Source organism: Sphingobium agri (assembly GCF_023051225.1).
GTDB lineage: Bacteria > Pseudomonadota > Alphaproteobacteria > Sphingomonadales > Sphingomonadaceae > Sphingobium > Sphingobium agri.
Window position 1 is genome coordinate 57,672 of sequence record NZ_JALKHS010000011.1, and the last position, 55,396, is coordinate 113,067.

Genomic DNA, 55,396 nt, shown 5'->3' on the forward strand with positions numbered 1-55,396 from the left:
GGCGTTCCGCAACGCTGTCTCGATTCGGGTAAGCTCTGCCTGGGCTGTCGCCTCGTCGCCTTCCAGCCGCGCGGTTTCCGACGCTGCGATCAGCCCGCGATCGCGCCCGAGTTTCGACGCGCGTGCCAGATCGCGCGCGATCCGCAAACCTTCCTGCGCATCGTCGCGCTGTACCGCCAGGCCGCGCGCCTCGAACAATGCGCTGGCGACGTCAGCGGCCAGGCTCAACCGTGCGGCGTGATAATCATAGGCTGCCGCCACATAGGTGGCTCGCGCCCCTTCCCCGATTGCACCCAGCCTGCCGAACAGGTCGATCTCCCAACTTGGGCTGAAGGCGAGCGACTGGCTATCGCTCTGTGCCGTGGAGCCGAACAAGTCCACACCGGACAATTGGCGGCCATTCTGCAGCTGCGCCGATCCGCTGATCGCGCCCGTGGGCAACCGCTGCGACAGCGACTGGTCGCGTATCGCCCGCGCCTCGCGCAACCGGAAATAGGCTGACCGCGCATCGGTATTCTGCGCCAGCGCTTGTTCCACAAGTGCGGAAAGTTGCGGATCGCTGAAACGCTCCCACCATCGGTCGAGCTTTTCGTCGGCCACCGCTGCGGGCGCGGCCTCGAAGCGCTCGGGCAGGCTGATGTTCGGACGCGCCAGCTTGACCGACGGCGCGCAGCCGCACAGCAGCACACCCAGGAAGAGGGACAGGGGGCGCGAACCTGGCAGGTGCGGCAAGTGGATGACCTCCAATCTCGATCAACGGCCTCTCGAATAGCGGACCGAAAAAAAGAAACAAGATTGTTTATTTTCATCCCAATCTTTTTTTGCCAATGCTTTCCTTCATGACTTCCCCTCCCCCCATCCGCCGTCCGGGCCGCCCCCGCCGCGAAGAAAGCGGCGACGTCGAACAGCGCCTGGTCGACACCGCGATGCAAATGCTCGCCGAACATGGCCCCAGCCTGACGATGAACTCCATCATCACCGCGTCCGGTTTGTCGCGTAAAACCGTCTACGCCTATTACCCCAACAAAACGGCGCTTTTTGCCGCTGTCGTCCGGCAAATGCTGGGTTACGCGCTCAGCCCCGTCACCATTCCTCGGCGCTCCGACTGGCGGGAAAGTCTGCTCGCCTTCGTCGAAGCCTGCCTGGTCGAAGTCTGCGAACCCTATGCCACCAGCATGCGCCGCCTCCTGATGTTGAACCCCTCTTTCATGGAAGAAGCACGGCCGCATATCGAGCAGGTGGTCGTGCGTCGTTATCTCGACCCGCTGATCGCTTTCCTCCAGTCATTGGTGGATCAGGGGACGATCCCCGAACAGGATGTCGCCTTCGCAGCGGAGTCCCTCACCAGCCTGATCCTGTCGGAATCCCACCGGCGCTTTTTCACCGGGGAAGCGGACAATATCATTGATCCGGTCCATCTGAATGCGCACGCACGCCGCCTGACAGGCCTTTTCTGCGGCGGCGTTTTTGCGCCGGGGGCCGTTCATTGATCAAGTGGCAGGCGTAGCCTGGACCACTCCTAACGCGTTGCGGAATCTTGCGCATGAGGTTCATTTCGCACGTAGCCGTTCAGAAAAACTATTGCCTGCGTTTTTCCCTCCGATATAGTGCACGCAAACGGCCAATTCATAAGAGCCGTTTTATCAACAACACCTCTGGGGAGGATTATCGATGCGAATGAAGCGTGCCACACGCGCAGCGCTCCTGTGCGCTGGCGTTTCTGCTTTTGCTGTACCCGCACTGGCTTACGCCCAGGCTGGTTCCGAAAATTCGACGAGCGACATCGTCGTCACGGCCACGCGCCGCGCTGAGAACCTCAAAGACGTGGCTATGTCGGTCAACGTCGCGACAGGCGAGCAGCTTGAGAAGTTCAATATCTTCGACGTCAAGGATGTTCAGCAACTCGCGCCTGGCCTTGAACTGACCAACACGACTGGCCGTAACAACACGACGACCCTTCGCGGCATCACATTCGATCCAGACCAGGGCACCGATCCGGCAGTCCAGCTCTATTACAACGAAATCCCAACCGATGCGCAGACTGCCTTCACGGCCATCTACGACATCGAACAGATCGAAGTTCTTCGCGGGCCGCAGGGTTTGCTGCGTGGTATATCAGCGCCGGCAGGCTCGATCACAATCCGCACCCGCCGTCCGAATTTCGATCAGATCGAGGGCTATGGCCAGGCGACCGCAACAGATCGTGGCGGCTATAACGTTCAGCTCGGGACGACCCTGCCATTCAATGAAAACCTGTCGCTACGGGTCGCAGGCCTTGTTGACGGGAACCGCATCAACCACGTCTACAATATTCCGCGTGACAAAAGGTCGTACGGCCAAACCCAGAGCGCCCGCGTCACCTTGGGCTGGCGGCCTACGGAAAATCTGACGACCTATCTAACCTATCAGTATCTGCAGGCAGACAATAACCAGTACACTCAGTCGTTCGGTCCCGGCAACACGCCGTTCTCCGCCGTTCCAGTGGCAACTCTGGCCGGTATCTTCATCCCCGATACGACGGTTCGTTCCGGCCCACCTTTGTCTGCGACCGACTATGCGTCGGTTCAAGAAGGCGGTTTCCGCACACGCAACCGGACCCACCTCATCAATCTTGCAGCTGATCTGGATTTGGGCTGGTCCACCCTGTCCTTCGTAGGCGCCCATCAGTACAGCAAGCTCCAAACCAATCGCGACCTGGATACCACCAATGCGATCCCGGGCTATATACAATATTCCAATGTTGTGACCCCTTATAAGGTCGACACTGGTGAATTGCGCCTGCAGTCAAATAATGACGAAGGTCTTGGCTGGGGCGTTGGCGCTTTCTATTCACGACAGACTGGAACCACCACCGTTAATCAGGATGCATCGCAATTCTGGTATGCGGCCGCGCCAGGGTCGTTTAATCCGGTGCCGGGTTGCATCCTTGATCCCACGGCGCCTTGCGATACACTTACGCCCTTCCCGATCCCCAACACTTTGGCCATCAGGACGCTGGTCGATGTGCCGGTCAATGTCAAAACCGCATCGTTCAGCGCTAATCTGCGCTACAAGGGCGGCGGCCTGACCGTAGAAGGCGGCCTGCGCTACACCATCAGGAAGCAGGTCGACTCAACTATATTGACCTTGGTCGGGGACGTGAACAGCGGTCCGGAGGAAATCATCCCGGCTTCGTTGCGGCGCAGCACTGACAAGCCACTCACAGGCGGCCTCAGCGTCAATTATGCACTTACCGATGATCTGAACGTCTATGCGGCCTATGGCCACTCATTCCGTTCGGGCAGCACCGGCGTCTCTGTTCCCGCTGGCGTTTCGAACGATCTGATCCGAACCGATCCGGAAAAGACCGACTCCTATGAGGTCGGCTTGAAGGGATCGGTATTTGATCGAAAGGTGAACTTCACCGTCGCGGCCTTCTATCAGAAGTTCGACGGCTTCCTCAGCCGGTTCACGGGCATATTCTATAACTGCCCTGATTTCGGAGACGGTACGTGCGCCCTCGGCGCGCCACCGATCGACAATGCGACTGACGTGCCTGCAACAAATGGCGGTTTCGACTTTAACTACAATGCTCCTGCCAAGGTAAAAGGCATCGAAGTCACCATCGACGCGAGGCCTACGCCTAACTGGGACCTGAACATTGCCGCATCCTACGCGCGTGCACGGTTCAGCAACGCACTGGTTCCCTGCAATGACTTTGCAGGCACCGGTACGCCGAACCAGGACGGCACGCCGCGTATCACCGGAACAGGCAATGTCAGCTTCTGCCGCACCAATGGCCGACTGGCGGAAACCCCCGATTTCGGTCTGACCGCCAACACGGAACTGCGGTTCCCGATGGGCGACTACACGCCATTCATCCGCGGCTTGTTGGCCTATCGTCCGGGGTTCTATTCGGAGCGCGTGCAATATGATTATCGCAGCCGTGAGCAGATCAACCTGTTCGTCGGCTTGCGTGGTCCGGAATCCAAGTGGGAACTGACCGGCTTCGTTCGCAATCTGCTTAATCAGAAGCGGATCAGCAACATCGCCGGTGGCGAGGGCCAGGTGAACGCCCTGCTTGGAAGCACGTTCAACTCGGGCTACCGCTCGGTAAATGTCACGGTTCCGCGGGAATTTGGTATCACCGCTAACGTGAAGTGGTAAAGAATTGCCAGCCTCCGCCTTCTACGGGAAGCGGAGGCTGGCATCCTTTTGCTAATGTGCCCCCCTGCGCTTGCACTTATTCGGCTGCAACGGGCGCAATCTCCTGATCTTGCGAACTCGGCATCAGGCATGCGCCAATGTCGATGAAGATGCGGGCTCATCCAGCAAGCTTCTGGATTCCCACTCCCCCGCCACTATCATGACGGTAAGCTGTCGGCGAATGCCCGGTCCATGCTCGAAATGCCTGACGAAAGGCGTCGGAGTCACAATAATCGAGCCGCCCTGCAATATCTTCGATCGACATGCCCGTGCGGCGTAGCAGGTGCAGCGCCAACTCGCGGCGGCAGCTTTCGCGTACTTGCCGGTAACTGGTGCCCTCGCGCGCCAACTGACGCCGCAGCGTCGCCTCGCTTCCTCCCAGGGCGTTGACGAGTTCCCCGAAGGCGGGCAGCCGCCCCTCGCTCTTCAGCGCCGCCATGGCGATGCCCCGCACACGTGTTTCAGTCGGCATGCGATCCGTCTCCCTGACGCTGGAGACGAATAGCAGATTGCTGAGCGGCCGCCGCTGTTGGTCTTCCCAACTGCGCATGACGGGATAATCAAGAAGGGAGGCGCTGAAATCAAAACCGCTCCAACCCTCGGCGAGCCGGACCGGAAAAGGCAAAGGGGGTAAATCTAGCGAAGCGAAGACTCCCGGCAGGTGGTTGAGCCAAGCACTCCGGACACCGATCGGATGGTCGATCAGCCAGCCAAGAAGACCATGAATTTCCATCACCCCGAACAGGTCGATCAAACAGCCTGTCGAAGTCGATCCGCCCGCTCGCACCGCTTCAAGTTCAAGCTGAGCCGTGTCGCCATGGGTGCGAAGCGCCATCTTGCCGCATCGCCAGTCGATCGCCTCGAAACATTCGCAACATCGCACGATTGCTTCACGCAGAGTGCGTGCGCTCGTCAGGCTGTACATCACCACGCGCCAGTCGCAACCGCGTAAACCTTGGCGGCCCGCCATCACCGCGTCGCGACGAGCCAGTTGATTGATGGCGAAGCTGGTCATGCGGGCAAGATCTGCCACGGGCAGGCTGCTCAGCGTACGTTGGCCGTCAGGCCTCTGCCCCACATGTTCGAAAAGGGGTTCAATCGATCCAAAAGCTTCGGAATAGATCGCGAAAACACGTTCGGCGACGCTTTCGGCCAAGTGCCATTTGCTTGATTCCGCCTGTGCTGACCGCATCACCGCCTCCCGTTATTTTCGATCAGTCTATTATATGACGCGTGCAAGATAAATCTTTCGCTTTCCTACACCGCTCAGCTTCCCATGCGCGAAATTGCCGCGTCGGATGATCGTTTTTGGGGTGGTGGCCAGTTGCGGGAAGAGTCATGAAAATAGCAATGCCCGTTGAAGCGGCATGAAAGGACGACATGAAGGGCAGAGAGGACTTAACCGGCGATATGCCGGCCAAGGCATATTGGGCCTTACCCCTGATCGCTGCATCCCTGGTCGGCGCCGACGCGCCGACAGGCGGCGAAGAGGGCGTGCACGCCTTTGTCCTCAGCAATGTCTATCTTGCGCAGGGAGGCGAAAAGGACAGTTGTCCCAGCCCCGACATCGGTGATCTTGATCGTTTCTACGCCATGCTCTCACCCGCGGAGCAGGCCAAATATGCGGGCAAGGAAAAGCGGCAAGCACTTGAAGAGCGGATGAATGAATATTTCAAGTTCCGCCGCATATTCATCCGGGGCGAACGCGCATCTTCCGTGAAATTCCCGCCGAACTATGATCCTAAGGCAGAACCGACACAGGAACTTGCGGCAGCGATCGGCGCGCTGAATGGCCTCCCCAAAGGCGCCGGCCGCCTCGCGTTCCAGAAGCGCGAGGTGGTCTATAGCGCCTGCTCGAACCCTGCTGACTTCCCGATGTTGGGGAAAGGCTTCAAGACCTACGAAGGCAAGATCGCCGCAGGCATGAACCTCGACGGCAAAGTCGGAAAATCCGACTTTGAAGGGCCAGATGGCGAAAAGGGAATCGACAATCGGCTGTGGCGCGCTGTCGGGTGCGTTTCTGCATTTCGCGAGAGCAGCAAGGAAGAGCTTGCGCGCAAGACGATGATGTCCATGCGGGCGCCTACCGTGATAGAATTGAGGGGCGTCGATAGTCTTCAGGATGATCCTGACGTGACCGTGACTGTTCTGGCCGTCAACGAACCGCTGACCCGCGACGGGCGCGGAGAGCCTCTCGCCCGAGCAACCTTCACGCCCGATCCCAACCCGCAGCTTCGCGCATCGGTGAAAGGGCGCATCACAGGCGGGGTGCTGACGACCGATCCGGTCGATCTGACGCTGAATTACAAGGAACAGATATTGGACACGCCTCGCCACATCCGGGGCGCGCGGATAAAGGCGAAGTTTGGTGCCGATGGCTCCATCGACGGCAGCATATTCGGCTATTACACGCTCGACAGCTTCTATGACTCCATCGAGCAGATGACGCAGAACGGCGCTAACCTGTCGCACGTCTCCTGCCCCGGCATTCGAAGGGCCATCGACCGCTTCGCCGATGGTTATCGCGATCCCCGCACCGGCCGGTTCACCGCCATATCATCCGCTTATGACTTCGTCGGCGTCAGGGCGTTCCTCGCCAAACCCGATCAGGTCGCGCAAAGAGAGACATTGCCATGAAGATCAGGGCACTGCCGTCGCTGGCACTTGCAGGCGCTTGCCTGACCCTCGGCCTCAGTATCGCTTTCAGTGGGGCGCGAGCCGACGAAAGCCACGCCGATACACCGCCCAGCCAGATCCGCCGCCTGACCGAAAGCCAATATCGCAACGTCGTCGCGGATGTTTTCGGACCGGACATCAAGATTGTCGGCCGGTTCGAACCCGATCTGCGGATAGATGGACTTCAGGCCGTCGGGACCAGCGCCGTTTCGGTAACTGCCGCCGGGCTTGAACAATATGAAAATTTGGCGCGCAGCATTTCGGCGCAGGTGACGGACGAACAGCATCGCGCTAAACTGGTCCGCTGTGTGCCCACCCCCGCCGATCAGAATGGCGCTGCCTGTGCTCGCCAGTTCTTCCAACGCGTGGGCTTGCAACTCTACAGGCGGCCTCTAAGCGATGCGGAGGTCACGGCTCTCACGAAAGCCACCACTGACGCGACAACGACGCTCGGAGACTTCCATGCGGGGCTCGCTGCGACGCTCAGCGGCATGCTGACCAGTCCCGAATTCCTGTTCCGCATCGATCGGCCCGCACCCTCGCGCCGCAATATCGATGCCTGGTCGAAAGCAAGCCGCCTCTCTTTCCTGTTCTGGAACAGCATGCCTGACCAGACGCTGCTTGACGAAGCGCGCAGCGGAGCGCTCGATACGCAGGCGGGGCTCACGAAAGCAGTCGATCGCCTGATCGCCTCTCCGCGTTTCGAACAAGGTGTCCGCGCCTTCTTCACCGACTATCTCCGCCTCGACGGAATGGACGAGCTGGCAAAGGACTCGCTTATCTATCCCGCCTTTTCGCAGGCGATCAGCACATCGCTGCGCGAACAGACGCTCCGCACCATCAGCTGGTTTCTGGTGGAGCGCAAGGGCGACTATCGCGACCTGTTCACGACCCGGTCCATCGCCATGAACCGCTCGCTCGGCCCGATCTACGACATACCGGTCAGCAAGGCCGACTGGTTCATGTATGAATTCCCGCAGAGTGATCCCCGCAGCGGGCTGCTCACCCACGCCAGCATGTTGGCGCAACATTCCCACCCAGGCCGTACATCGCCCACGCTGCGCGGCGTGGCGCTGCGCGAGATATTCCTGTGCGAGAAGATTCCCGCTCCCCCAGCGAACGTGAATTTCGCGGTGGTGCAGAATGTCGATAACCCGACGTTAAAGACCACACGGGCACGGCTGCAGGCGCATCTGGATGACGAGGAATGCGCAAGCTGCCACCGGCGCACTGATCCTATTGGTCTAGGCCTCGAACAATTTGACGGTGCGGGACAGTTCCGCAAGGTCGAACATGACGAGGTGATCGACGTCAGCGGCGATTTCGAAAAGCAGGCGTTCAATGGTGCAGCGGCGCTCGGTCAGCTGTTCCGCAACAATCCGCGCGTCAGCAGCTGCCTCGTTCAGTCCGCATGGCGCTACGCTAATGGCCGCAATCCGTCCGGCAAGGATGGGGCGGAAATCGCCAAGCTGGACCAGAGCTTTGCGGCAGGCGGACATCGCTTTCCGTCGCTGATGCGCGCCATCGCTCTTGATCCCGCCTTTTACACGATGCCGCGCCTTGGACCGGAGCGCCGCTTGGCTACTGTTCGCAGAATGAAGGAGACTGGCTGATGCTGATGCATGGAACGACGCGGCGCGGTTTCCTGCTGCGCGGCATAATGGGCGGCGGCGCGGTGACGCTTGGCCTGCCCCTGCTCGACGCATTTCTCGACAATAACGGCACCGCCTTTGCCGCGACGCTTGGCGGAGGGCGCCTGCCCGTCCGCTTCGGCACATGGTTCTGGGGATGCGGGATGATCCCGGATCGCTGGCAACCGAAAAAGACCGGGACGGATTACGACCTGCCGCCGCAACTCGCGCCGATCGCCAATGTGAAGCAGCATGTCAGCGTCCTCACCGGCTTCGACGTGGTGCTGGACGGCAAAGGCAATCTGCCGCACCTGACGGGCAATACCGGCGTGCGAACGGGCGCCCCCACCGACGACTGGCTCGCGATCCGCGCGCCCACGATCGATGTGCTGATCGCCGACGCGATTGGCGGTGGCTCCTTCTTCCGCTCGCTCGAACTGTCGGCAGATGGCAATCCTCGTACCAGCTATTCCTTCCGCGACGGCCGCAGCATGAATTCGGCGACGCCCAACGCTGTCGAATTCTACCGCAAGATTTTCGGCCCCGACTTCAACGATCCCAACAAGGCTGACTTCAAGCCGGACCCCCGGATCATGGTTCGGCGCAGCGTCCTCTCCGGCGTGACGGAGCAGCGGCGCGCCTTGGAAAGCAGCCTCGGCGCGACCGACAAGGCGCGTCTCGATCAATATTTCACCTCCGTCCGCGAGATGGAAGGAAAGCTGGCCCTGCAACTGCAAAAGCCGCCCCCGGCCGAAGCTTGCGTCGTGCCAGCGGACGCTCCTGCCGTATCCGGAGACACGACGGATGTGGAGCAGCGCAAGATTAATCACCGGTTGATGGCGCAGATGCTGGCTATGGCGCTCGCCTGCAATCAGACCCGCGTATTCAACATGAGTTTCTCGACGGCAGCGTCCGATCTGCGCCAGGCAGGGCAGACGACCGGATACCACCAGAACACGCATGAAGAGCTGATCGACCGCTCCATCGGCTATCAACCGACGGTCGATTTCTTCGCCATCCGCAACATGGAGGCATGGGCCGATTTCGTGTCGGCACTCGCGGCCATCAAGGAAGGCGACGGCACCCTGCTCGACAATACGCTGGTTTTTGCTCATTCCGACGTTTCCTATGCGAAGAACCATGATGTGCTTGGAATCCCGGTGATGCTCGCCGGGCGCGCTGGCGGAAAGGTGAAGACCGGCCTGCATATCCAGGGCAATGGTGAAACGATCAGCCGCGTCGGCTTGACTCTTCAACAAGTCATGGGAATTTCGGTGGATAGCTGGGGTATCGATGCGATGAACACCAAACGGCCCATCAGCGAAATATTGGCGTGACGATCACAGAAAGAATGAGGCAGATGATGAAGCTCCCCTACTCCCTGGCCTTGGCGACCGCCGGTTTGGCCGCAAGCTATGCTGCTTATGCCGCCACGCCCGCGGTCACCAACGCGATCAAGGCGCGCCAGGCCAGCTACAAGGAAATCGGCGGAGCGTTCAAAAGCGTCAATGACGAAATCAAGTCCGGATCGCCCGACATGAACAGCGTCCGCCCGCTCGCGCGCGACCTCGCCACGCGCGCAGCGCTGCTGCCCAAATATTTTCCGAAGGGCAGCGGCCCGGAATCGGGCGTGAAGACCCGCGCCAAGGCTGAGATCTGGAAGGACAATGCCGCCTTCGTGAAGCTTCAGGGCGACATGATCACCGCTGCAAAGGCGCTTGATGCGGCCGCCGCCAGCGGCAATGTCGCGGGCCTTACTGCGGCCCGCAACAGCTTGGGCGGCACCTGCAAAAGCTGCCACGACCGCTTCCGCGCGGAGCTCTGATGGTGAAGGCGGACGCGAGCAGCGGGGCTGTGCGCCTGCGCATCTGGGATTTGCCGACCCGCCTCTTCCACTGGACGCTTGTGCCGCTGCTGGCCTTCGCCTGGTGGACTGCTGAAGAGCGCATGCTCGACTGGCACCGGCTGGCTGGCTACAGTATCTTCACCCTGCTGCTGTTCCGCATCATCTGGGGCGTCGCGGGCAGCAGCACGGCTCGCTTCGCCAATTTCGTGGGCGGCCCCTCCAGGCTATTCCATTATATCCGCGGCCATATGTTCAACCGGTCGGCCGCTCCAGCGCCGGGGCACAATCCCGTGGGTGGATGGAGTGTGATCGCGATGATCGCCATATTGGCGGTTCAGGTGGGCCTCGGCTTCTTTTCCGTCGACATCGACGGCATGGAATCCGGCCCCTTCTCCTATCTGGTCGATTTCGAAACAGGCAGGGTTGCCGCGGAGTGGCACGCCTTCATCTTCAACATCATCCTTGCCTTGACGGCCCTGCACGTCGTCGCGATCCTCTTCTACCTGCTTCACAGGCGGGACAATCTGGTCGGTCCGATGATCAGCGGACGGCGAAAATGGACGGGAGACCATCCCACCCTGCATTTCGCGTCATCCTGGACAGCGCTCGTCCTCTTCCTGCTGGTCGCGGGCGGGACATGGTGGCTTATCGCTCAGTTTGGCCGGGCCTGAGCCCGAGCCAAATCTTTTGAGGGACATTAAAAAACCTCTCCTTGCATATGCGAGGAGAGGTTTTTTCTACGCATGACCGGCCGGTCAGGCTTTGAGATGCTTCGCCAGGTGCTTGTTCATCTCGAACATGCTGGCCTTCTTGCCGCCGAAGATTTTCTCCAGCTTGTCGTCCGCCAATATTTCCCGCTTGTCCTTCGGGTTTTGAAGATCATTGGCCTTGATATAGTCCCAAATCTTCTTGACCACCTCACTACGCGGGATCTTCTTGTCGCCGATGATGTCCGCAAGTTCCGGTGACGGCGTGACCGGAGCCGTAATGCCGCCCCGCGCGCCGCCCGTCGCCTTGCCGGTCTTCTTCACCTTGGCGACAGCCGCCTTCGTCTCCTGTTCGCCACGTTGCTCACGAGTCCGCGCCATGAAATTCTCCCTTGCTGATCGCTCGCGGGTCCATGATCACGCTAAGTCATGAGCGGCGAAAAAGTTGCCTCTCCTGCGATAATCGCTGATCAAGGCACCTTTCCAACCGTGTCGGCGACATAGGCGTCCCGCTCGCCCATCGGCTTTGGGCGGCCGACTGTCGTGTCCTCCGCCGTCTGATGTTCTATCTCGCTATTCAGTTCAGCGCCAAGGATCAGGATATAGGCGGACAGATACAGCCACATCAACGTCACCACCACCGCGCTCAGCGCACCGTAAGTAGCGCCGTAATTCCCGAAGTTGGACGCATAGAGGCCAAAGCCCAGGCTCACCGCCAGCCAGCCCACGGTCGCCAGCAGGGACCCGGGCGTCAGCCAGCGCCAGCGCGCTCGCTTACGATCCGGAGCGAAGCGGTAGATGGTGCTGAGCAACATGCTCGCGGCCAGCGCGGCCAATATCCAGAAGCCGATGCGTACCGCCGTGATGAGGATCGCGGGCGCACCAGGCATCAGATGTTCGAGGAAAGCAAGCGCAGCGATCGCGAAAATGGCGATGATCCCTGCCAGCAACAGTCCAAGCGTCATCAGGCAGGCCAGCACCGTCAGCCTGATGAAGCTGCGGGTCTCTTCCTCATCATAGGCGATGTTCACCGCCGTGACGATCGCGCTCGCGCCGTTCATCGCACCGTAGATGGAAAGCGCCAGCGAAAGAACGAGCCCAAACCCCTTCTTTCCGTTGCCCGTGTTGACCACCGACAGAAGCTGCTCCCCGATCAGCCGAGCAGCTTCTTCCGGGAGCAGCCGGAACAGGGATTGCAGATGTCCGGCGATCGCCGCCGGGTCAGCGAACAGGCCGTAGCATAATACCAGCGCTGCCAAGGTAGGGACAAAGGCGAGGAAGCCGTAAAACGCCACCCCTGCGGAGATCAGTCCGATATTGTCGCTGCCACTTTCATTCCACGTCCGGATCAGAATGTCCCGCCAAGCGGCCTTGGGCATTTCCCGTGGGCTCGTCGCCGTCCGGCCTCGAGCGCTATCGGTATCTGACATCTTAACTCCCTCCTGTGTTGGGGAGCAAACAACTGAGGGGCGAGACTGATCCAGTGATTGGTGGGAGTTGATTATCGCCTACCGATCCCGCGACCCCTCCTTAAACGATCGCCATCATGCAAAAGCCGTCCCGTCCAGCGCTCGCACGGGCACGTTCAGCCGCTCGAGGAGGCGGAGGCTGCGGACGATATTGCCGCTGAGTTCACTCGCGGGCCGATGGCAAAGCTGAAGCGCGGCTTCCGCCATCGCCTCGACTGGTTCCAGATGATCGCGTTCATCCCATCCACCGACCGACAAAGCCCCCTCGCTCGCGACTGCCCCGACAGGGGCAAGCGAATTGACGGCGATATTCTCGCGCGACAGCTCCACCGCCCATCCTGCAGTCAATCGGTCGAGCGCCGCCTTGGTCGTTCCGTAGAGCGTGGCGTGACCATCGCGATTGAACCGGGTGTAGCGATCTTCGGGATCATAGGGCGCAGGCGGCGGCACGTCCGCAGTCGCGCTGGAAATGTTCAGGATCCATCCTTGACCCTGATCGCGGAAGTAGGGCAGCGCCTGCTGCGATAGCTCCTGCGGCGCATGGACATTCATCTGGAACGCCAAGTGAAAATGCTTGGGCTGCGCCTCCCAGATCGGCACGAAACGGGACCAGGCGGCATTGTTCACCAAAATGTCCAACCTGCCGAAATGCCCCACGGTTTCAGCGACGATACGGGACCGATCATCCGCATCGACAAGATTGGCGCCGATGGAGAGGCACTCGCCTCCGGCTGCGCGGATCAGCGCGGCTGTCTCGGCTAGTGAACCCGCCAGGCTGCTCCCTCCAGCCTCCACCGTCCGTGCGACGATTGCGACCCTCGCTCCCTCAGCGGCGAAGCGTCGTGCAAGGGCGGCGCCGATCCCCCGACTGGCACCGGTGATGATCGCGACCCGTCCATCCAACAGCGCCATGGCTCTCTCCCTTTTCGTTCTCAGTCCAGCAGCAGATGCATCCGACCCGTGGCGATGGGCTTATCCCGATCAGCCTGCCAGCAAATCGCATCGGCGTTCACCACCCGGCGCCCCACGCGAACGAGCCGCGCCTGCGCATAGCTATCGATCATCCGGCCACCGCGCAGGAAATCGAACGACATGTTGATCGGCTTGGGCCAGGGCTCCCCTCTATCCTGGGCGACAGCCTCAAGACATGCGAGTTCCAGAAGGCTGGCAATGACACCGCCATAAAGAAACCCCGACCGTCCTTCGAGCGACGCGGCAGCCGGCATCATCAGGACGGTGTCGCCGTCCAGCCCAACGCTTCGGATGCCCAGCATCTGCGCATAGGGTGTGCGAACGATCATGACTCGTCCGTGAAGAAGAAGCTGGCGGTGGCCGTTGCGATCGGCGCCTGCGGATCGCCATCATGCACATCGCAACGGGTGAAAGCGACCTTGCGGGTGATATGATGGCAATGGGCGCGCGCATGAAGGCTGTGCCCTGCCCTTGCGGGCCGCAGATAATCGATATGCAGGTCGAGCGTGGCCATGGGCCGCCACTGGCGCGTGCGCGCGATGATGGCAGAACCGGCCGCCGCATCGACCAGCGATATGATCGGCCCGGAAGATACCAGGCCCGCGTCCGCGTCCATCAGAAATCCGGGAGCGAAAGGACAAGCCAGTTCCGCCCAATCCGGTCCGTGATCGACATTGTAGATGCCCAGCAATGCATGATGTCCCCGCGGTGGCAGGTTCTTCAACCGCTCAAAGGCATCTTCCTCGTCCACCGTTCAGGCGTTCCCGCGCGGCTCTCGCGGCAGGCCCAGTCCCCGCTCCGCGATCAGGTTGCGCTGGATCTGATTGGTGCCGCCGTAGATCGTATCGGCGCGGGAGAAGAGAAACAGGTTGGGCAGCGTATCCCATTCATATCCGGCATGAGCGCTGATCTCGCCGCCCTGTCCCAATACGTCCATCGCCAGTTCGCCAAGGCTGCGGCGCCAGCTCGCCCACTGGATCTTGTAGGTCAGGGCAGCGCCATCGATCTTGGCATGATCCGTTTGCGACAGCATGCGCAGGGCCCCATACCGCATCAGACGCAGGCCCACTTCCGCCTTGGCGAGGCGCTGGCGGATCAGCGGGTCATTCGCCGCGCCATTGGCCTTGGCCGCCGCGATGATCTCATCCAATTCATTGCGGAAACCCATCTGCTGGCCCAGCGTCGACACGCCGCGTTCGAATGCCAGCAGGCCCATGGCGATGCGCCACCCATCGCCCACTGCGCCGATCAGGCTGTCAGCCGGGCACCGCGCATCGGTGAAGAAGGTTTCGTTGAACTCTGCGTCGCCATTGATCTGGCGGATGCCGCGTATCTCGATACCCGGCTGGTCGATCGGCATCATCAGGAAGGTCAGGCCCTTAGGCCCCTGCGACCCTTCCTCCGTGCGTGTCACGACAAATATCCAATCGGAAATATGGGCAAGGCTGGTCCAGATCTTCTGGCCGTTCACAACCCATTCGCCGTCTTCAAGCCGCGCTTTCGTTCGCACGCTCGCCAGGTCCGAACCGGCATTGGGTTCGGAAAAGCCCTGGCAGAAAATGGTCTTACCGCCTGCGATCCCCGGCAGGAAGCGCTGCTTCTGCTCCTCGGTGCCGAATGTCAGGATCGTAGGACCGGCAAGCTCGATGCCGATATGGTTCACCCGCCCTGGAACGCCTGCGCGGGCATATTCCTCGGCAAAGATCACCTGCTGCGCCAATGTCGCGTCGCGCCCGCCCCATTGTGACGGCCAACCGATGCAGGACCAGCGGTGCTCGGCAAGCTGCTGCTCCCACTCCTTGCGCCGTTCGGGGCTGCCGGTCAGCTTGGTGATGCCCTTGATGTCGCGAAATTCGCCCGCCATCTGGCCGTTCAACCAGTCCGCGCACTCCTGCCGGAACAGTTCCTCTTCCGGGGAAAATCCGAGTTTCATGCCACTTCTCCCAGGATCATCGTGGCGATCTTCTCGCGATGCCAAACATTGGTGCCAAGCATCGTCTGAAGCGCACGGGCGCGCTTGAAATACAGATGCGCGTCATGCTCCCACGTGAAGCCGATGCCGCCGTGCAGCTGGATCATGTCACCGGCGCAGCGGAAAAATGTGTCGGTGGCAAAGGATTTGGCCGCGTGAATGGCTATCTCGGCCTCTTCCGCCCCCTCGTCCACGGCGCAGGCAGCCCAATAAACCGCCGACCGGGCCTGTTCGATCTCGATCATCATGTCGGCCAGCCTGTGCTTATAGGCTTGGAAGGACCCGATCGGCCGACCGAACTGGATGCGCTCCTTGGAATAATCGACGGTCCGATCCAAGCACGCCTGCGCGCCGCCCAACGCTTCTGCGGCCGTAGCAATAAAGGCCGCGCGATGAACAGCAGCCAGAGCCGCCTGCGGATCAGCAAGCCGCTCGCCCGTCACATTGTCCAGCTGCACATGAGCCAAGGGACGGGTCTGGTCCATGCTCGTCTGGATCGTCACACCAACGCCGGGCGCATTCGCGGGGACAATCCAGACCTGCCGCATGTCGGTAACCACGAACATGTCGGCAGAGGCACCATGGGCAACGAAACGCGATCCGCCCGTCAGCCGATCGCCATCCGACTGGATATCCGCACCATAGAAATAACCGCCGATCATCTCGCCAGAGATCAGGCGCGGCAGCCATTGATCCTGCTGCTCGGCATCGCCGCCCGCCGCAATCGCCTGAGCCGCTTGCACAAGACTGCTGAGCATGGGCAATGCCGCCACCTGAGCGCCTGCCGCTTCCGCGATGATCGCCAGTTCCACCATGCCCAGACCCGCGCCGCCAGCGCTTTCCGGCAGCCCGATGCCGGACAGGCCCAGCTCCTGGCAGAAAGCCTGCCAAAGCGCCCGGTCAACGCCGTCGCCCGCCATAGCCTTGCGCGTGCGCTCGCTTGTGGCATTCTCCGCGAAGAAGCTGCGCGCCGTCTCCGCGATCATCTGTTGTTCGTCGGTAAATGCGAATTCCATCTCGGCCGCCTTTAAATATGTTGGCGGAGCTTCTCGCCCCGGCACTCGTCGGGGTCGGATGTCAGCCGCCCGGTAGACCGGCCGCTCTCTCCTGCCATCGACGGTTGACGACAATATGCCGCAAACGCCGTTCGGATAGTGCTATATGAGCTTAATTTTCTTTTCAAGCACTCATATGCGGAATTCTGAAATATTTAAATTCCGAATTTATTTGTTCGACCTGGCCTCACAAGCTGCTGACGGTTTGCGCGTCCGTGATCCGCACCACCCGATTGCTGAACTTGACAGTCCTGACCGCCAGCGAGGTTTCGACGTGATTAACCCCCTCCATCGCCAGGATCTGTCCCGATGCCATCCTGTGAAGATTGTCGAGGTCATCATAAAGGCATGTCGCCATGATGTTGCACGGCCCCAATGTGATCATCACGGCCTTGACCAGTGGGATATGCGCGATGTCACGTGCGATCTGCCGGACATGACTGACATCGGCCTGCACAGCGATGAAGGCCACATTGGTCGCCTTTTCAAGCTTCAACCCTGTCAGCGCGGTAAAGGCAATCAGCTTTTCCTGCTGCAACCGCTTGATGCGGCCCCTGACGGTGCCCTCATTCACGCCAAGATCCGCTGCGATCTTGCGGTTGGAAACGCGCGCATCCTGCGCCAAGATGGCGATCAGCTGGTGGTCCAGCTCGTCCAGGTCCGGCCTCCTCATGCAAGCCTCCTGCGATCGATCGGAGCGGTGTCCAAGCCATAGCGGACGATATCGAGCCCGATCGCGGGTATCATCGATCTTATTCCCGGCACCTTCGATAAACGATCCGTTATCAAAGAGGGAAGCTCGTCAATGTCATGGAGCGTCAGAAGCAGGCTGATCTCATAACTACCCGTCACCAGATGCGCGGCGAAGACTTCAGGAAATACAGCGAGTTCTTCCGCTACGTCCAATGCCGACCGGCCACTCACCTGCACCGCCAGGTGAATGAGGACATGATATCCGTGCACCGCGAAATCGGACACTGCCACGACGCGCAGCATCCCCGCATCCTCCATCCGCCGGATGCGCGTCGAAACGGTGGAAGCAATCAGGTTGAGGGATTCCGCGATCTGTTGATTGGTGGCTCGGCCATTTTGCCGCAGCTGTTCGACAATCTTCCGGTCCGTCTCATCGAACGCAAAAGTCTCACTCATATACTCGCTCAACCTCTTTCTGCCGCCACTCTTGCCAGCAAAGGGTCAGAAGGTCGAATCGAAAGAGCATCATTCAGTCGCGCACGGTCCTGCTCCACCCGGCTCGCCGCCGCCCAACCGAGCAGCGCTGACAGGAAGCCGAAGGGAATGATGAGGGTCAGCGCCATGCGGAGCGATGCCGCGTCATGGCCCAGCATCTGGCTGATCGCTCCGGTCGCCCATGGTCCCACGAAGAAGCCCAGCAGCGTCGTAACCGCCAGAAACAGAGCCGTCGACGCCGCCCTGATGCGCGCAGGCAGCATATATTGCAGTGTCGCGATAAACCCGACGGACCAGCCTCCGCCCAGCAGCCCGGCAGGGATCGCCGCCAGCTTCGCCATATCGAAGCTGCCAGCCCAGCTGGACATCAAGATCGCGCAGGTGGCGGCGCCCAGCGCCAATGCGGAAAGGCGCGACGGCCAGATCATGCTGCGCTTGGCGAGCCGGTCGGACAGCGCGCCGAACAACAGCATGCCGATCAGCCCAGACAGACCGAAGTTGATCGCGAAGGCCGACTTGGCCGCCACCGGATCAAGCCCATAAGCCCGGGTGAAGAGTTCCGGACCCCAAAAGCCAAAGGACACACCGGACAAAACACCAAAGCCAAAGGCGAACATCATCAGCAGATAGGCTGGACTGCGGACGAGGCATCCGACCAGCTGGCCAAGCGGCAACGCTTCCACCTGCTCTCCACTCGTACCGCTACGCCGCGGCTCGCGGATCAGCAGGAGCGCGCCGAGGCCCAGAAGGACCCCGACAAGGCCCATGCTGTGAAATGCCATGCGCCAATCATGCGCAGCCGCAATCGCTGGCCCTCCCGCCTGTCCCGCAATCTGGCCGACATAGGCTGCAAGTCCCAATATCGCGAAGGCGAGCCCACGCCTCTCCGGCCGGAAATAGTCGGATAGCAGCGAATAGGCCGGCGCTACGAAGGCCGCTTCCCCTACGCCCACGCCAACCCGGGCGAGGGTCAGGCTGACCGGGCCGCTCGAAAGGCCGGTGGCGACCGTCGCCGCGCTCCAGAGGATGCAGCCAGCCGCGATGATCCGCACGCGCGACGTGCGATCCGCCAGCCGCGCGAAGGGCACGCCGAGCACCACATATAGCAGCACGAAGGCGGGGCCCATCAACATGCCCATCATCGCATCGCCGATGCCGAACTCGGCCTTGATCGGGCCGATCAACCCGGTGATCAGGTAGCGGTCGGCATAATTGACGATGTAGATCGCCAGCAGCATCGCCAGCACGACCCAGGGATTGGAAGCAGGGCGCATGTCTTTCAATCTCGCAAGAGCGAGCCGCCATTGACGTGCCAGAGTTGCCCGTTGACCCATTCCCCATCATCGGAGGCCAGGAAAGCGACCGCGCCTGCAATATCGTCCGGCTTGCCGAGGCGGCGGTGCGGCAGATTTTCCAGCATCCTGTCTACATAGTCCTGTGTCAGATGCTGTGCGACCGCTTCTGTCAGTACCACGCCAGGGCAGATGCCGTTGGCGCGAATGCCCTGCTTCCCGAATTTTCGCGCGACGTGGCGGACAAGGGCATGCAGCGCATTCTTGGTCATCGGATAGGCGACCTGCAACGGGTTGCCTGAAATCGCGGCGCCAGAGGATGTGTAGATCATCGCCCCGCCGCCCCGCTCCAGCAGCACTGGAAGAGCGGCCTGCGTCGCCAGGAAATGACTCTTGGCATTGATCGCGAAGGACCGGTCCAGCACCTCTTCCGTGCAGTTCAGCACGTCGATGTCGCCTTCGGTCCCGCCCGCCAGATTGCTGTGGTAGAAGTCGAGCCGCCCGAACTCGGACAAGGCCGCCTCCACGATCGCGCCCTGCGACGCTGCCTTGGTCCCGTCGAGCACGACGCCGATCGCCCGCCCGCCTTCCTCACGGATCGCGCGCGCCGTGTCCTCGGCCCAGTCGCCAACGATGTCGCCGATCACAACCGATGCGCCTTCGGCGACCAGCCGCCGCGCCGTGGCCGCGCCGATACCGCGCCCGCCGCCCGCGACGATCCCTGCCTTGCCTTCCAATCCGCGCATCATTCTCTCCAATATCTTAAACCGCCGGACGCCTGTTCTTCCAGGGCGCAGCGCTTTCCAGCTGACCGGCCAGGCGGAACAGCGTCGCCTCGTCGCCATAACGGCCCGTGAACATCACGCCGATCGGCAGACCTGCCGACGACATGGCGAGCGGCACAGACATGGCGGGCTGGCCGGTCATGTTCGCGACCTGCGTAAAGGGCGAGAAGACCGCCGCCCGCTGTCCCCATGCCGCAAAATCGACATCGGGAGTGAGGTTGATCTGGCCCAGCTTCAATGGCGGAGCGGCCAGTGTCGGCGACAGGATCACATCATAATTCGCCATGAACTGCGCCATGCTGATAGCCGCAGCCTGAAGCGTGTTGTTCGCACGGGCGAAGTCCATGCCGGCCGCCTTCTGCCCATAGCCGACGAAACCCAGCGTGATCGGTTCCAGCACGTCCGGCCCTATCGCCATGCCGGTCGCCTTCGCGCGATCCGTCATGTCCGCTGCAACCGATGAACCGATCAGCACGAAACTCGCCGCGCCCATCGCCGCGACGTCCAGCTTCGGCGCAGCTTCCTCGACATGATGACCCAGGCTCTCGCACAGCCGTGCCGCCTTGCGCGCCGCTTCGACGCATTCGGGGTCGACGGGCGATCCCGCAGGCGCATTCAGCATCAATGCTATCCGCAACCGGCCCGGAGCCTTGCCGACTTGCGACAGGAAAGTCTCGCCCGGCGTCGGCGCGGCATAGCGGGCGCCCGGTTCAGGCCCCTGCGTCGCATCCAATATGGCGGCGGAGTCCCTCACGCTGCGGGTGACGGCATGATGCACCGACAATCCGCCCCACCCTTCGGTGCGCGGCGGTCCCATCGGCACGCGCCCCCGGCTCGGCTTCAGCCCAAAGAGCCCGCAGCACGACGCCGGAATGCGGATCGACCCGCCACCGTCGGTAGCGTGCGCGGCGGGGAGCACGCCCGCCGCCACTGCCGCTGCAGCGCCGCCTGACGATCCGCCTGTGATCCGGCTCCTGTCCCACGGGTTGCGCGTGTCACCGGTCAGCTTGTTTTCAGTCGTGCCGGTCAGGCCCAGTTCGGGCACTGTCGTCTTGCCGAAGATGACAAAGCCAGCCTTCTCGATGCGCCGGACCAGCTCGGAGGTTACCTCAGGCATGTAGCCCTTGTAGAAACGGCTGCCATTCTCGGTCGGCAGGCCCGCGATATAGGTGTTGAGATCCTTCAGCAGCCATGGAACGCCGCTGAATGGCCCTTGCGGCAACCCCTTGGCGATTGCCGCGCGGCCATAGTCATAATGTTTCTGCGCAAGGAAGTTGAACCGCGGGTTCAGCGCCTCCGCCTTGCCGATCGCCGATTCCAGCAATTCGCTTGGCGAAACCTTGCGCTTGGCGACCAGTTCGGCCAGCCCGAGCGCATCATGCGTGTCGAGCGGAGTGGAGCGCGGCGTCGCAGCCTTGGCAGTGCCCGCCAGCCCCACAAGCGCCGCACCGCCCGCCATCGTTTCCCGGCGTGTCATGTCCATTCCTATCTCTCCAAGAGCTTCTTTTGGCGTGACAGCCATAGGAGATCATCTATCCCCCGCCCCGCTCGCCCTGAGCTTGTCGAAGGGCTTAGCCAGGACGGGGGTGGCGGTGCAGCTGCTCGTAATCCGCTTTATTCCGCGGCCGCCGCGCTCTGATCCGCATAGTAGCGCGCATAATATTTGCGGAACTGCGGGATGGGGCCATCACCATCGCAGATGATCGGGTTGGGCTCGAACTTCTGCCGATCCCACACGACCTTATCCTGGTCGAACTGCTTGCAGATGTCGCGGATGATCGCCTTGGCGACACCCGCCCGCTCGCCTTCGGCCTGGGCCTTGGGCTGGGTAAAGCAGAAGCGGACATGCACATGGTCCAGCTCCACCGGCGCGAGGCAGGCAACCAGCAGCGTCTCCGAAATGCCGGTAAAGCGCGTCCAGCTTTGTCCCGGCCCCATCGTGTCGTAGCTGATGCAGCCATCCACCTCGCCCCATGGCGTGCCCATTTTCGCCTTCACGTCAGCGCCACGGCCCCAGTCTCCCCACCGCAGTTCGCCCAGCGGCACATTGGCGGTGCCATGGATGAAACGGAAATGCGCGACGTCGACGCCATTTTCCGCCATATTCTGGAGCGATCCCCAGACATTCCATTCGTGAACCTCATAGTCGGTCCATTCAGGATCGCTCGCCTCGGGCAGCACCGCCACCTCGAACAGCGGCGCTTCATCCTGCGGGTGATACCAGGCCCAGATGAAACGATTGGCTTCGGTAATGTGCCAGTTGCGCGTGCACTTGCGCTTCACCTGCGGCGGGATATTGCGGGCATAGGGCACGTCCTTGACCACCGCCTCGTCGCCATCATAGCGCCAGGCATGGAAGGGGCACTCCAGCAGATTGCCGTGCACCTTGCCGCCATGCCCCATATGTGCGCCCAGATGCTTGCAATAGGCGTCGAGCATGCGGACCTTGCCGTCCTCGCCGCGCCAGATCGCCAGGTCCTGCGAGAAATAGCGCAGCGGCTTCACTTCTCCGACCTGCAGTTCCGAAGACAGGAGGATCGGATACCAGCCAAAAGGAATGCCGATATCGAGGTTGCGCTCCTTGATCGAAGCGCGGTCCTTCACTTCGGCCAGCCGCCAATCGAGCAGGTCCTGCCCTTTGAGCTTCTCAAGGATCTGCCATACGGCAACCGGCGGCGTGCGCGCATCGGATGCGGCGGCGATTTCGGGGTTAGACATGGAAAAGGCTCCGTCAGATTATTTGAGGTCAAAGACCTTGATGGCGTTTTCACGCAGGAACTTCGGCCATACCTCGTCCTTGAAGGGGACGTTCTGCATGTCGCTGAAGATCCGCTCCAGGCTGAGGCCCATGGGAAAGTAGCCCGCATAGATGATCTTGTCCGCGCCGCGCGTATTGGCGTAGTCTATGATCGCCTTGGGATAGTGCTTGGGCGCAAAGGCGCTGGTCGAATAATAGAGGTTCGGCCATTTCAGCATCAGCTTGACCGCCAAAGCTTCCCACGGCTCCGCGCCATGACGCATGACGACCTTCAGGTCCGGGAAGAACCAGCAGACCTCATCCAGATGTTCGACCTTCTGCGTTTCCATCGGGATACGCGGACCCGGAATGCCCGCATTCAGCAAGACCGGCAGCCCCAGTTCCGCCGCACAGGTATAGAGCGGGAACATATATTTGTGATTGATCGCCACCTGCGGCAGCGTGCCCGCCGGAAAGACGCTGATCGCCGACAGCCCGACTTCCGCATGGATGCGCTTGATCCGCTTTACTTCCTCCATCCCCCGGTTGGGATCACAGGGCAGGTCGAAGAAGAAGCGGTCGCCATACATTTCCTTGGCGCGGTAGGATGTCGCATTGTCGTTCCATCCGACCAGCGCCTTGTCGATACCATATTGGTCCATCTGCTCGACGGTCCATGATACAAAGTCATCAACCTTGCCGGTCTGCGGAATGTCCTTGAACATATATTGCGCGGGCATCGCGAACTGCTGAAGCGTCTGCTGGTCCTTGATCAGCGGACGGAAGGGATCGAACCAGGCGGAACGGTCTTCCGCCTCGGGAATGCCCAGCATGCAGTCGATTATCTTTATGTCCTTGGGCATGCCCATGCGGAACTCTCCTGTTCAGTTGTTGCCGGCCAGTTCAGGCCACAGCGCACGAAGCGCGATCTTGTTGATTTTCTGCGACTGGTTGCGCGGCAGCGGCTCGGCGGAAAAGGCGACGCGCACCGGCGCCTTGTAGGGCGCAAGCCTGCCCGCCACCCAATCGATGACGCTGCGTTCGTCCAGGCCATCCGCCTGAACCACCGCGACCAGCGCCTCGCCCAATCGCTCATCCGCTATCCCGAATGTCGCGCATTCAGTGATCTGCGGCATTTCGCTGAGGACGCGCTCGACTTCGGCGCAATAGATATTCTCGCCGCCTGAAATGACCATGTCCTTGGCGCGATCGACGATGAAGATGTACCCGTCCTCATCCTGATAGCCGATGTCGCCGGTACGCAGCCAACCGTCAGGCGTGAAGGTCTTCGCCGTATCCTCCGGCCGGTTCCAATATCCGCTCATGATCATGGCGCTGCGCACAATGATCTCGCCGGTTTCGTTGGGACCGCAGACGGTGCCGTCCTCCCGCTCGATCCGCAAGTCGACCAGCGGCAGCACCCGTCCCGCCGAAGCCCGGGCTGCCAGGAAGTCCGCTCCCACGGCCTGAGCGATCGCGCCCGATGTCTCGGTCATGCCATAGCCGGTCCCGATCATCGAATGGGGGCACAGCTTCTGCACCTCCTCCAGCAGGTTGAGCGGCAGCGCCTGGCCGCCCGATCCGATGTTCCGCACCGAACTCAGGTCAGCATCCTTGGTGCGCGCCCGATGCACCATGTCCCACAACATCGTTGGGACGGTCGAAAGCTGCGTCACCCGCTCCCGCTCGATCAGCCGGACAGCCTCTTCCGCATCCCAGCGGCGCATGATGACGATCTTGCCGCCTGACAGGAAAGGCGCGAGGAAACCGGAGCCCAACCCCGAAATATGGAAAAGCGGATAGACGAGCAAAATGGCCTGGGGCGGCACCTGCGACGCAATGGCATCCACCGAAACCCCATATTGTTGGGCCATGTTATGCAGCACCATCGTTCCGGTCAGCTGCGTGCCCAGCAATCCGGTGATCAGGCTGCGATGGGACAGAACCGCGCCCTTCACCCGCCCCGTCGTGCCTGATGTAAACAGAATGGCGCAGGGATCATTCGGCGCTGCGGTCTTCTCGGGTTCTACGGCAGTGGGCGCATCTCCCAAAGGCCGCGTTACATCGATCAACCGGCCCGCATAACCGCCATCGCGCAGAAGCGCGGCTCTGTCGGTATCCGCCAGCACAAGCTCCGGCGTCACCTCTTCGACCATCGCGTTCAGCTCGGCGGGCGATCCCCGGCTATTGAGCAGCGCTGCAACGCCGCCCTGCTTCACAACGGCGAGAAAGGCGACCATCCATTCGGCACGGTTGCGCATGCAGATCGCAACCCTCTGCCCCCGCGTGATGCCGAGCCGAGCCGCCAAATGGTCGCGCCAGGCGAACAACTGGGTGAAACTCACCCGCCGCTCGCCCTCTGCGCCGTCAAAATCGACGATGCATGTCTGGTCGCCGAAGCGCCGCGCCCCTTCGATCAACTGGTTGAGGTCCGAAGGCGCGTTCACGAAGAAGCGGAGGCCATCCTGCTCGCCGATTTCGAAAGGCGTGCCGGGTGCGGTGACGGCCGCGAAAATGGGATCGATCTTGCTCATGCTATCCTTGGGGATCACCTCACCGCCGCAGGGATCGTCCGACGGGGAATTGCGCCGGAGCCTTGGCCCCGGTTCGATTCCGGCATCCTCTATCCTCGACTCATCGCCGTTCTGCTTGAACACGACTCTATTCCGCCGCCCGCGTAATTCAACAACATTTTTTTTCCGCATGATCAGTGCACTTGATTGATGCCGGCATTTTCTGGGCCAACAACGTGATTGCCCCTGTATTTACTAGATTTTCTCTAAGCCGGGAGCTGCCCATATCACGATCTATAAATGGCTCATTTGCCTGCAAGGCCCCTTCCATATCACCTCCAGAACATTCAAGTTCGGAATTTATCGATTTACAAATTCCGTATTTTTGGGAATCTTGAGTCGCATCGCACCCACACTCGGAGCAGAGTGCGATTCTGTTAGGTGAGGTTCTGGACGTCGACATGAGCGAGGATTTTCAAGGCCGCGTCGCCATCATCACGGGCGGCAGCGATGGCATCGGCCTCGCCACTGCCAGCTTGCTGGCGCAGCGCGGCGCGCAGGTTGTCATCTGCGGGCGCAGGCAGGCGCTGCTGGACAGCGCGCGCAACAGCATTTCGGCGCAAGGCGGCCTGATCGAGGCGGTCCAGTTGGACGTCGCCGACACGGACGCGCTTACGGCCATGATCGAGGGCGTAGCCCAGAAATATGGCCGGCTCGACATGCTGGTGAACAACGCCATGTCGACCCATTATGCGCCGATCAGCAAGTTGACGCTCGAACATTGGCGCAAGGATTTCGCCGTCAACAGCGACGCCGCATTCGTCAGCACCAAGGCCGCGCTGAAAGTGATGACTGCGGCGGGGAAGGGATCGATCGTCAATATCGCCTCGACCTGCGGCATCCGCGCGACCGTGAACATGGCCAGCTATTCCGCTTCGAAGGCCGCGCTGGTGCATTTCACGGCGGCCGCGGCGATGGAAGCCGCACCCCTTGGCATCCGGATCAATGCCATCATTCCGGGGCAGGTGCAGACCGCCCCCACGGAACTGTTTTCCGCGCGCGCGTCCGACACCGCCGCTCGCACGACGGCCGCCATACCGATGCAGCGTGGCGGCCAGCCTGAAGAACTGGCGCACGCCATCGTCTTCATGCTTTCCGACGCTGCAAGTTACATCACGGGAACGGCATTGCCTGTAGACGGCGGAAAGGCCGCTCAACTGTATATGCCCGGCTGATACCTTCCAGGATCAGATCAAAACTGCCTGATCGGCGCATGCGCGAAGATTTCGTGCGCCCACGTTCATCCTCATCACCAACTTCATAATATCCAAGGGAGAGATATTCATGGCCAAGACATATAGATATGCTGCGCTACAACTGATCATGGGGGTCAGTGGCCTCGCACTTGCCAGTCAGTCGATGGCGCAGACCGACGCCGAACCGGCAACGTCGGGTCTCGAGGAAATCGTCGTCACCGCCCAGAAGCGCGCCCAGAATCTTCAGGACGTTCCCATCGCCATCAGCGCGATCAGTTCTGAAAAGGTGGAGCAGCTCGGCATCCGCGACAGCCGCGACTTGAGCGGCCTAGCGCCCAACGTCGTCGTGACCCAGGGCACGACCAGCAACGCCGCCGCCGTCTTCTCCATTCGCGGCATTTCCAATGGTGGCAGCGAAAGCTTCGGCATCGACGCTGCCAACGGCCTGTATGTGGACGGCGTGTATATTGCTCGCGGTGGCGCCCTGGGCCTTGGCGTCACTGACATCGAACGCGTCGAAGTGCTGCGCGGGCCGCAGGGCACCTTGTTCGGCCGCAACACGACTGGCGGCGCGATCCATTTCATCACCCGCGCGCCTTCATCCACCTTCCGGCTGAAGGCCGAGGCTGGCTATGGCAATTTCAATGCCTGGAACGGCAAGCTGTCGATCGATCCGGGTGAGATTGCGGGCATATCAACCAGCTTCTCCTACAGCCACAGCGAACGCGACGGCGTCATCGACAACATCCTCCAACCACGCGACTCTCGCGATCCGGGCGCCCGCACGTCCGACGCGTTCCGCGGCGCTGCCCGCATCGATCTCGGCGGAACCGGCAGCATCCAGTATATTTTCGACTGGAACCGGATCAAGGGCACGCCCCTTCCCTTCATCCTGACCAATGTCTCGGACGGCACGCCCAACGCGCCGATCACCGTCGACGGCCGCCAGGCCTTGGTCACGCAGCAGGCCCCGGTCGCCCAGTATCTGGCGGGCGCGACCTTCGCCGATCCGGAATGCGCAGCGCTCGCAACGCCGGAGCGCAGATACCGCCATGAAGTCTGCAACAACATCCTCAGCCGCGCCGTCGACAAGACCTGGGGTCACAATCTGCAGGTTCAGAATGATTTTGGCGGCTTCAAGGTCAAGTCGACCACCGGCTACCGGTTCTGGAACAGTGACAATGTGACCGACCTGGACGGCCTCGGCGCGTTCAGCGGCCCGGCCTTCTCCAACGCGACCCTGTTCAACGGCATGCCCGCGTCGCTGTTGCAGTTCATTCCAACCATCCCGGCAGCGGCCATTCCGTTCATCTCCGCTGCGCCAGTGCCGACAATCACGCAGGATCTATTCTCCGTTGAGAATAGCCGGCGGCACAAGCAGTTCAGCCAGGAAGTCGAAATCTCCGGTGACAGCAGTTCACTGGACTGGGTCGTTGGCGGCTTCTACTTCTGGGAAAAGGGCACGGAAAATGGCCGTCAGAACAGCGGCTTCATTCTCGACACCAATTCCGTTTTCCTCGGAAACTTCGGCCCGCTTGGCCCCAGCTTTGTTGCTGCAAATCCGGCGCGCTACCGCCTCGTCCAGACGCTCGCCCGGCTGAGATACACGGCATGGAGCGAAAGCACCGCAGTTTATGGCCAGTTTACCTTCTATCCGGGTGGCCGTGACAGTGGCATCCGCCTGACCGCAGGCGGCCGCTACACCTGGGACGAAAAGAAGATGCTCCGCCTTCAGAACGGCGCAGTCGCACCCGCCGTACCGGAATATGGCAAAGCCAAGTTCAGCAAGTTCACCTGGAACCTGATGGCGGGCTATGATGTCGCCGACGGCATCAACCTGTATGCCCGCGCGGCCACCGGCTATCGCTCGGGTGGCTTCAATTCCCAGGACCCGGCAATCACTGGCACGAGCCAGCTCGGCAGCTTCGAACCGGAAAAGGTGACCTCCTATGAAGTGGGCGTGAAGACCGAGCTTCTCGATCGCCGCCTGCGTCTGAACCTCGCAGCCTATCATAACATTTACGACAATCTTGCCGTCATCGGCCCCGTCACCAACGCCCCCGTCGGGACGTTTGCCACGCGCATCATCAATGCGGGCAAGGTGGTTTACAACGGCGTTGAAGCAGAGGCGCAGGCTGTCCTTTCGGACAATTTCTCGCTCGACGGCAGCATCGGCTATATCGACATAAAATATAAGGAGTTCCTCGCAGGCCAGTCGCCCGTAGCCGGGGAGCCGCCGGTCAACATCGCTTCTATCGCGACGCCCGGCTACACGTCTCCGCTCACCGCCAATGTGGCGCTGAACGCGCAGTTCCCGTTGAACTGGCGCAACGCGACCCTGCGCGCACGGATCGGCTACACGCATGAAGACGGCAAATATAATTTCAGCAGCCCGCTGGGATCGCCGTTCAATGAGCAGATCAAGGGCGACGATATCGACCTGATCGATGCCCAGATCGGCATCGACGGCTTCGCGCTTGGCTCGGGCGAAGGCGAAGTCCGCCTGTGGGTCAAGAACCTCACCAATGCGAAGGATTTCGTCCGCGGCATCGACTATGGCCAGCTTGGCTTTGCAGGCGGCTATTATGCCGAACCGCGAACCTACGGCATGACCGTGGGCGTCAAATTCTAAAGCATCGTGCGCAAAAGTGGGAACCGGTTTTGCGCTTGTAACGACGCGACGACGAACAACTAGAGCGCGCGACCTGCGTCGGATTAAACGCAGCGCGCTCTAACAAGCTTTCGGGGCATTCGTGCCTCCCTCCCCATGCCCCGTCTCCTTTTTGGAGGCGGGGCTTTTTTTGCTGCTCCGGCCGCCCATTTCACTTCGCATTCAGCCCGGCGGCGCTAAAAACTGCCTGAGGTTAATAGCAAAGTGAGAGGGTAAAGTTGCTGAAATCATTGGGTGCTGCTTCGCTTCTTGCCCTGTCATTGGCGGCTACCGTCGCCCATGCCGAAACCTATTATGTCAGCTCGACGATTGGCGATGACCGTTCCACAGGTACGTCCCCCACACAGCCATGGGCGTCGCTCTCCCGCGTAGCCGCCTTCCCTTTGCAACCCGGTGATGAAGTCAAGTTGATGGCCGGATCGTTGTGGCGCGAACCGCTCACTCTCACCCGATCAGGCAGCGAAAATGCACCGATCCTCGTCACGGCCGAAGGCATAGGATCCCTTCCGCGCATCGACGCAGGCGGCATTTCTCCCTACGGCGTCGCGATCGTGAACGCCGATTATGTGACGGTCAGCGGCCTGGAAGTCACGAACGACAGCATGACGCCCGCCGCCCGCACCGGCGTCCTCATATCGGCCGAAGATCGAGGCATCACGCGCGGCATCCGCATACGCGACATGTATATCCATGATGTGCGCGGGACGAACGATCGCAAGGACAATGGCGGCATAGTCTTCCGCGTGGCAGGGCAGAAGACACGGACGAAGTTTGAAGACCTCATCATCGAACGGAACATCGTCTGGAACGTGGACCGTTCGGGCATTGCAGGCATCAGCGACCAGGTCACGTCCGCCAACTGGTTCCCGAGCGAGAAGGTCGTCATCCGCGACAATTATGTGGAGGATGTGGGCGGCGACGGCATCGTGCCGCGCGGAACGAATGGAGCGCTCATCGAACATAATATCGTGCGCTATGCAGGCAGCCGCGCGCCCGGCTATAATGCGGGCATCTGGCAATGGAGCACCGACAACAGCCTCATCCAGCTCAACGAAGCTGCCTATACCCGCACCCGCTATGATGGCCAGGGCTTCGATTCAGACTTCAACTCCCGCCGTACGACATTCCTCTACAATTACAGCCATGACAATGCCGGTGGCTTTCTGCTCATCTGCTCGCCCCGGCATGATGACAGCGGCAATATCGGCAATCATGGAACGGTCGCCCGCTTCAACGTCAGCCGCAATGACGGCACGCGCATATTCCAGATCGCAGGCAATGTGACAGGAGCTTTGGTCGAAAGGAATGTCGTCCATGTCGGCAAGGCGATGGACGTTCAGATGGTCGTCGCGACCCAGTGGGACGGATGGGCGCGCGACATCCGATTTCGCGACAATGTCTTCAAGGTCGCGGGCACTGCCCGTTACGGCAGCGAGATTGGACGGAAGGGCCCAGACTATCTGATCAAGGCTGGCTTCGACCCGGCGGAGTCTTTCCGGTTCAAAGGCAACAGCTATTTCGGCAGCCATGTCGATGCCCCGGACGACGGATCAGCCCGGATCGAAGCGAATTACGAGGAACAGCCATCGGACTGGCAGGTGCCGGTCTTCGATCCATCCAGCGCCAGGGGCTTTCCCGAATTCATCGCGAACCACCGCAGCTGGATGCTGGCCATGCTCCGCCGGGAACTCGGCACCTTCGTCAAACTGAAGCAACCCCGCCGCCTCCAGCTCTCAGAGGAGCGGCGGTAGTGCGCCATCCGGAATCCAGTGCCCACCCCCCATCCGTTCGGGCTGAGCCTGTCGAAGCCTGCCCGCTCGCCCCGACAGCCTCAGGGCGAACGGTTCACGCAAAGGTGCCGCTTAAAATCACTCCGCGCCAAGCCGCGCCGCATGCCAGCGCAGATGATCCGTCATAAAGCTCGATATGAAATAATAGCTATGGTCATAGCCCTCGCGCATGTTGAGCGTCAGCCCGATCCCCGCCGCATCGCAAGCCGCCTGCAACAATTCCGGGCGCAACTGCTGCTCCAGAAACTGGTCGGCCGCCCCCTGATCCACCAGTAATTCGGGCACGCGCGCGCCATCCTCGATCAGGGCGACGGCGTCATGCTTGCGCCACGCGGCCCGATCGTCCCCCAAATAGCCGCCCAACGCCTTCTCGCCCCAGGCCACCTGGCCGGGCGCGACGATCGGCGCGAAAGCAGACACCGCCTTGAACCGGTCCGGATGACGCAAGCCGATGGTCAGCGCGCCATGGCCGCCCATCGAATGTCCCATGATCGACTGGCGGCTCATGTTGGCCGGAAAATGCTCCGTGATCAGGGCAGGCAGTTCCTCCGTCACATAAGACCACATGCGATAATTGCGATCGAAGGGCGCCTGAGTAGCATTGACGTAAAAGCCGGCGCCAAGACCGAAATCATAGGCACCCGCAGGATCATCGGGCACGCCCTCTCCGCGCGGCGACGTGTCCGGTGCGACAAAGATGAGCCCCAATTCCGCACAGGCTTTTCTGAACTCGCCCTTTTCCGTCACATTCGCATGCGTGCAGGTCAGGCCCGACAAATACCAGACCACGGGCAGCTTCGCGCCCTCTTCATGCGGCGGCACATAGACCGAAAAGCTCATGTCCGTCGCGGTTTCAGCGGAGGCATGACGATAGACGCCCTGCACGCCGCCAAAGGCCTTGTTGGCGCTGACCTGTTCCATGCCGCTGCTCAAAACACGACGACGCTGCGGATGCTCTCGCCCGCATGCATCAGGTCGAAACCCTTGTTGATCTCCTCCAGCGTCAGCACATGGGTGATCATCGGGTCGATCTCGATCTTGCCGTTCATGTACCAGTCGACGATCTTGGGAACGTCCGTGCGGCCCTTCGCGCCGCCGAAAGCGCTCCCCTTCCACACGCGGCCAGTAACCAGCTGGAAAGGCCGGGTGGAGATTTCCTTGCCCGCTTCCGCCACGCCGATCACGGTCGAAACGCCCCATCCGCGATGGCAAGCTTCCAGCGCCTGGCGCATGACCTCGGTATTGCCGGTGCAGTCGAACGTGTAATCCGCCCCGCCGTCGGTCAATGCGACCAGATCAGCAACCACTTCCGCCGTGCTCTTGCCCCTGGGGTTGTAGAAATGGGTCATGCCGAAGCGCTTGCCCCACTCGGCCTTGCCGTCGTTCACATCGACACCGATAATGCGGTCCGCCCCCACCATGCGCGCCGCCTGCAGGACATTGAGGCCGATGCCGCCCAGGCCGAACACGATGACATTGCTGCCCGGCGTCACCTTCGCCGTATTGATGACCGCCCCCACGCCGGTCGTCACGCCGCAGCCGACATAGCAACTCTTGTCGAAAGGCGCGTCTTCCCGGATTTTCGCCACGGCGATCTCTGGCAGCACCGTGAAGTTCGAAAAGGTCGAGCAGCCCATATAATGGAAGATCGTCTGCCCCTTGTAGCTGAACCGGCTCGTCCCATCCGGCATCAGCCCCTGACCCTGGGTCGCGCGGATCGCCGTGCACAGGTTGGTCTTGCCCGACAGGCAGCTTTTGCACTGGCGGCATTCGGGCGTGTAGAGCGGGATCACATGATCGCCCGCCTTGACCGAAGTCACGCCCGGGCCAACCTCACGCACGACACCTGCGCCCTCATGGCCAAGGATCGACGGGAATATGCCCTCGCTGTCGAACCCGTCGAGCGTGTAGGCGTCGGTATGGCAGATGCCGGTCGCCATGATCTCGACCAGGACCTCGCCAGCCTTCGGGCCTTCCAGATCGACCTCTACGATCTCCAGGGGCTTCTTCGCTTCAAATGCGACGGCGGCGCGGGTCTTCATGCAGCGTTCCTCAGATCGAATGTGGGGCTGCACCAGCAGTGGTTCAATTTGGCCGCGCGATCAAGCCGCCGGTCTGTTTCATCCGTCAGGATTTGCAGCGATCATGAAGAAGCTCTCATGCCTTCGCCGGTAAAAAATGAAGCACAGCGCCCCGGGTGGGGAGATGGGTCTTTGGGACGCTGTGCTTCTCTCCCATAGTGCGACCCGAGGGAGTTAAAGGAGATGGTGCCCGGCAGGACCGGTCAAGAAATGCTGCAATCTGGCTGGTGGCGAGCTGGCCTGATCAAGGCCCGCGCCATCCAGAACGGATAGCGAGTTTAAGGCCGACGCCATATTGCGCGCCCAGGCGGCCCGAAAATCATGAATGAAGAAAAGAGGCTGAGCGACTGCATTGCGTCATGTCCTGCTTCGGTAACCCCGCTGTCTCAATCATGAGACCGGAAGCTTTGCGTCTTGCCGTCACCGGCAGTTTGCCTTTTCGGTCAGATCACTCGCTATCACGCGCTTTTCTGCCTTAGCAATTGCTTAACCCAATTATGCCCTCGGGTCAATGATTTGTGGCGGAAAAAAGATGCGCCGTGGAAACTATGCCATCGATCCACCTGTATTTGTTCACCGCTCATCGGCAGGCCCGATGCGCCGCTCCAATTCGTCCAGCCATAGCGTCGCCGTGCCGTCCGAAGGCGCTCGCCAATCGCCCCGCGGCGACAGCGCGCCGCCTCCCGAAACTTTTGGCCCGTTGGGCAGCGCGGATCGCTTGAACTGGCTGATCGTGAAGAAGCGGTAGAGGAAATTGTCGAGCCAGTGCCGGATCGTGGGCAAGTCATAGGCCTGCTTTGCGCTGTCGGGATAACCGGGCGGCCAACCGCCCTCCTTCATGTCGCGCCACGCATGCCAGGCGAGGAAGGCCACCTTGGACGGCGGCTGTCCCCAGCGCACGATATGGTGCAGGAAAAAGTCGTTGAGCGCATAAGGCCCGACCCTGCTCTCCGTGCTCTGCATCGCACCCGACGCATCGGCGGGCACCAGTTCGGGCGAGATTTCCTGATCGACGATCGCCTGCAATATCCCGTCCGTCTCCGCATCGAACTGGTTCGTCGCGATGCACCAGCGGATCAGATATTGGATCAGCGTCTTGGGCACGCCGCTGTTGACCGCATAATGGCTCATCTGGTCGCCGACGCCATAGGTGCACCAGCCGAGCGCCAGTTCGGAAAGGTCGCCCGTCCCGACGACGAAACCGCCATGCCGGTTGGCCAGGCGGAACAGATAATCGGTCCTCAATCCCGCCTGGACATTCTCGAACGTCACGTCATACACTGCCTCGCCGCGCGCAAAGGGATGGTTCATGTCGGCCAGCATCTGCCGCGCCGCCGGACGGATATCGATCTCTTCGCCTGTCACGCCCAGCGCCTTCATCAGCGCCCAGGCATTGGCCTTTGTCGTCTCACCCGTCGCAAAGCCCGGCATCGTGTAGCCAAGGATCGCCGATCGCGGCAGCCCCAGCCGGTCGCACGCCTTCGCCGCGACGATCAGCGCATGGGTGGAATCCAGACCGCCCGACACGCCGATCACCAGATGCTTGCCGGACGTCGCGCGGAAACGGGTGACCAGCCCCTCCACCTGAATGTTGAACGCCTCATAACAGTCCGCATCCAGCCGCGCCGGATCAGCCGGGACGAAGGGGAAGCGGCGCACGGGCCGGTAAAGCCCTTCCCGCTTCCCAGCGGCCACAGCCTCAAACGCCACTTTCCGGAACCGCTGCTCGGGATGCCCCATCGCCTCGGCCGTATCGTTGAACGTTCCGTTGCGCATCCGCTCCAGCCGCAGCCTTTGCGCATCGATATCGGCATAGATGATCTCCGGCGCATCGCCGAAGCGTGCCGATTCCGCCAGCAGGTCGCCCATCTCATGCACCATCGCCTGCCCGTCCCAGGCCATGTCCGTCGTGCTCTCGCCATAGCCCGCCGCCGAATAGGCATAGGCAGCGATGCACCGCATGGATTGCGCCGCCGATAAAAGGTCGCGGTCCCGCGCCTTGCCCACGATGATGTTCGACGCCGACAGGTTGCACAGGATCAGCGCGCCCGCCAGCGCGCCAAAGGTGGACGGCGGCAGCGGCGCCCAATAATCCTCGCAAATCTCGACATGGAATATGAAGTCGCCGCGTCCCTCGGCCTCGAAGATCAGGTCCGGCCCGAACGGGGCCCGATACCCTGCGAGGTCGATCTCCAGCCCAGCCAGCCCAGCTCCCGGCGCAAACCAGCGCTTCTCATAATATTCCCGGTAATTGGGCAGGTAGCTTTTGGGGACGACGCCCAGCAGCTTCCCCCCCGCAATCACCAATGCGGCATTGTAAAGCCGCCCCGCCCGTCGAACCGGCGCGCCCACCAGCAGCACCGGCAGATCAGCGCTCTCCTCGACCAGCCGCCCGATCTCCGCCTCCACCCTATCGAGCAGCGCGTCCTGCAAATGCAGGTCATCGATGGCGTAGGAGGACAGGGACAGTTCCGGAAACAGGATGATGTCCGCCCCATTGCCAGCCGCCTCACGCGCCAAACGCAGGATCGCCGCTGCATTCGCGCCTATATCGGCAACGCTCGCTTCGGGTGTCGCGGCAGCCAGCCGCACCAGCCCATGTGTTTCAATCGCCTCGAACCGTTCAGCCCCCATGCACCGCCTCCCTCATCATGTCCAAGGCGACCGCGATTGTTTTCAACCGGATCGGCCCACGTCCCAGGTCACCGAAATGCTCCTCCCGATGCCGTGTTTCGCCGCCGCGCCGGGCGCACCCGAAATGCACCAAGCCCGGCTCATCTCCCGGCGGCGCAGAGCCCGCATAGCCCGTCACCGCCAAGGCGATGTCGGCACTCGACTGGGCTATCGCACCCTCTGCCATTGCGATCGCGACATCGCGGCTCACCGCGCCGCACGAATCGATCTTCTCCCGCGCTATGCCCAGCAGCTCGCACTTGGCATCCTCGCTATACACGACAAACCCGCGCTCGAACGCATGGCTCGCGCCTTCCACATCGGTCAGCAGCGACGCCAGCAGCCCGCCCGTGCAACTCTCCGCCGTCGCGATTTTCAGGTCGGCGTCGCAACAGAGTTTCAGCAAGGCTTCGGCGGCCTCTTCCGTCTCGTTCGGCAGAGCAGGGGACAGGGTTTCAGCAGGCCCGCCGCCATTCGGATCGCCGTTCATCCTTTCCTCCCTCTAATGGACACTCGCTTTTTCAACGACACGGGCCGCGCCGCCGTTCCCTGCCGGGCCCCTTCCCCGGAACGATCTGAACCGATAACAGCTGTTCGGATAATCTAGATAAGAAGCTCGGACGGCAGGCAGGATGAGAAATGACTGATCAATTGATCATCTTCGTGCAAAATGGCGTCGGCCGCATCCGCCTTAACCGGCCAAGGGCTCTCCATGCGCTGACGACCGAAATGTGCGCTGCCATGATCGATGCGCTGCTCGCCTGGCGTCACGATGAAAACGTGTCCGCTGTCATGCTCGACCATGCCGTTTCCCCCGATGGCGATCCCAAATTATCGCGGGGCTTCTGCGCGGGCGGCGACATCGCCATGATCGCCAACAGCGCGAAGGGTGACTGTTCGGAGGCCGAACGCTTCTTCCACATCGAATATCGGCTGAACCATCTGCTCTTCATATATGAAAAGCCGGTCATAGCGTTCATCGACGGCATAGTGATGGGCGGCGGCGTCGGCATATCCGATCCCGCGCGTTTCCGCGTCGCCACGGAACGCACCATCTATGCCATGCCCGAAACGGGCATCGGCCTTTTCCCCGATGTTGGCGGCGGCTGGTTCCTGCCGCGCATGCCGGGCCGAACCGGCACCTGGCTCGCCACCACCGGAGCGCGGATCAATGGAGCCGATTGCGCGGCGATCGGCATCGCCACCCATTATATGGCCTCGGAAAAGCTCGACGCCGTCAAGGCACGGATCATCGCCGACCCGGATGGCATCGGCGAGATTCTGGATGAAATGAGCGACCCGCCGCCCCCCTCCCCCTGGGAAGCACAGCGCGCCGCCATAGACCGGCTTTTTGCCGCCCGCCGCTATGAAGATATCCTCGCCGCCTTGCGCGCGGACGGATCGCAATGGGCGGCCGAGCAACTGGCGGTGCTCGCGACCAAGTCACCGCAGACGATCAAGGTCGCCCTGCGGCAAATGGCCGAGGGCGCTGGCTACAGGGACTTTGCGGCGAACATGCGCAATGAATATCGCATCGCCTGCCATGTCATCCGCCGCCCCGATTTCATCGAAGGTGTCCGCGCCGTCATATTCGACAAGGACAATGCGCCGCGATGGAACCCTGCGACTCCCGAAGATGTCACGGATACACTGCTCGACAGCATCTTTGCGCCCCTGCCTGCGGACAGGGAGTGGACGCCGCTTCCCGAACTGAATACGGGCGTCTAAGGTGCAATCGCACGCGTCCATGCGATTGATACAAAATAGATGGAGAGGAGACCCATTCGATGAAGCGTCTTGCCCTGATCACCCTGGCCCTGGCGATTGCCGCCCCCGCCGCCGCCCAGATGCAGATCACGCCGATCGCCAAGCCCAAGCTCGCCGAAATCCCGCTCTATCCAGCCTCGAAGGACGCGGACAACGAACAATGGGAGCATTACAGCATCCATTATGGTCAGCTGAACATGGAAAATGACATTGTCCGCAATGTCACGCGGCCGACGATCACGCCCTATCTCCCCGACCCGGCAAAGGCGACAGGCGCGGGCGTCGTGGTGGCGCCCGGCGGCGCCTTCCTTCAGCTTTCCATGGTCAGCGAAGGCGAAGAGATCGCTCGCTGGCTCGCCAGCCAGGGCATCGCCGCCTTCGTCCTCAAATATCGCCTGAATGAATCGCCGCGCGATGCGAAGGCCTACAGCAAATTCATGGGCCAGCGCATGGCACAGGCGACCCAGCCGGGCGCCGCCGACAAGATCAAGGAGCCCCGCGCGACGCAGGACGCATTGACGGCCCTCGCAATGATCCGCAATCGCGCCAAGGAATTTCGCATCGATCCCGCCCGCCTCGGCATGATCGGATTTTCAGCCGGTGCCATGACGGCGCTCAGCGCCACCCTGGAGGGCCAGGGCGACGCGCGCCCCGCCTTCATCGGCTATATCTACGGCCCCATGACCGCCGTCACCGTTCCCGCCGACGCCCCGCCGATGTTCGCCGCCATCGCCATGGACGACAGCCTCTTCAAGAAGCAGGGCTTCGCCATTGCCGACGCATGGCGCAACGCCCGCCGCCCCGTCGAACTGCACGCTTATGAACGCGGCGAGCACGGCTTCGGCGCGGGACGCCCCGGCACCACCACAACCGGGCTGCTGCCCCAGTTCGCCGACTGGATGCGCATGCATGGCTGGCTGAAATCCTCCGCGACGCCAACGCATTGATCCAAACCGATGAAGATAGGCGCCTCGGCTTCGCACTACATTCCCTCTCCCCTTCAGGGGTCGGCCAGAGGCGCGTGACTCTGGCCGAGGTGCGGAGCGCAGCGAAGGCGGGAGAGGGGACCGCCTTCACCCGCCCCCTCGCAAACGTTCAAACAAGGCACGTAACTCGTTTGAAGGACCAGAGCCGCGAGCTTAATCAAACCGCCCAAACGCCACTCGCCGCTGCATCCCGCGCATAATCTGCAAACCGCCGCGGCTTCCGTCCCAGCACCCGCTCGACGTCATCGGTCAAATAGGCAAGCTTGCCATTCGCGATACCGGAATAGGTATAGGCATATTCCTCGGGCAACCCGCTCGCCACTATGCCCTCGCGATAGGCATCCAGGCTGATCGGGACAAAGCTGATCTTCCGCCCCGTTGCTTTTGAAAGCGCCCTCGCAGCCTCCTCAAAGCCCAACAGCTCAGGGCCGGTCAGCTCATAAATCTGCCCGGCATGCCGCCCGTCCAACAAAGCCGCCACCGCCACGGCGGCGACATCTTCGACATCGATGAACGGCTCTGTCGCTTCTCCCACGGGCAAAACCAGTTCGCCCGCCAACACGCCGTCGACAAAGAACATCTCGGAAAAATTCTGCATGAACCAGGCCGGGCGCAGGATCGTCCAATCAGCCCCGCTGGCCCTGAACCCAGCCTCGACCGTATCCATGAAGCCTTCATCGGCGCGCCCGGACAGCAGCACCTGCCGCTTCGCGCCGCCATCCCGCGCCACCTTCGCCAACCGACCAATCTGCGCGCCCGCGTCAGGATGCGTGTTGTCGGGATGGGCGATATAGACGCCGTCCACTCCGTCCAGCAGGGGTTGCCAGCTAGCCTCTTCCTCCCAGACGAAAGGCGACTCCGCCTGCCGCGACCCGATGCGGACCTCATGACCCAGCCCCGTCAGCCGATCCGCCACGCGGCGGCCCGTCTTACCGGTCGCGCCGATGACGGCAATGGTCGATTTCTGGCTCATTCCTGTCCCCTTGTCCAACATCAGCTCAGCAGAGCCGCTGGTCTTTTGGATGGGGATACTCTGTCCAAGCCAACCCCGCGTCACAAGGGCAGTCCCACATAATTCTCCGCGATCGCCGTCTGCGCCGCTTCCGACGATGCGATATAATCCAGCTCGGCGATCTGCATCCGCCGGTCGAACGCATCATTGTCCGGAAAGCGGTGCATCAGCCGCGTCAGCTGCCAGGAAAAGCGCTCCGCTTTCCAGATGCGCGCCAACGCTCGCCGCGAATAGCCCGCCACCGCGTCGCCATCGCGCCGCCGGAACCATCCGGTCAGCGCTTCCGACAGGTAGAACACATCGGACGCCGCCAGGTTGAGGCCCTTCGCCCCAGTCGGCGGCACGATATGGGCGCTGTCCCCTGCCAGCATCAACCGTCCATGCCGCATCGGTTCGAAAACGAACGACCGCAGCGGGGCAATCGATTTTTCCAGCGCCGGGCCGCGCACGATCTGCGCCGCTGCTTGCGGGCCAAGCCTTGTCGCCAGCTCATCCCACAACCGATCGTCCGGCCAATCCTCGATCCGCTCGTCCAGCGGCACCTGGATATAATAGCGGCTGCGCTGCTCCGACCGCATCGACGCCAGCGCGAAGCCGCGTTCATGATTGGCGTAGATCAGCTCATGCTCGCATGGCGGCACATCGGCCAATATGCCGAGCCATCCGAAGGGATAGATTTTCTCGTAAGCCGTCGCGACGCCCGCCGGGATCGCCCGCCGCGAGGGCCCATGAAATCCATCGCAGCCGCAGATGAACTCCGCGTCGATCCGCTCCAGTCGCCCGCCCTTCCTGTAGGTGAGATAAGGCGCATCGCTTTCCACCTCGTGCAATGCGACGTCGCCAGCCTCATAGACGATCTCCAGCCCACGGTCCGCCGCCGCCTCCATCAGGTCGCGGGTCAATTCGGTCTGGCCATAGACCACGACCTGCCGCCCGGTGAGCGCTCCGATGTCGATGCGGATCAGCCGCTCGCCATCCGCCAGGTGAAATCCGTCATGCGGCAACCCCTCGCGATGCATCCGCTCGCCCAGGCCCAGCCGGTCCATCAAATCCGTTGTGGTCCGTTCAAGCACCCCAGCGCGGATGCGCCCCAGCACATAGTCCGGGGATGCCCGCTCCACCACGACCACGTCCAGCCCCTCTGCCCGCAGCAGATGGCCGAGCAGCAGCCCGGCAGGCCCCGCGCCGATAATGGCGACTTGCGTCTTCATGGCATCCTCTTCGCAGCTTTTCTATGCCGCGCATGATGCCCGCGATGGCGCTTGCGGGACATGGGCGAACTGGCTTATGACTTGGACGATCCAGCAGCTAATTGTGCCCAGCCATGACCGCTCCCGTTCCCAGCTTCTACCTTTATGGCGAGCCGCAGCGGAGCGTTGCGGAGGGCTTCGTCCATGTCGAGAGCCTGGACGATCGGTCCCGCCCCAGCGAATGGACGATCCAGCCGCATCTCCACCGCGATCTCAACCATATCATCCTGATCGCCGAAGGTGGCGGATCGATGCGCGCCGATGGCGACAGCGTCGCTTTCGACGCCCCTTGCCTGCTGCTGGTGCCCGCCGGGATCATCCACGGCTTTTCCTGGCACCGCGACTCCCGTGGATGGGTCGTCACCATCGCTGACAGCTACCTCCACCATCTTCTGGAGCGCGACGCCGATCTCCAGCCGCTCTTCCGCGCGCCCCGCGCAGTGGCCTTGCCGGGCGCGGCCGAAGTGGAAACCCGCATAGGCGCGCTCGCGCGGGAACTGGCCTGGGCCGGCCCCGGCCAGCGCGCCGCCGTCGACGCGTTTCTCCTCTGGCTGATGGTCCAGGCACTGCGCCACGCCACCCTCTCCGCCTCCGGCGCCAGCAGCAGCGGCCGCCAGGCCCGCCTCGTCGCTCGCCTGCGTGAGCGGATCGAACAGCGCTTCCGGCATCGCGAGCCTGTTGCCCATCACGCCCGCGCGCTTGGCGTCAGCGAAACCGCGCTGCGCCACGCCTGCGCCCGTGCGGCAGGCCTCTCCCCCGCGGCCATGCTGGACGAACGCGCCCTGCTTGAAGCCCGCCGCCTGCTACTCTATTCCAACCTTTCCGTCGCGGAAGTCGGCTATGCGGTGGGATTCGACGATCCCGCCTATTTCTCCCGCTTCTTCGCCCGCCACACCGGCCGCTCGCCGCGCGGCTGGCGCGCCGCCAGGGGACAGGCTATCAGCCCGTCATGAGCGAGGATATCCGCCACATTCTCGATCGCCTGCGCACGCCGCCCGGCAACCCCGTCGCCCGCGCCCGTCGCATAGTGGAGGCCTATGTGCCGGAAGATCGCCGAGGCCCCGGCTGGGACCGGCACTGGCGCGAGCTGGAAGCCTATATCGAACTGCCCGGCCGCTGGATCGGCGGAGAGAAAGCCGAAGATGACGTCTGACAAGATCATCGACCTGCTGGTCGCACGCCTCGTCCGCGACCATGGCCGCAGCAAGCATCACTGGCGCAAGGTGCTGGGCGCCGTCCGCCTCTACAGCCGCGACACCCATCCCCATTGCAACTGGACGGTCACGCCCACCGGCACCAGCCATGAGATCTCGGTGATCGAGAGCCTGATGGACGACCTGCGCATGCGGCATCCACTGCTAACCGCCTGATCCGCCCCCGATTCGCCCTCAGCCTGTCGAGGGGGCACGCGCAGGCTGGCCCGAACAAACCAGCGTCGATTCACCCCAGCTGTTTCTCCAGCTCCCCCAGCACCCGATAGCAGTCGAACACCTTCACCACGCTGGAGTTCGGCTCCCGCCTCTCGCGAATGGCGCTTACAAATTCCCGGTCCTGCAACTCGATCCCGTTCATCGACACGTCCACCTTCGACACATCGATCGGCTCTTCCTTGCCGTTCACCAGGTCGTCATAGCGCGCGATATAGGTGCCCGTGTCGCCGATATAGCGGAAGAAGGTGCCCAGCGGCCCGTCATTGTTGAAGCTCAGCGACAGAGTACAGATCGCGCCGCTCTCGCTCTTCAGCTGGATCGACATGTCCATCGCGATTCCCAATTCGGGATGGATCGGCCCCTGCATCGCATGTGCGTCCACGATCCGCCCCGCCTGATAGGCGAACAGGTCCACCGTATGCGCCGCATGGTGCCACAGCAGATGGTCCGTCCACGACCGCGGCTCGCCTTTGGCATTGATGTTCTTGCGGCGGAAAAAATAGGTCTGGACGTCCATCTGCTGGACGTTGAACGCGCCAGCCTTCACCTGTTGATGCACCCATTGGTGGCTCGGGTTGAACCGCCGCGTATGCCCGACCATGCAGGTCAGCCCCGTCTCCTGGCTCTTGGCCAGCACCGCCTGCGCATCGGCCCAGCTGTCAGCGAGCGGTATCTCGACCTGCACATGCTTGCCCGCATCCATGCAGGCGATCGCCTGTTCCGCATGCATCTGCGTCGGCGTGCACAGGATCACCGCGTCCACATCATCGCGCGCCAGCGTGTCGGCCAGGTCGGTGGTCGCATGACCGATGCCATATTTCGCGGCAACCGCCTGCGTCGGCGCCAATTCACGCCCCACCAGCGACGTGACGGTCACGCCGTCGATATTCTTCAGGCCATCCAGATGCTTTTCACCAAAAGCTCCCGCACCAGCCAGCGCGATCCTCATAACTCACTCCTCATCGTCCTGGCTGCGCGAGCTGGCGCCCTGCTATCGCTGCATCAGCGTGCGCATCACCGTCATGAAATTCTGATATGTCTGTCCGACGTTGGCGGCGGACTGACCATATGCCGGGTCTTGCCGGTTGATATCGACCACCGGCCAGTCCGCCTGGTGCAGCGCTGTCGCCGTCCGGAACCTGCTGAAAGCATCCCTGAACCGGCGGCTGTCCTCATCGCACAGGTTCAACTGAGCGTCCGCCTGGCACAATCGGTTGATCTGCTCCTGCAACATTCGTCGCCTCTGCAGATATTCCTTTTCCCAACCGGCCTCCGCACCAGTCGACAAGACCGCCAGTTGCTTATGCACCTGTTCCAGCTTGGCCAGTGCATCCTCGATATCAGCGCGACCCATGACCCATCCCCTCGATCCTTGTTATGAATCGTCGGGCCTCAACACCAGATGCCCGACGGCCGTATTGGATGCGGGAACATGGTAATGACGATGGAGCGGCGTGACCTTCCTGCCCAGCGCACCGCGCATGATCAGCCACATCACCATCTCGATCCCCTCCGATCCGGTTTCCCGTAGATATTCGATATGGGGGATCGCGCGCAACTTTCCGTCATCTTCGGCGCTCAGCAGGTCCAGGAAGCGATTGTCCCACTCCGCATTGATCAGCCCAGCGCGCGGCCCCTGCAACTGGTGGCTCATGCCCCCCGTGCCCCAGATCTGCACGTTCAGGTCCTCGCCATAGCTTTCCACCGCCCGCGCAATCGCCTCGCCCAGCATCCAGCACCGGTTGCCGGAAGGCGGCGGGTAAGTGACGACATTGACCGCCAGCGGAATGACCTTCACCGGCCATTTGTCAGGCTGATTGAACAGCAGGCTCATCGGCACGGTCAGCCCATGATCGACATCCATTTCGTTGATGATGGTCATGTCGAACTCGTCCAGGATCAGGCTCTGCGCGATATGCCAGGCTAGGTCGGCATGCCCTTCCACATCGGGCACCGGACGCGGTCCCCAACCTTCATCGCAAATGCCGTAGCGGTCTGCACAACCGATCGCGAAGGTCGGGATGATCTTCATGTCGAAAGCGGACGCATGGTCGTTATAGACCAATATCACGACATCCGGCTTTTCCTGGGCGATCCATTGGCGCGACCATTCATATCCGGCGAACAGAGGCGCCCAATAGGGCTCGCCCACTTTCCCATTGTCCATCGCCGCGCCGATCGCGGGCACGTGGCTGGTCCCCACACCAGCGGTAATGCGGGCCATCAACGTTTCTCCCTGATCGAACGCTGGCCCTCGGGTGATCGCCCCCCGGCGATCATCATGGCCTGATAGTCTTCGGTGCTCATGCCCGTCATCGTGCCGACCGCCTGCAAGAAGGACATGCCGTCGGTCGAAAATACCTTGGCCAGGAAATAAATATTGCCGCCCAGGTCCAGGCAGCGATTATAGTCGCGGTCAAGGATCGCCTGCCGCTGCTCCTCCGTCATCGGCCATTCGTTCAGATAGGCACGCTCGTCCGCCTTCCACCGTTCGCGATTGTCCGCCTTCATCAGGCTCATCGCGAACTGGTTCATCCAATATCCCTGCCGCGCGCGCCTGCCGGTATAGACGCGCGTGCCGGGGATATCGTCGAATTCAGCCAGATATTCATGAATATCAACGCTCATCGGCGGTTCTCCAGACAAATGGAAAATCCATCTCCCGCCCCGTCCTTCCACAGCAAGGACGGGAGATGGAACACCCCCCACAGGGATAAATGGGGGGTGCGGAAACTCACAGCCCGCGCGCCTTCAACTGCACGTCCAGGCGCGGGAAGACGCGGCGGGCATTGCCCTCGAATATCGCGTGCCTTTCCGCATCGCTGATATCCAGCGCGTCGACATAGCGCTTGGTATCATCGAAATAATGGCCAGTCGTCGGATCGATCCCGCGCACCGCGCCGACCATTTCCGATCCGAACAGGATATTCTTGTTGTCGATCACATCGGCCAGCAGGTCGATGCCCGGCTGATGATAGACGCAAGTGTCGAAAAAGATGTTGTTCATCAAATGCATGTCGAGGCTCGGCTTTTTCAGCATGTCCGCCAGCCCACGATAGCGTCCCCAATGATAGGGCACCGCCCCCCCGCCATGCGGAATGATGAAGCGCAGCGTCGGGAAATCCTTGAACAGATCGCCCTCCAGCAACTGCATGAAGGCGATCGTGTCCGCCGCGATATAATAGCCGCCGGTCGCATGCATCGCCGGGTTGCAACTGCCCGACACATGGATCATCGCCGGAACGTCCAGCTCGACCATCTTCTCGTAAAAGGGATACCAGTAACGATCAGTCAGCGGCGGATGCTGGAAATGCCCGCCGCCGGGATCAGGATTAAGGTTGCATCCGATAAAGCCCAGCTGCGTGACGCAGCGTTCCAGTTCGGCGATGCTGTTGCTCATGTCGGCCTTGGGCGACTGCGGCAACATGCACACACCGGCGAACGTCTCAGGATACAGGCCCACCACCCGCGCGATGAGGTCATTGCACCGCATCGCCCACTCCCGGGCGACCTCCGCATCCCCGACATGCGGCGCCATGGCCGAAGCCCGCGGCGAAAAGATCGTCAGGTCCGCGCCCCGCTCCTTGATCAGGCGCAACTGGTTGGACTCGATCGTGTCGCGAATTTCATCATCACTGATGTTCGGATAAGGCGGCGCAACGACGCCCGCCTTGAACGCCGCCTTCTGCTCCTCCCGCCAGGCATCATGCCCCTTGGGGAGCACGGTATAATGACCATGGCAGTCGATAATCAGGCTCATTGCGTTCCTACCCTCATCCTTCTCACACCACCCATCCTTACCGTCATCCCAGCGAACGCTGGGATCTCAGGCGGCACGGCGCACCGCCAGCCCAACCCTCAACCCGCCCCTGCGAACCCATTCGAACGAAACGAGTGGCTCGTGAGAGCCCAGCTCAAACGGCAGGCCTAGGCTCCTGCCTTCGCAGGAGCACATCACTCAAAACCGCTCACTCTCTCCCCCGTTCGAGCTGAGCTTGTCGAAGCCCACTCCTTCTCCCCGTCCAAGTCTCGATCAAAGCGCAGACACGCCCACACAACCCATCATGCCAACGGAAGCTGGCTTCTCCCTCCACTAAGCAACAACCTCACCCGAAGAGATCCCAGCTTCCGCTGGGATGACGGGACAGTTGATAACCGCAACCTTCCCCGCCAACCCCTTCGGCACAATCTTCACCCCCAAAGCCCCGATCTCCCGCTGCCGCTCCACCGTTCCGCGCGTCATCGCAGCGCCGGTTCCAAGCGCCTCAAGCGTCTTCACCACCTCTTCCATCTCGGCCGCCCGGCGCAGTCCATGCTCCAGCATCCGTTCCAGATTATACTCCGCCCGCTCGCCCCATGGCCGCGCCTTCTCGCTCGCATCCAGCGACGCCAGCACTTCGTCCCGCACGCCCGCAGCCTCCGCCGCCAGCACGCATTCGGCGGTCAGCGCCTCGATACCCTTCACCATTACGGACCGGATCATCTTGATCGACGAGGCACGCCCCACTGCTTCACCCACGACCCGCATGTTGGCAAAGCCAAGCGCGACAAGCCGGGCCGCCGCCTCATCCGCATGGCCACCGCTCAGCAGCAACGGCACCGACAACCGCGCCGGATTGACCGGAGCCATGACGGCAACGTCAACATAATGGCCGCCCGCCGCCTCTATCGCGCGCGCCGCTTCCTGCTTGGTCTGCGGCGCGACGCTGTTCATGTCGCAATAAATGGCCCCGGGCGCGATGCACTCCGCCGCTGCTTCAGCCACGGCCAATGCCTGATCCGCCGTCACCAGTGAAATGACCAATTCCACGCCCGACAGCGCATCTTCCAGGAAGCGAGCGCCCGGCACATGAGCCCGGGCATAGGCCGCGATCATCGCGTCGCGCGCCGCCGCATCGTCGGTCTTGCAGTCGAACACATGCGCCCGCGCGGCCCAGCCCCCCGCCAATGCAAAGGTTGACCCCGCCTCGCCAAATCCGATCAGACCGACTTCCTGCTCCATGGGGAAAGCCATCGCTCATCGAAATCCCTGCGGCCAATCGAATCCATGTCCTCCCCATAAGTTTTTACGAACTTATGACGCCGGTCTCTCGCTCGATCACGTCCATGAAACATTGCTGCAAGCGCGTCGGCCGCCAATCCGCCCTGGTCGTCAGCCCGATCGTGCGGCTGATCGCGCCGGGCGCAGGGCCGATGTCGATCACCATGCCCGCGCTCAACTCCAGCGCCAGTTGATCCAGCGACAGCATCGTCAGATAATCGCCATTCACCAGCAGTTCGCGGATCGTCATTACCGACCCGCATTCGATCGGCACCGCAGGCAGGCCACCACCCAGCGCCTCCACCATTCGCCGCCACAAATGCCGCAGCGGCGTGCCTTCCGGCGGCAATATCCACGGGTAATGCCGCAGCGCATCCGCGTCCCATCCTCTCGCCAGCGGGTGCCCTGCGCGGGCCATGATCGTCGGCCGGTCCTCGAACAGGGGCTTTTGCACCAGATCCTGCCCCATCGGCGCGTCGCGCAGCGCGCCGATCATCATGTCCACTTCGCCGTCCCGCAGCGGCCCCACCAGTTCGGCATGCGACCCTTCATGGACGCTGATATGCACGTGCGGAAACTCCCGCCGAAACCGGCTGATCACCCGGGGCAACAGCCGCGCGCGCGACAGCGGCATCGCCCCCACCACGACGCGCCCGCTCTCCTGCCCTTTCAACGCCTCTATCTCTTCCATCCCGGATCGCAATTCCGCCAGCGCCAGCCTCAACCGCCGTGCCAGCGCCGCCCCCGCGCTGGTCAGCGTCACCCCTCGCCCGCGCCGCTCGGCCAGCCTGTACCCCATGACCAGCCCCAGGTCCCCGACCGCCCGGTGCAGCGACGGCTCGGTAACGCCTGCCTCCCCTGCGGCCGCCGCATAGCTGCCCGCCCGGGCCAGCGCGACGAAGGCCCGGATCTGCGCCGCCGTCGCCCGGTTGCTGCCGATCAGCCGAAGGGCCGCCTCCAGCCGGGGAGCGAGCCTTGCCGCTGCCGCCGTGGGCGTCATGCCGCCCGGATGCCGCTCGAACAAAGGCAGGCCCAGTTGCGCTTCCAGCTTGGCGATCCCCTGCGTCACCGCAGGCTGCGTCAAATTCACCGCCCGCGCGGCCAGGCTGACGCTCCCATGCGCGACCACGGCGGCGGCGGCGGACAGGTGCCGGATATTGAACTGATCGGGCTGCATCATGTACACTTAGCAAAAACTAATGCCCACCGCACAGATCAAATTTGTTCAATCCGCTTTTTCTCGCCAATTCCTTCTTGCTTTCGCCAAAGGAACAAACCGCATGTCCGGCATCGTCGTCCAGAATATCGACCGGGCGGATCTTTCCATCATCGACGCCCTCGCCCATTGCGGCGTCGCCACCGTCCACGAATCCCAGGGCCGCACCGGACTCCTTGCTCCCTACATGCGCCCCATCTATCCCGGCGCCCGCATCGCGGGGAGCGCGGTCACCATCTCCGCTCCTCCCGGCGACAACTGGATGATCCACGTCGCGATCGAACAATTGCGCGAAGGCGACATCCTCCTCCTCGCGCCGACCAGCCCCTGCACCGACGGCTATTTCGGCGACCTGCTCGCCACCTCAGCGCAGGCGCGCGGCTGCCGCGGCCTTGTCATCGACGCAGGCGTGCGCGACATCCGCGACCTCACGCAAATGAACTTCCCCGTCTGGTCAAAGGCGGTCCACGCCCAGGGTACGATCAAGGCGACGCTCGGCAGCGTGAACGTCCCGGTCGTCTGCGCGAACGCCCTCGTCAACCCAGGCGACATCATCATCGCCGACGATGACGGCGTCTGCATCGTCCCGCGCGCGAACGCCGCCGCTGTCCTCGAAAAAGCGCAGGCCCGCGAAGCCGCCGAAGAAGCCAAGCGCCAGCGCCTCGCCGCGGGAGAACTCGGTCTGGACATTTACAACATGCGTCCCCGGCTCGAAGAAATGGGCCTCAAATATGTCTGACTCCGCCCGCGTCATGTGGATGCGCGGCGGCACGTCGAAGGGCGGCTATTTCCTCGCCGGGGACCTCCCCGCCGATACCGCCGCCCGCGACAGCTTCCTCCTGCGCATCATGGGCTCACCCGACCCGCGCCAGATCGACGGCATGGGCGGCGCCGACCCGCTGGCCAGCAAGGTTGCCATCGTCAAGAAGTCAGCGCGGCCCGGCGCCGATGTCGACTATCTCTTTCTCCAGGTCTTCGTGGACCAGGCCATCGTTACCGACGCCCAGAATTGCGGCAACATCCTCGCTGGCGTCGGCCCCTTCGCCATCGAACGCGGCCTTGTGGAAGCGCAGGACGGCGAAACCCGCGTCGCCATCTACATGGAAAATACCGGCCAGACCGCGATCGCGACCGTGCAAACGCCGGGCGGCATCGTCCGATATGACGGCAGCGCCAAGATCGACGGCGTTCCGGGCACCGCTGCCCCGGTGCCGCTGGAATTCCGCGACACCGCCGGCTCTTCCTGCGGCGCATTGCTTCCGACCGGCAACGTCTTCGATGATGTCGATGGGGTTCGCGTCACCTTGATCGACAACGGCATGCCCTGCGTCGTCATAAAGGCGCAGGATGTCGGCATCAGCGGCTATGAGGATCGCGAAACTCTGGATCAGGACGCCGCGCTGAAAGCCCGCATCGAAAAGATCCGCCTCGCCGTCGGCGAGCGCATGAACCTGGGTGACGTGAAGGAAAAGTCCGTCCCCAAGATGATGCTGGTAGCACCGCCACGCGACGGCGGCGCAATCACCGTGCGCAGTTTCATTCCCCACCGCGCTCATGCGTCGATCGGCGTACTCGGTGCGGTCAGCGTCGCCACCGCCTGCCTTCTTCCCGGCTCCCCCGCCGCTGATCTGGCCGCCGTCCCGGACGGCGAGCGAAAGGTCATTTCGGTCGAGCATCCCAGCGGCGAAACCACATGCGTCATGGAAGTCGACGAAGAAGGCAGCGTGATCAGCGCGGCCATGCTCCGCACGGCACGCAAGTTGATGGATGGAGAGATTTTCGGGTGAGCGAACGCATCATCAGCTGGACGACCGACCCCTCCGTTCCCCAATTCACGCCTCCCCCCGGCGCGGTGGATGCGCATTGTCACGTCTTTGGGCCCATGGCTCAATTCCCGTTCAGCCCGAAGGCGAAATATTTTCCCCAGGATGCCGGGCCGGACAAGCTCTTCGCCCTGCGCGACCAACTCGGCTTTTCCCGCAATGTCATCGTGCAGGCCAGTTGCCATGGCACGGACAATGGCGCGACGCTGCACGCCATCGCCCAGTCGGAAGGCAAGGCGCGCGGGGTCGCCGTCGTCAACCCGGCGATCAGCGACCGCGAGCTTGAGACGCTGCACCAAGGCGGCATCCGCGGCGTCCGCTTCAACTTCCTCAAGCGCCTGGTCGATGACGCGCCCAAGGATCGGTTCCTCGAAATCGCCCGCCGCATACAACCGCTGGGCTGGCATGTGGTGATCTATTTCGAAGCCGACATATTAGGGGAATTGCGGCCTTTCATCGATGCGATCCCGACCTTGGTGGTCGTAGATCATATGGGCCGCCCCGATATCTCCCAGGGCCCGGCGGGGCGCGACATGATGGCCTTCCGCGCCCTGTTGGACAGCCGCGACGATATCTGGACCAAGGTTACCTGTCCCGACCGGCTTGATCCGAAAGGTCCACCCTGGAACGACTTCGCTCGCTGCGTAGCGCCGTTGGTCGCGGACTATCAGGACCGTGTCCTATGGGGCACGGATTGGCCTCACCCGAACATGGAGAAGGCGATTCCCGACGATGGCGAATTGGTCGACATGATCCCCCGCATCGCACCTTCGGCCGAACTTCAGCGCAAGTTGCTGGTCGACAACCCGATGCGCCTCTATTGGCCGGAAGAAGCTACGATCAGCGATTGACCGAAGAGAGCCGCGCCTCAGCTTCCAGCTTGCGTATTCACCGGCGGCGCGAGCGGATTGGCGTCATCGACCTCGCCTTTCTCGATCTTTTCCTCAGCCTCGCCGCTTTGATGATCGCTCCCGTCCTCGGGCGATCCCCGTTCGGGCGGCGGGATGTCGTTGCTGCCCTCTGCCGGTTCATCTGGCGATTGGCCGCGTTGCCTGTCCTGCTGCATGAAAATTTCCTCGATTGCTATCTTCGGTCCAACGCTGCGGTGGCCGCAGGTTTCCATGCGCCGAGCCTGCCGCTAACATGGATGAGCCCGTCGGCATGGCACCCCCGGCCATCAGGAGCGTTCAGCTCCAATGGCACGCGCGCTAAAGGTTTATCGCACTCCGATCGGGTTCCATGACGCCTATGTCGCGGCCCCGAGCCAAAAGGCCGCGCTCGAAGCCTGGGGCACTGACGCCAATCTTTTCGCTCGCGGGTCAGCAGAGCAGGTCACCCAGCCGGACCTGATCCGGGAGCCGATGGCGCACCCCGGCACCGTCATCAAGCGGCCACGGGGTAGCGAAGCGGAACATCTCGCCTCCCTTTCCAAATCTCAGCAGGCGCAAGGACGAAAGGCGCCCCGCAGCAAGACGCCCGCCCAAACCAGGCAGCAAGCGCATAAGCGCACCCCTCCCCCTCGCCCACGGCCCAGTCGCGATGCCCTGAACGCAGCAGAAGAGGCGCTCGCCCGGCAGGCGGTCGAGGCCAAGGCCGAACTGAAACCGCTCGAGGAGGAACAGGCCCGGCTGCGCGCGCAGATCGAAAGCCTGCGTAAAAGGCAGGAGAAAGCGAATGACCAGCTCGAACGCCGCGCCGCCGCCGAACGCCGCAAATATGATGCAGCCCTCGAACGCTGGCGCGCCTCATGACCAGTCATCTTTCAGTGGGATGTGACGGATTTTTGCCATTCCGGCACAATAGCTTGGCACCAGACGCGCTTTGCATCGTTATCCACAGTCAGGAGGGGTCTTGAATGGACACCCGTGACGACATTGTCGCAATAGGCCTTTTGACGCAGAATGATATTCAGCGGCTCGGTGACAGTTTTTCCCGCCTCTTTCCCCTACCGCGCGATGGCGCGTTCGAGGATTTGATAAAAGCGATCGACGAAGCGGATCGCGAGCGGGAGCAGCGTTCAAAACCCTGATCGCTCATCAGCATCTCATGATCACATCGCGGCAGAATTGGGCCCGGCTGTAAATCGTCGACCTTCATCATGGTCGGGGCAGCCGGGCCCGGTTCCGCAAGCTTGGGGGTATCTTGCGGACGCCGCAGGCTCCCCGAGCACCAGCGACTGAGGGCATTGTACCGTTGAGAAGACCCGCAGGCACTGACGCTTAATGCTGCCCGGCCGACGATTAGGGACGAAGCCGCGTCTCCTTTAGGAGAATTGAACAGGAGCCGCGCTATCCCCATGGAATCGTGACTAGCTATCCGGATAGCCGCCGCGCTTGAGATCGCCTCTGCAGTGGCGTTATGACGATAAAATGTTATCTCTTCATCGTGCCATGGCCGTGCTGCCTCTGCTCCTGACCGGTTGCGCATCCTACCAACCCGTATCCGACACCCCGGTCCGCATCGGGCCTGCCTACACGGTGCGCGGCGTCACCTATGTCCCGGCCCAGCAGCCAGGCTATGACGAGGTCGGCTACGCCAGCTGGTATGGCAATGAATCCGGCAACCGGACCGCGCGGGGAGAGAAATTCCGGGCCAAGGGGATCAGCGCCGCTCACCCCACATTGCCGCTGCCCTCTTATGTCGAAGTGACTGAGCTTGGCAGTGGACGCACCCTGCTGGTCCGCATCAATGATCGCGGGCCTTTCTCACGGGGGCGGATCATCGACCTGTCTCGCGGGGCTGCCCAAGCACTGGGGATACGCGCTGCGGGCCAAAGCGCCGTGCGCGTACGCCTGGTCGATCCAAGCGAGAAAGATCGCAAGCGCTTGCGCAAGGGCAAGGCCGCCAGCGAACGGCGGCCACTGACGGGTGACGCACTTGAAGCGCAGCGCAACCGGCTTCCCCTGCCCCGCTGATCCGACCCCAGGCACGTACAACTCCAATTTCCCCATCGCCATGGCTGGGAAGCGCTGTATAGCGGCATATATATCTCCGGCTTTGGACAGCATATGCGTCGTCTCCTCTTTCTCCTTCTCATTCTGTCGGTTTTTGCAGGGCGATCCGCCGAAGCCCGTGAGCGCGGCCCTCTTGTACTGGCTGCGGCCAGCCTTCAGGAATCGTTGACCGCCGCGGCCGACGCATGGACCGCACAGGGGTATGAGAGGCCAATTCTGTCCTTCGCCGCGTCTTCGGCCTTGGCCCGGCAAATCGAAGCCGGAGCGCCCGCCGACCTGTTTCTGTCAGCCGACGAACCCTGGATGGATGCAGTCGCCAAAAAGGGGCTACTACGCCGAGGGACACGTGCCACGCTACTCACCAACAAGCTCGTCCTGATCGCGCCCGCGGGGACGATGAAAGCGATGCAAATCCGGCGCGGCTTCCCGCTCGCCCGCGCGCTCGGCAATGGCCGTTTGGCGATGGCCGACCCCGGCAGCGTTCCCGCTGGCAAATATGGCAAGGCATCGCTCACCGCTCTCGGCGTCTGGCCTGCGATAGCCGCGAAGATCGCTGCGGCGGAAAATGTGCGGGCCGCGCTCGCTATGGTGGAGCGGCGGCAGGTGCCCTTGGGCATCGTCTACGCAACCGATGCGCGCGCCAGCAAGGCGGTGAGGATCGTCGGCGTCTTTCCGGAGGCCAGTCACCCGCCGATCACCTATCCGTTAGCGCTACTCAGCCGATCGACCCACAGGGAAGCGGCTGGATTTCATCGCTTCCTTCTTTCCGCGCGCGGCAAGGCGATCTTCCGCCGCTATGGCTTCGGCACGCGGTGACGGTAGCAGCGCTCGGCCCGGAAGAATGGGAGATCGTTATGCTCTCCCTGAAGGTCAGCCTCGCGGCCATGCTCATTACCTTGCCCCTCGCGTTCGCCCTCGCCTGGGTTCTCGCGCGTTGGCGCTTTCCCGGCAAGCTTCTGCTGGATGCGGCCGTGCATCTGCCGCTGGTACTGCCCCCCGTAGTCATCGGGTGGATGTTGCTCCTGACCTTCGGGCCCGCGGGTCCAGTGGGCGGCATGTTGGAGCGCTGGCTCGGCCTGTCCGTCATGTTCCGCTGGACGGGCGCTGCCATCGCTGCGGGGATCATGGCGCTCCCGCTGATGGTCCGCGCGATCCGGCTTTCGATCGAAGCCGTCGATCACCGGTTGGAAGAAGCGGCCCAGACCCTTGGCGCCAGTCCTGCCCGGTGCTTTTTCACGATCCTCCTGCCTCTGTCGCTGCCAGGCGTCGCAGCAGCCTTCATCCTCGGCTTTGCCCGGTCGCTGGGGGAATTCGGCGCGACCATCACCTTCGTCTCCAACATCCCGGGGGAAACGCGCACCCTGTCGCTCGCCATCTATAGCGCCCTTCAGGTGCCGGGCGCGGACGCGGCCGTCTGGCGATTGGCGCTGATTTCGATCGGCCTTTCCCTGGGCGCGCTTCTCCTCTCGGAAGCTCTGGCCCGCTGGACGAGCGCAACCGGAACGCGCCATGTCCTTTGACGTCGATGTCCGCAAAACCCTTGGCGATCATGTCGTGGCCGCGCGCTTCGTGGCGTCCGACGGCATCACGCTGCTCTGGGGTCCATCTGGCGTCGGGAAAACGTCGGTCCTGAACATGATCGCGGGCTTGATGCGCCCCGATCAAGGCCATGTCAGCATCGATGGCCAAATGCTGTTCGATGACAGCGCCGCCATAAACCTTCCTCCCCACCGCCGCCGCATCGGCTATGTCTTTCAGGACGGACGTCTTTTCCCCCATCTTCGGGTGCGCGCAAACCTGCTCTATGGCCATCGCCTCGCGGCTCCGGAAAACCGGTGGATGTCATTGCAAGCGGTCATCGACTTCCTGGGCATCGAACATCTGCTCGGTCGCTGGCCCGGCACCCTGTCAGGCGGCGAGGCGCAGCGGGTCGCCATCGGCCGGGCGCTTCTGTCCGGTGCCAGGGCCCTCCTCATGGACGAGCCCCTGCCGTCGATCGACCCCGCCCGCCGGGAAGGCATCATGGACGTCATCCTGCGCATTCGCGACGAGCTTGTGCTCCCGATCGTCTATGTCACGCATAATCCAGCGGAGGCGGATCGGTTGGCGACGCGGAAGATCGAGCTTATGCCTTCATCTCGATAGTCGCGATCAAGCCCCCATCTTCGGCATTCATCAGCCGAACCGACGCATCGAAAGTCAGGGCCAGCGACCGGGCGATCGTGAGGCCAATGCCCGTTCCCGGCCGCCCCCCCGGTTGTCCTGAAGCACCACGGGTGAAAGGTTCGAACATCTGGTCGAGTTGATCCGGCGGAATGCCGGGGCCTTTGTCCCGGATGTGGATAAGGACGCGCCCGCCTCGCCGGGAGCAGCCGACCTCTGCCTCGCCGCCATATTTGATGGCGTTGCTGACCAGAT

Annotated in this window: 56 protein-coding genes and 1 riboswitch (2 of these 57 only partly in view); of the genes, 24 read left to right on the forward strand and 32 right to left on the reverse strand. The window is 62.2% G+C overall.

All coding sequences use genetic code 11. The features are described 5' to 3' along the window. Positions 1-732: the 5' portion of an efflux transporter outer membrane subunit gene (locus tag MU848_RS13975; RefSeq protein WP_247233464.1), read on the reverse strand. 729 nt of this gene lie to the left of the window's left edge; only the first 732 of its 1,461 coding nucleotides appear in the window; it begins with the start codon at positions 730-732; its stop codon lies off the left edge, out of view. Between the two features lie 107 nt (positions 733-839). Here MU848_RS13975 and MU848_RS13980 point away from each other — a divergent pair, with 107 nt between their 5' ends. Both MU848_RS13980 and MU848_RS13985 read left to right on the forward strand, forming a co-directional pair. Further along, complete coding sequence (locus tag MU848_RS13980; protein ID WP_247233479.1) at positions 840-1,490, forward strand: TetR/AcrR family transcriptional regulator; 651 nt, start codon at positions 840-842, stop codon at positions 1,488-1,490. 187 nt (positions 1,491-1,677) lie between these two features. After that, positions 1,678-4,146: a TonB-dependent receptor gene (locus MU848_RS13985; RefSeq protein WP_201515980.1), complete on the forward strand. Its 2,469-nt coding sequence runs from the start codon at positions 1,678-1,680 to the stop codon at positions 4,144-4,146. Between the two features lie 157 nt (positions 4,147-4,303). Here the strand turns inward: MU848_RS13985 and MU848_RS13990 are convergent, their stop codons facing one another. Beyond that, positions 4,304-5,377, reverse strand: coding sequence for a helix-turn-helix domain-containing protein (locus tag MU848_RS13990; RefSeq protein WP_247233481.1), 1,074 nt, complete (start codon positions 5,375-5,377; stop codon positions 4,304-4,306). Between the two features lie 218 nt (positions 5,378-5,595). Between MU848_RS13990 and MU848_RS13995 the strand changes: the two genes are divergently transcribed. From MU848_RS13995 to MU848_RS14015, 5 genes are read left to right on the forward strand one after another with little or no spacing between them, the layout of a single operon-like run. Further along, positions 5,596-6,822 (forward strand): hypothetical protein, encoded by a 1,227-nt coding sequence (locus MU848_RS13995; RefSeq protein WP_247233483.1) that lies wholly within the window; start codon positions 5,596-5,598, stop codon positions 6,820-6,822. Continuing rightward, a complete protein-coding gene (locus tag MU848_RS14000; protein ID WP_247233486.1) occupies positions 6,819-8,474 on the forward strand; it encodes a DUF1592 domain-containing protein in 1,656 nt (551 codons plus the stop codon). The genes MU848_RS13995 and MU848_RS14000 overlap by 4 nt, the downstream gene beginning before the upstream one ends. Further along, positions 8,474-9,829, forward strand: a complete 1,356-nt coding sequence (locus tag MU848_RS14005) for a DUF1552 domain-containing protein (RefSeq protein WP_247233487.1) — start codon at positions 8,474-8,476, stop codon at positions 9,827-9,829. Before MU848_RS14000 ends, MU848_RS14005 begins: the two co-directional genes overlap by 1 nt. 26 nt (positions 9,830-9,855) lie before the next feature. Continuing rightward, entirely contained in the window at positions 9,856-10,317 is a 462-nt protein-coding gene (locus MU848_RS14010) for a c-type cytochrome (protein ID WP_176502325.1), read from the forward strand. Continuing rightward, positions 10,317-11,009: a cytochrome b/b6 domain-containing protein gene (locus tag MU848_RS14015; RefSeq protein ID WP_097093536.1), complete on the forward strand. Its 693-nt coding sequence runs from the start codon at positions 10,317-10,319 to the stop codon at positions 11,007-11,009. The genes MU848_RS14010 and MU848_RS14015 overlap by 1 nt, the downstream gene beginning before the upstream one ends. Positions 11,010-11,093: 84 nt before the next feature. On the opposite strand, the gene MU848_RS14020 is transcribed toward MU848_RS14015, so the two are convergent. The 15 genes from MU848_RS14020 to MU848_RS14090 all read right to left on the reverse strand — a co-directional run bounded on the left by MU848_RS14020 (position 11,094) and on the right by MU848_RS14090 (position 25,049). Next, entirely contained in the window at positions 11,094-11,426 is a 333-nt protein-coding gene (locus MU848_RS14020) for an SWIB/MDM2 domain-containing protein (protein ID WP_097093537.1), read from the reverse strand. A gap of 89 nt (positions 11,427-11,515) precedes the next feature. Further along, positions 11,516-12,475 (reverse strand): YihY/virulence factor BrkB family protein, encoded by a 960-nt coding sequence (locus MU848_RS14025; protein WP_247233495.1) that lies wholly within the window; start codon positions 12,473-12,475, stop codon positions 11,516-11,518. A 114-nt stretch (positions 12,476-12,589) separates the two neighbouring features. Beyond that, complete coding sequence (locus MU848_RS14030) at positions 12,590-13,426, reverse strand: SDR family NAD(P)-dependent oxidoreductase (RefSeq protein WP_247233509.1); 837 nt, start codon at positions 13,424-13,426, stop codon at positions 12,590-12,592. A 20-nt stretch (positions 13,427-13,446) separates the two neighbouring features. Continuing rightward, entirely contained in the window at positions 13,447-13,815 is a 369-nt protein-coding gene (locus tag MU848_RS14035; protein ID WP_247233511.1) for a PaaI family thioesterase, read from the reverse strand. After that, positions 13,812-14,237: a PaaI family thioesterase gene (locus MU848_RS14040; RefSeq protein WP_097093541.1), complete on the reverse strand. Its 426-nt coding sequence runs from the start codon at positions 14,235-14,237 to the stop codon at positions 13,812-13,814. The genes MU848_RS14035 and MU848_RS14040 overlap by 4 nt, the downstream gene beginning before the upstream one ends. Positions 14,238-14,240: 3 nt before the next feature. Next, positions 14,241-15,419, reverse strand: coding sequence for an acyl-CoA dehydrogenase family protein (locus tag MU848_RS14045; RefSeq protein ID WP_247233513.1), 1,179 nt, complete (start codon positions 15,417-15,419; stop codon positions 14,241-14,243). Further along, on the reverse strand, positions 15,416-16,474 hold the full coding sequence (locus MU848_RS14050; protein ID WP_247233515.1) for an acyl-CoA dehydrogenase family protein: 1,059 nt from the start codon (positions 16,472-16,474) through the stop codon (positions 15,416-15,418). Before MU848_RS14050 ends, MU848_RS14045 begins: the two co-directional genes overlap by 4 nt. Positions 16,475-16,700: 226 nt before the next feature. Next, positions 16,701-17,186, reverse strand: coding sequence for an Lrp/AsnC family transcriptional regulator (locus tag MU848_RS14055; protein ID WP_247233517.1), 486 nt, complete (start codon positions 17,184-17,186; stop codon positions 16,701-16,703). Next, the gene (locus MU848_RS14060) at positions 17,183-17,662 is read right to left on the reverse strand and encodes an Lrp/AsnC family transcriptional regulator (RefSeq protein ID WP_097093545.1); all 480 of its coding nucleotides are present in this window, start codon (positions 17,660-17,662) and stop codon (positions 17,183-17,185) included. The genes MU848_RS14055 and MU848_RS14060 overlap by 4 nt, the downstream gene beginning before the upstream one ends. Before the next feature lie 8 nt (positions 17,663-17,670). After that, entirely contained in the window at positions 17,671-18,975 is a 1,305-nt protein-coding gene (locus MU848_RS14065) for a spinster family MFS transporter (RefSeq protein WP_247233519.1), read from the reverse strand. Between the two features lie 5 nt (positions 18,976-18,980). Next, positions 18,981-19,739, reverse strand: a complete 759-nt coding sequence (locus tag MU848_RS14070) for an SDR family NAD(P)-dependent oxidoreductase (RefSeq protein ID WP_247233521.1) — start codon at positions 19,737-19,739, stop codon at positions 18,981-18,983. 16 nt (positions 19,740-19,755) lie between these two features. After that, on the reverse strand, positions 19,756-21,255 hold the full coding sequence (locus MU848_RS14075; protein ID WP_247233524.1) for an amidase: 1,500 nt from the start codon (positions 21,253-21,255) through the stop codon (positions 19,756-19,758). Positions 21,256-21,392: 137 nt separating this feature from the next. Continuing rightward, complete coding sequence (locus MU848_RS14080) at positions 21,393-22,496, reverse strand: Rieske 2Fe-2S domain-containing protein (RefSeq protein ID WP_247233533.1); 1,104 nt, start codon at positions 22,494-22,496, stop codon at positions 21,393-21,395. 18 nt (positions 22,497-22,514) lie between these two features. Beyond that, a complete protein-coding gene (locus MU848_RS14085) occupies positions 22,515-23,384 on the reverse strand; it encodes an amidohydrolase family protein (RefSeq protein WP_097093549.1) in 870 nt (289 codons plus the stop codon). A 15-nt stretch (positions 23,385-23,399) separates the two neighbouring features. Further along, positions 23,400-25,049 carry a class I adenylate-forming enzyme family protein gene (locus tag MU848_RS14090; RefSeq protein ID WP_247233535.1) on the reverse strand — a complete coding sequence of 550 codons (1,650 nt, stop codon included), beginning with the start codon at positions 25,047-25,049 and terminating at the stop codon, positions 23,400-23,402. Positions 25,050-25,489: 440 nt separating this feature from the next. Here MU848_RS14090 and MU848_RS14095 point away from each other — a divergent pair, with 440 nt between their 5' ends. The 3 genes from MU848_RS14095 (at position 25,490) to MU848_RS14105 (ending at position 30,706) form a co-directional block, all read left to right on the forward strand. Next, on the forward strand, positions 25,490-26,263 hold the full coding sequence (locus MU848_RS14095) for an SDR family NAD(P)-dependent oxidoreductase (RefSeq protein ID WP_247233537.1): 774 nt from the start codon (positions 25,490-25,492) through the stop codon (positions 26,261-26,263). Positions 26,264-26,372: 109 nt separating this feature from the next. After that, positions 26,373-28,916 (forward strand): TonB-dependent receptor, encoded by a 2,544-nt coding sequence (locus MU848_RS14100; RefSeq protein ID WP_097093551.1) that lies wholly within the window; start codon positions 26,373-26,375, stop codon positions 28,914-28,916. Between the two features lie 257 nt (positions 28,917-29,173). Then, entirely contained in the window at positions 29,174-30,706 is a 1,533-nt protein-coding gene (locus MU848_RS14105) for a right-handed parallel beta-helix repeat-containing protein (protein ID WP_247233539.1), read from the forward strand. Positions 30,707-30,823: 117 nt separating this feature from the next. Here the strand turns inward: MU848_RS14105 and fghA are convergent, their stop codons facing one another. The 4 genes from fghA to MU848_RS14125 all read right to left on the reverse strand — a co-directional run bounded on the left by fghA (position 30,824) and on the right by MU848_RS14125 (position 35,989). Further along, positions 30,824-31,666: an S-formylglutathione hydrolase gene (gene fghA / locus MU848_RS14110; RefSeq protein WP_247233542.1), complete on the reverse strand. Its 843-nt coding sequence runs from the start codon at positions 31,664-31,666 to the stop codon at positions 30,824-30,826. Between the two features lie 8 nt (positions 31,667-31,674). Beyond that, positions 31,675-32,787: an S-(hydroxymethyl)glutathione dehydrogenase/class III alcohol dehydrogenase gene (locus tag MU848_RS14115; protein WP_247233543.1), complete on the reverse strand. Its 1,113-nt coding sequence runs from the start codon at positions 32,785-32,787 to the stop codon at positions 31,675-31,677. A 407-nt stretch (positions 32,788-33,194) separates the two neighbouring features. Next, positions 33,195-33,272: riboswitch (cyclic di-GMP riboswitch) on the reverse strand. Positions 33,273-33,399: 127 nt separating this feature from the next. Next, a complete protein-coding gene (locus MU848_RS14120; RefSeq protein WP_247233545.1) occupies positions 33,400-35,460 on the reverse strand; it encodes an NAD(+) synthase in 2,061 nt (686 codons plus the stop codon). Next, positions 35,450-35,989: a CinA family protein gene (locus MU848_RS14125; protein WP_247233548.1), complete on the reverse strand. Its 540-nt coding sequence runs from the start codon at positions 35,987-35,989 to the stop codon at positions 35,450-35,452. The genes MU848_RS14120 and MU848_RS14125 overlap by 11 nt, the downstream gene beginning before the upstream one ends. Positions 35,990-36,138: 149 nt before the next feature. Between MU848_RS14125 and MU848_RS14130 the strand changes: the two genes are divergently transcribed. Both MU848_RS14130 and MU848_RS14135 read left to right on the forward strand, forming a co-directional pair. Further along, positions 36,139-37,227: an enoyl-CoA hydratase/isomerase family protein gene (locus tag MU848_RS14130; RefSeq protein ID WP_247233550.1), complete on the forward strand. Its 1,089-nt coding sequence runs from the start codon at positions 36,139-36,141 to the stop codon at positions 37,225-37,227. Positions 37,228-37,286: 59 nt separating this feature from the next. Then, positions 37,287-38,213 carry an alpha/beta hydrolase gene (locus tag MU848_RS14135; protein WP_247233552.1) on the forward strand — a complete coding sequence of 309 codons (927 nt, stop codon included), beginning with the start codon at positions 37,287-37,289 and terminating at the stop codon, positions 38,211-38,213. Positions 38,214-38,409: 196 nt separating this feature from the next. Here MU848_RS14135 and MU848_RS14140 read toward each other — a convergent pair whose 3' ends face one another. Together MU848_RS14140 and pobA are read right to left on the reverse strand one after the other, a co-directional pair. After that, positions 38,410-39,225 (reverse strand): NmrA family NAD(P)-binding protein, encoded by an 816-nt coding sequence (locus MU848_RS14140; protein ID WP_247233554.1) that lies wholly within the window; start codon positions 39,223-39,225, stop codon positions 38,410-38,412. A gap of 80 nt (positions 39,226-39,305) precedes the next feature. Then, positions 39,306-40,475: a 4-hydroxybenzoate 3-monooxygenase gene (gene pobA / locus MU848_RS14145; protein ID WP_247233556.1), complete on the reverse strand. Its 1,170-nt coding sequence runs from the start codon at positions 40,473-40,475 to the stop codon at positions 39,306-39,308. Positions 40,476-40,588: 113 nt separating this feature from the next. Between pobA and MU848_RS14150 the strand changes: the two genes are divergently transcribed. The 3 genes from MU848_RS14150 to MU848_RS14160 are packed head-to-tail and all read left to right on the forward strand — an operon-like array spanning position 40,589 to position 41,884. Further along, positions 40,589-41,467: a helix-turn-helix domain-containing protein gene (locus MU848_RS14150; RefSeq protein WP_247233558.1), complete on the forward strand. Its 879-nt coding sequence runs from the start codon at positions 40,589-40,591 to the stop codon at positions 41,465-41,467. After that, entirely contained in the window at positions 41,464-41,667 is a 204-nt protein-coding gene (locus MU848_RS14155; protein ID WP_247233561.1) for a hypothetical protein, read from the forward strand. Before MU848_RS14150 ends, MU848_RS14155 begins: the two co-directional genes overlap by 4 nt. Beyond that, on the forward strand, positions 41,657-41,884 hold the full coding sequence (locus MU848_RS14160; RefSeq protein WP_247233562.1) for a hypothetical protein: 228 nt from the start codon (positions 41,657-41,659) through the stop codon (positions 41,882-41,884). Before MU848_RS14155 ends, MU848_RS14160 begins: the two co-directional genes overlap by 11 nt. Before the next feature lie 70 nt (positions 41,885-41,954). On the opposite strand, the gene MU848_RS14165 is transcribed toward MU848_RS14160, so the two are convergent. From MU848_RS14165 to MU848_RS14195, 7 genes are all read right to left on the reverse strand, one after another. Then, positions 41,955-42,893, reverse strand: coding sequence for a Gfo/Idh/MocA family oxidoreductase (locus MU848_RS14165; RefSeq protein ID WP_247233564.1), 939 nt, complete (start codon positions 42,891-42,893; stop codon positions 41,955-41,957). 42 nt (positions 42,894-42,935) lie between these two features. After that, a complete protein-coding gene (locus MU848_RS14170) occupies positions 42,936-43,298 on the reverse strand; it encodes a hypothetical protein (RefSeq protein ID WP_247233566.1) in 363 nt (120 codons plus the stop codon). Between the two features lie 21 nt (positions 43,299-43,319). Next, positions 43,320-44,168, reverse strand: coding sequence for a class III extradiol dioxygenase subunit beta (locus tag MU848_RS14175; RefSeq protein WP_247233568.1), 849 nt, complete (start codon positions 44,166-44,168; stop codon positions 43,320-43,322). Continuing rightward, positions 44,168-44,572, reverse strand: coding sequence for a protocatechuate 4,5-dioxygenase subunit alpha (gene ligA, locus MU848_RS14180; RefSeq protein ID WP_247233570.1), 405 nt, complete (start codon positions 44,570-44,572; stop codon positions 44,168-44,170). The genes MU848_RS14175 and ligA overlap by 1 nt, the downstream gene beginning before the upstream one ends. Before the next feature lie 106 nt (positions 44,573-44,678). Next, positions 44,679-45,704, reverse strand: coding sequence for an amidohydrolase family protein (locus MU848_RS14185; protein WP_247233572.1), 1,026 nt, complete (start codon positions 45,702-45,704; stop codon positions 44,679-44,681). A gap of 333 nt (positions 45,705-46,037) precedes the next feature. Then, a complete protein-coding gene (locus MU848_RS14190; protein ID WP_247233813.1) occupies positions 46,038-46,946 on the reverse strand; it encodes an NAD(P)-dependent oxidoreductase in 909 nt (302 codons plus the stop codon). Between the two features lie 64 nt (positions 46,947-47,010). Then, positions 47,011-48,162 carry a LysR family transcriptional regulator gene (locus MU848_RS14195; protein WP_247233815.1) on the reverse strand — a complete coding sequence of 384 codons (1,152 nt, stop codon included), beginning with the start codon at positions 48,160-48,162 and terminating at the stop codon, positions 47,011-47,013. Between the two features lie 103 nt (positions 48,163-48,265). Here MU848_RS14195 and ligK point away from each other — a divergent pair, with 103 nt between their 5' ends. The 3 genes from ligK to MU848_RS14210 are packed head-to-tail and all read left to right on the forward strand — an operon-like array spanning position 48,266 to position 50,875. Continuing rightward, positions 48,266-48,940 carry a 4-carboxy-4-hydroxy-2-oxoadipate aldolase/oxaloacetate decarboxylase gene (gene ligK / locus MU848_RS14200; protein WP_247233574.1) on the forward strand — a complete coding sequence of 225 codons (675 nt, stop codon included), beginning with the start codon at positions 48,266-48,268 and terminating at the stop codon, positions 48,938-48,940. After that, on the forward strand, positions 48,933-49,988 hold the full coding sequence (locus MU848_RS14205) for a 4-oxalomesaconate tautomerase (protein ID WP_247233575.1): 1,056 nt from the start codon (positions 48,933-48,935) through the stop codon (positions 49,986-49,988). Before ligK ends, MU848_RS14205 begins: the two co-directional genes overlap by 8 nt. After that, positions 49,985-50,875: an amidohydrolase family protein gene (locus MU848_RS14210; RefSeq protein ID WP_247233577.1), complete on the forward strand. Its 891-nt coding sequence runs from the start codon at positions 49,985-49,987 to the stop codon at positions 50,873-50,875. The genes MU848_RS14205 and MU848_RS14210 overlap by 4 nt, the downstream gene beginning before the upstream one ends. A 17-nt stretch (positions 50,876-50,892) precedes the next feature. Here the strand turns inward: MU848_RS14210 and MU848_RS14215 are convergent, their stop codons facing one another. Beyond that, positions 50,893-51,090, reverse strand: coding sequence for a hypothetical protein (locus tag MU848_RS14215; RefSeq protein WP_247233579.1), 198 nt, complete (start codon positions 51,088-51,090; stop codon positions 50,893-50,895). Between the two features lie 130 nt (positions 51,091-51,220). Between MU848_RS14215 and MU848_RS14220 the strand changes: the two genes are divergently transcribed. The 6 genes from MU848_RS14220 to MU848_RS14245 all read left to right on the forward strand — a co-directional run bounded on the left by MU848_RS14220 (position 51,221) and on the right by MU848_RS14245 (position 55,123). Continuing rightward, on the forward strand, positions 51,221-51,775 hold the full coding sequence (locus MU848_RS14220) for a hypothetical protein (RefSeq protein WP_247233580.1): 555 nt from the start codon (positions 51,221-51,223) through the stop codon (positions 51,773-51,775). Positions 51,776-51,879: 104 nt separating this feature from the next. Then, entirely contained in the window at positions 51,880-52,053 is a 174-nt protein-coding gene (locus MU848_RS14225; RefSeq protein WP_176502327.1) for a hypothetical protein, read from the forward strand. A 361-nt stretch (positions 52,054-52,414) separates the two neighbouring features. Next, entirely contained in the window at positions 52,415-52,939 is a 525-nt protein-coding gene (locus MU848_RS14230) for a septal ring lytic transglycosylase RlpA family protein (RefSeq protein WP_247233582.1), read from the forward strand. A 93-nt stretch (positions 52,940-53,032) separates the two neighbouring features. Next, positions 53,033-53,794 carry a molybdate ABC transporter substrate-binding protein gene (gene modA, locus MU848_RS14235; protein ID WP_247233584.1) on the forward strand — a complete coding sequence of 254 codons (762 nt, stop codon included), beginning with the start codon at positions 53,033-53,035 and terminating at the stop codon, positions 53,792-53,794. A 38-nt stretch (positions 53,795-53,832) separates the two neighbouring features. Then, positions 53,833-54,498: a molybdate ABC transporter permease subunit gene (modB, locus tag MU848_RS14240; RefSeq protein WP_247233817.1), complete on the forward strand. Its 666-nt coding sequence runs from the start codon at positions 53,833-53,835 to the stop codon at positions 54,496-54,498. Continuing rightward, a complete protein-coding gene (locus MU848_RS14245; protein ID WP_247233586.1) occupies positions 54,488-55,123 on the forward strand; it encodes an ATP-binding cassette domain-containing protein in 636 nt (211 codons plus the stop codon). The genes modB and MU848_RS14245 overlap by 11 nt, the downstream gene beginning before the upstream one ends. On the opposite strand, the gene MU848_RS14250 is transcribed toward MU848_RS14245, so the two are convergent. Further along, a protein-coding gene (locus MU848_RS14250; RefSeq protein ID WP_247233588.1) for an ATP-binding protein crosses the window boundary here: on the reverse strand, positions 55,104-55,396 show its 3' portion. Its footprint extends 1,078 nt past the window's final position; only the last 293 of its 1,371 coding nucleotides appear in the window; its start codon lies off the right edge, out of view; it ends in the stop codon at positions 55,104-55,106. The genes MU848_RS14245 and MU848_RS14250 overlap by 20 nt on opposite strands.

What these genes read in the sequence shown, in the direction of transcription:
- MU848_RS14080 (WP_247233533.1), bottom strand. Translation starts at nt 22,496, where the DNA reads ATGTCTAACCCCGAAATCGCCGCCGCATCCGATGCGCGCACGCCGCCG.
- MU848_RS14120 (WP_247233545.1), bottom strand. Translation starts at nt 35,460, where the DNA reads ATGGGGGCTGAACGGTTCGAGGCGATTGAAACACATGGGCTGGTGCGG.
- MU848_RS14140 (WP_247233554.1), bottom strand. Translation starts at nt 39,225, where the DNA reads ATGAGCCAGAAATCGACCATTGCCGTCATCGGCGCGACCGGTAAGACG.
- MU848_RS14095 (WP_247233537.1), top strand. Translation starts at nt 25,490, where the DNA reads ATGAGCGAGGATTTTCAAGGCCGCGTCGCCATCATCACGGGCGGCAGC.
- MU848_RS14155 (WP_247233561.1), top strand. Translation starts at nt 41,464, where the DNA reads ATGAGCGAGGATATCCGCCACATTCTCGATCGCCTGCGCACGCCGCCC.
- MU848_RS14225 (WP_176502327.1), top strand. Translation starts at nt 51,880, where the DNA reads ATGGACACCCGTGACGACATTGTCGCAATAGGCCTTTTGACGCAGAAT.
- MU848_RS14195 (WP_247233815.1), bottom strand. Translation starts at nt 48,162, where the DNA reads ATGCAGCCCGATCAGTTCAATATCCGGCACCTGTCCGCCGCCGCCGCC.
- MU848_RS14150 (WP_247233558.1), top strand. Translation starts at nt 40,589, where the DNA reads ATGACCGCTCCCGTTCCCAGCTTCTACCTTTATGGCGAGCCGCAGCGG.
- MU848_RS14050 (WP_247233515.1), bottom strand. Translation starts at nt 16,474, where the DNA reads ATGGAATTCGCATTTACCGACGAACAACAGATGATCGCGGAGACGGCG.
- MU848_RS14005 (WP_247233487.1), top strand. Translation starts at nt 8,474, where the DNA reads ATGCTGATGCATGGAACGACGCGGCGCGGTTTCCTGCTGCGCGGCATA.
- ligK (WP_247233574.1), top strand. Translation starts at nt 48,266, where the DNA reads ATGTCCGGCATCGTCGTCCAGAATATCGACCGGGCGGATCTTTCCATC.
- MU848_RS14035 (WP_247233511.1), bottom strand. Translation starts at nt 13,815, where the DNA reads ATGATCGTTCGCACACCCTATGCGCAGATGCTGGGCATCCGAAGCGTT.
- MU848_RS14060 (WP_097093545.1), bottom strand. Translation starts at nt 17,662, where the DNA reads ATGAGTGAGACTTTTGCGTTCGATGAGACGGACCGGAAGATTGTCGAA.
- fghA (WP_247233542.1), bottom strand. Translation starts at nt 31,666, where the DNA reads ATGGAACAGGTCAGCGCCAACAAGGCCTTTGGCGGCGTGCAGGGCGTC.
- MU848_RS14165 (WP_247233564.1), bottom strand. Translation starts at nt 42,893, where the DNA reads ATGAGGATCGCGCTGGCTGGTGCGGGAGCTTTTGGTGAAAAGCATCTG.
- MU848_RS13990 (WP_247233481.1), bottom strand. Translation starts at nt 5,377, where the DNA reads ATGCGGTCAGCACAGGCGGAATCAAGCAAATGGCACTTGGCCGAAAGC.
- MU848_RS14160 (WP_247233562.1), top strand. Translation starts at nt 41,657, where the DNA reads ATGACGTCTGACAAGATCATCGACCTGCTGGTCGCACGCCTCGTCCGC.
- MU848_RS14015 (WP_097093536.1), top strand. Translation starts at nt 10,317, where the DNA reads ATGGTGAAGGCGGACGCGAGCAGCGGGGCTGTGCGCCTGCGCATCTGG.
- MU848_RS14070 (WP_247233521.1), bottom strand. Translation starts at nt 19,739, where the DNA reads ATGCGCGGATTGGAAGGCAAGGCAGGGATCGTCGCGGGCGGCGGGCGC.
- MU848_RS14030 (WP_247233509.1), bottom strand. Translation starts at nt 13,426, where the DNA reads ATGGCGCTGTTGGATGGACGGGTCGCGATCATCACCGGTGCCAGTCGG.
- MU848_RS14220 (WP_247233580.1), top strand. Translation starts at nt 51,221, where the DNA reads ATGGCACGCGCGCTAAAGGTTTATCGCACTCCGATCGGGTTCCATGAC.
- pobA (WP_247233556.1), bottom strand. Translation starts at nt 40,475, where the DNA reads ATGAAGACGCAAGTCGCCATTATCGGCGCGGGGCCTGCCGGGCTGCTG.
- MU848_RS13985 (WP_201515980.1), top strand. Translation starts at nt 1,678, where the DNA reads ATGAAGCGTGCCACACGCGCAGCGCTCCTGTGCGCTGGCGTTTCTGCT.
- MU848_RS14135 (WP_247233552.1), top strand. Translation starts at nt 37,287, where the DNA reads ATGAAGCGTCTTGCCCTGATCACCCTGGCCCTGGCGATTGCCGCCCCC.
- MU848_RS14090 (WP_247233535.1), bottom strand. Translation starts at nt 25,049, where the DNA reads ATGAGCAAGATCGATCCCATTTTCGCGGCCGTCACCGCACCCGGCACG.
- MU848_RS14170 (WP_247233566.1), bottom strand. Translation starts at nt 43,298, where the DNA reads ATGGGTCGCGCTGATATCGAGGATGCACTGGCCAAGCTGGAACAGGTG.
- MU848_RS14215 (WP_247233579.1), bottom strand. Translation starts at nt 51,090, where the DNA reads ATGCAGCAGGACAGGCAACGCGGCCAATCGCCAGATGAACCGGCAGAG.
- MU848_RS14185 (WP_247233572.1), bottom strand. Translation starts at nt 45,704, where the DNA reads ATGAGCCTGATTATCGACTGCCATGGTCATTATACCGTGCTCCCCAAG.
- ligA (WP_247233570.1), bottom strand. Translation starts at nt 44,572, where the DNA reads ATGAGCGTTGATATTCATGAATATCTGGCTGAATTCGACGATATCCCC.
- MU848_RS14085 (WP_097093549.1), bottom strand. Translation starts at nt 23,384, where the DNA reads ATGGGCATGCCCAAGGACATAAAGATAATCGACTGCATGCTGGGCATT.
- MU848_RS14230 (WP_247233582.1), top strand. Translation starts at nt 52,415, where the DNA reads ATGGCCGTGCTGCCTCTGCTCCTGACCGGTTGCGCATCCTACCAACCC.
- modA (WP_247233584.1), top strand. Translation starts at nt 53,033, where the DNA reads ATGCGTCGTCTCCTCTTTCTCCTTCTCATTCTGTCGGTTTTTGCAGGG.
- MU848_RS13980 (WP_247233479.1), top strand. Translation starts at nt 840, where the DNA reads ATGACTTCCCCTCCCCCCATCCGCCGTCCGGGCCGCCCCCGCCGCGAA.
- MU848_RS14055 (WP_247233517.1), bottom strand. Translation starts at nt 17,186, where the DNA reads ATGAGGAGGCCGGACCTGGACGAGCTGGACCACCAGCTGATCGCCATC.
- MU848_RS14190 (WP_247233813.1), bottom strand. Translation starts at nt 46,946, where the DNA reads ATGGAGCAGGAAGTCGGTCTGATCGGATTTGGCGAGGCGGGGTCAACC.
- MU848_RS14125 (WP_247233548.1), bottom strand. Translation starts at nt 35,989, where the DNA reads ATGAACGGCGATCCGAATGGCGGCGGGCCTGCTGAAACCCTGTCCCCT.
- MU848_RS14045 (WP_247233513.1), bottom strand. Translation starts at nt 15,419, where the DNA reads ATGAAACTCGGATTTTCCCCGGAAGAGGAACTGTTCCGGCAGGAGTGC.
- modB (WP_247233817.1), top strand. Translation starts at nt 53,833, where the DNA reads ATGCTCTCCCTGAAGGTCAGCCTCGCGGCCATGCTCATTACCTTGCCC.
- MU848_RS14175 (WP_247233568.1), bottom strand. Translation starts at nt 44,168, where the DNA reads ATGGCCCGCATTACCGCTGGTGTGGGGACCAGCCACGTGCCCGCGATC.
- MU848_RS14020 (WP_097093537.1), bottom strand. Translation starts at nt 11,426, where the DNA reads ATGGCGCGGACTCGTGAGCAACGTGGCGAACAGGAGACGAAGGCGGCT.
- MU848_RS14245 (WP_247233586.1), top strand. Translation starts at nt 54,488, where the DNA reads ATGTCCTTTGACGTCGATGTCCGCAAAACCCTTGGCGATCATGTCGTG.
- MU848_RS14205 (WP_247233575.1), top strand. Translation starts at nt 48,933, where the DNA reads ATGTCTGACTCCGCCCGCGTCATGTGGATGCGCGGCGGCACGTCGAAG.
- MU848_RS13995 (WP_247233483.1), top strand. Translation starts at nt 5,596, where the DNA reads ATGCCGGCCAAGGCATATTGGGCCTTACCCCTGATCGCTGCATCCCTG.
- MU848_RS14025 (WP_247233495.1), bottom strand. Translation starts at nt 12,475, where the DNA reads ATGTCAGATACCGATAGCGCTCGAGGCCGGACGGCGACGAGCCCACGG.
- MU848_RS14100 (WP_097093551.1), top strand. Translation starts at nt 26,373, where the DNA reads ATGGCCAAGACATATAGATATGCTGCGCTACAACTGATCATGGGGGTC.
- MU848_RS14130 (WP_247233550.1), top strand. Translation starts at nt 36,139, where the DNA reads ATGACTGATCAATTGATCATCTTCGTGCAAAATGGCGTCGGCCGCATC.
- MU848_RS14065 (WP_247233519.1), bottom strand. Translation starts at nt 18,975, where the DNA reads ATGCGCCCTGCTTCCAATCCCTGGGTCGTGCTGGCGATGCTGCTGGCG.
- MU848_RS14075 (WP_247233524.1), bottom strand. Translation starts at nt 21,255, where the DNA reads ATGACACGCCGGGAAACGATGGCGGGCGGTGCGGCGCTTGTGGGGCTG.
- MU848_RS14000 (WP_247233486.1), top strand. Translation starts at nt 6,819, where the DNA reads ATGAAGATCAGGGCACTGCCGTCGCTGGCACTTGCAGGCGCTTGCCTG.
- MU848_RS14115 (WP_247233543.1), bottom strand. Translation starts at nt 32,787, where the DNA reads ATGAAGACCCGCGCCGCCGTCGCATTTGAAGCGAAGAAGCCCCTGGAG.
- MU848_RS14010 (WP_176502325.1), top strand. Translation starts at nt 9,856, where the DNA reads ATGAAGCTCCCCTACTCCCTGGCCTTGGCGACCGCCGGTTTGGCCGCA.